This window comes from Sulfurimonas sp. ST-25 (genome assembly GCF_048079205.1).
GTDB lineage: Bacteria > Campylobacterota > Campylobacteria > Campylobacterales > Sulfurimonadaceae > Thiomicrolovo > Thiomicrolovo sulfuroxydans.
On the sequence record NZ_CP182225.1, the window covers coordinates 450,148 to 505,850 of the forward strand.

Below are 55,703 nucleotides of genomic sequence, written 5' to 3' on the forward strand. Positions count from 1 at the left end.
ATGTGCAGCCGTGCACCGACCATCCTGACGGCCATGATCGTGGCGAGTGACTCCTCGAGACTCTCCCCCTCCTCGAGGCGCAGGAGGACGCTCGCGACCGGCAGGTAGCGGATAACGTTGGACTCCCCGCGGATATGGGCGTAGTCGTGGGGTTTCATAAACTCGGTCTCGTGCCAGTGCGCGAAGTGGCAGAGGTGGCGCAGGGCCTTCTCGCACTCGTCGTGAAAGACCGTATCGCGCTGGAGCATCACCCGCATCCGGTCGGTGAAGGGGGTGGAACAGGACTCGTAGAGGTTGGTTTCACGGTAGGTGATATCCATAAACTGGCTGACGTAGTTGAAGCCGCCCGCTTTCCTGCCGCTGCCGATGGCCGATTTGCGCATCCCGCCGAAGGGCTGCCGCAGCACGATCGCCCCGGTTGTGCCGCGGTTGATGTAGAGGTTCCCCGCGAGCAGCGCCGCTTTCCACTGCTCTTGTTCGCGGCGGTCGAGGGACTCCAGCCCGGAGGTGAGGCCGTAGCCGGTGGCGTTGACGATCTTGATGGCGTCTTCGAGGTCCTCGGCGCGCATCACGCTGAGTACGGGGCCGAAAAGCTCGTTCATATGGCAGAAATCCCCCGACGCGGTTCCCCAGCGGATGGAGGGTTTCAGCATATAGGGGTTGCCCCGGTCGGCGTAGTCGGGTGAGAGCAGCCACTCCTCTCCTTCGTCCAGGGCTTCGAGGGCCTGTGCCAGTTTGCCCGCTGGGCGGTCGACGAGGGTACCGACGCGGTTGCCGAAATCCCAGACGGAACCCGTCTGCATCGACTCCGCCGCCTCTTTGAGCTGCCGTTTGTACTCTTCGTCGTCGTAGAGCTCTTTTTCCAGCACAAGCAGCGAGGTCGCCGAGCACTTCTGCCCGGAGTTGTGAAAGGCCGAGGCCATGACGTGGCCGATTGCCTGGTCTCTGTCCGCCATCGCCGTGACGATGGTAGCGTCCTTGCCTCCCGTCTCAGCACTCAGGTGGATGTCGGGACGGGCCTTGATGATGCGGTAGGCCGTCTCTTCGCCGCCGGTGAAGATCGTGAAATCGATCGCGTCGTTGGGGATCATATGCTTCCCGACTACTGCTCCGCGTCCCGGGATGAACTGCAGGGTGTTCATGCTGACCCCCGCATCCCAGAAGCATTGGCAGAGCCGGTAGGCGGTGAGGATGGAGGCTTCGGCGGGTTTGAGGATCACCGTGTTGCCCGCCGCGAGGGCCGCGGCGATGCCGCCGGTCGGGATGGCGACGGGAAAGTTCCAGGGGCTGATGACGAGACCGACCCCTTTGCCTTTGGCCTCTACTCCCGTCAGCCCCGCCAGCTTGGTGACACTGTAGGGGTAGAAGTTGACGAAGTCGATCGCCTCGCTCACCTCCACGTCGGTTTCGGTAAAGACTTTGCCCACCTCCGCCGCGGCGATGCCGATGAGGTCGCCCCGGGCAACTCGGATCGCGTGGGCGACCTCCATCATGATCTTTTGGCGCGCGTGGGGCGTCAGTTCCCGCCAGCCGTCGGGGTCGGCTTGGGCCGTGGTAATGGCACTTTTCATATCTTCGGGGGTCGCTTCGACGTAGGCGCCGGCGTGTTTGTTCTCATGGTACTGGGACTTGTCGATGACCGTGACCGTTTCGTCGCGCTTCACGACCTTCCCGCCGACAACGGGGTAGGCGTTGTAGCCCCCCTCGCGCTCGCCGATATGCTGCCATTTGTCGCGGAGCGCTTCCGCCCAGGCGCGGTTGGCGGGAAGGATGAAATCCGTATCGGGCTCGTTCTCGAAATGGTAGAGGGCGGGATCGATATCGGTTCTTACGACCGGCCGGGTACGGTCCTGGGTGCGGTTGGGCGCTTCGGACACCGTGGGGATAAGGGCGACGGCATCGTCGAAGGTCTTGACGAGCTGCTCCCACTCCGGTGTGTCCACCCTGAGCCCGAAACTGTGGCGCAGGAAGTTCTGCTCGGCGGTGTTCTCATCAAAGCGGCGCACGAGGTAGGCGATGGCGTTGGTAAAGGTCTCCTTCGTCGCCGTCGGGGCGTAGAGGATGACGTTGCGCCCCTCGGCTTTGAGAAGGCGGTAGGCCGCTTCGCTCATCCCCTCGAGCATCTCGGCGGTGACATAGCGTTCAACCCCGCGCGCCTTCGCCAGCAGCATCGCCAGGGCATGGTCGAAGAGGTTGTGCGAGGCGACGCCGGTATGCACGTAGGGGGCGACGGCGGGGTCGAGCAGGTAGTCCATCGCTTTTTTGTAGTTGGCGTCCGATTCCGCCTTGTGGGCGTAGGTGACGTTGGGCCAGCCGCGAAGCGATGCCTCGGTCAGCTCCATCTCCTGGTTGGCCCCCTTGACGATGCGGATCTTGATCGGCGCGCCCCCGGCGTCGACGCGGGCTTTGGCCCAGGCGGCCAGTTCACGGATAGAGGTGAGGGCATCGGGGAGGTAGGCCTGGACGACGATGCCGGCATGCAGCTGCGCGAACTCCTCCTGGGAGAGGACTTTTTTGAAGGCGTCGATGGTGATACGGACATCGCGGTACTCCTCCATATCGAGGTTGACGAACTTGGGCTGCGTCTTTCCCTCCCCGTCGCGGCAGGGGTTGGCGATGGCCGCGCGGTAGACCCGCTCCAGCCGGGAGGAGACATGTGTTACGTTGTTGTCGTGGGCGAGGGGCAGGATCTGCGAGAACATGTTGGAGATCTTGAGCGAAAGGTAGTCGATATCCGGGTTCTCAAGCAGCGCGATATATTTTTCAACCCGGCGTTCCGCTTCGGCCTCGCTGTGGACGACCTCCCCGATGACGTTGATGTTGACCCGCGTTCCCTCTGAGCGGCGCGCTTTCATATGCTTGGAAAGGACGGGGTCCTCCCCCTGGATGACGATAGCGCTGATGTCGTTGCGCAGGTAGTTGATGAACATCGGGACGGAAAGGGAGCTGACGTAGATGCCGACGTCGCGGAAGAGCCAGACGAGGATCTGCTCGAAGTGGCTGAAGAAATCCGTACTTTTGTATTTTTCGAAGATGTACTCGAGCTGGTCGGCGACCCGGTCGGGGTTCTTGGAACGGAAGCTCTGGTCAAGCAGCTCGATGAGGAAGATCTTGTTAATTGGGTTTTTCAGCATGCGCTGCATCATCGTATGCAGACGTTGCTCCTCCTTCCCGATATGGTGCGAGATCTCCTCCTGCCACCGGCGGGCGACGGCTTTTGTCTCTTCGAACAGTTCGGAGGGAATGGGCATCGGCAGGTCCTTCATGCTGGTGTGGATTGGCCCCGTACAGATGAAAAATACGGGGGGCGGAGTGATGACCGGCTTCTTGGCGGCACCCTCCGACAACTGATAGGCCCTACGATAACATATTAGGTTTAGTGCAAGCTAAAATTTTTCTGGGAGGGTTTGCGAAGGGGGCATGACAGGCAAAGGAAAAGCAAAAAATATAAACAGGCGGTGATTGTTCTTATAGTGATAAATGTGTGTGGGGAAAATGTTGTTTCGTGGTGGCCTGTCTCGGAATCGAACCAAGGACACAGGGATTTTCAATCCCTTGCTCTACCGACTGAGCTAACAGGCCATTCATTTAAGAGGCCGAAATTATAGCAACGGCATATTGAAGCCTAGCTTAAATCGGCGACGGCTTCTTTAAACGTGTTACCGCGCACGGCGTAGGAGGGAAACTGGTCCAGGCTCGCGCAGGCGGGGGAGAGCAGGGCGACGCTCTGCTGCGTATGCACGCCGGCGATGCGTTTGACGGCTTCGGTCAGGACGCCGCAGCTCTCAAAGGGGATACCGAAGCGTTCGCTGAGGGCGTCGAGCTTGGCCTGGTTGCTGCCGATCGTATAGAGGGTGACGTCGATGTCGGCGAGGGCTTCGAAGAGCGGCGTCATATCGACCCCCTTGTCGTCGCCGCCGACGATGAGGTGGATGGGGCGGTCGGCGTAGCGCCGGACGGCGGCCAGGGCCGCATCGATATTGGTCGCCTTGGTGTCGTTGACCCAGAGGCGGTTCTGCGTGTCGCTGAACTCCTCCTGGCGGTGCGGGTCGAGGACAAAGGCGTTCATCTTGGCATAGTCGATCCGGTCGAAAAGAATGCGGTCGACGGCCATCGCCAGCAGGGCGTCGAGGAGGAAGGGACCTTTAAAATGAATATGGTCGGTCTCGAAACCGAAAAAAGCGGCGAGATCGTCGGTATCGTCGTAGGGGATGACGAAGGCGTCCGTCGGGGTGTCAGCATAGGCGCGCGGCAGCAGGACGGTCTCGCCCTCGCGCATCTGCGCCAACGGCTTCAGTTTGTCGTCGATGTAGGCCTGTTCGCTGCCGTGCCAGCTCAAGTGGTCCGGGGTGATCGGCAGCACGACGTAGAGGTCCGGTTTTGCCTCGTGGGTGTAGTGCAGGGTAAACGAGCTCGTCTCCAGGACCCAAAGCGGCGACGCGGCATCCAGCGCGGCCAGGGGAGTGCCGATGTTGCCGCCGGAGAGTGCCCCCTTGTCGGCGAGGAGATGGGTGAGCATCTGCGTCGTGGTCGTTTTGCCGTTGGTCCCGGTGATCCAGACGGTAAAGGGTTTCACGCCGGGCGTGAATGGGAGACGCGCCAGCGGAGAGAGGAAAAGGTCGTACTCGCTGACGAGGTGTTCCGCTTTCCTGATCAGCGGATGTTCCGGGGGGATACCCGGCGAAGGGACTTCCAGGTCGGAGTAACGCGGATCGAACTCCGCCGTGGGGCGGACGCGGTTCCCCTCCTCGTCGGTAAAGGGCTTGTGGACGTGGTCGTCATAGAAGGTGCAGGGGCCGAAGGCCTTGGCGATCGCCCGGGTCGTAACGCCGTAGCCGAAAAGGGAGGTGCGGATTTGCTGCATCAGGTGGCCTTAGCGGATTTTGAGGGTAATGAGCGCGGCGAGGTTCGAGAGCATGGCGATGATCCAGAAGCGGACGATGATCTTGTTCTCCGCCCAGTTCTTCATCTCGAAGTGATGGTGGATGGGGGCCATCAGGAAGACCCGCTTTTTGCGCAGTTTGAAGCTGCCGACCTGGATGATGACGGAGACGGTCTCGATCACGAAGATGAACCCGATGAGCAGCAGCAGGAACTCGCTCTTGGCGACGATGCCGAGGTAGCCGATAAAGGCGCCGATGGCGAGCGAACCGCTGTCGCCCATAAAGACCTCGGCCGGGTGGGAGTTGAACCAGAGAAAGCCGATAAGCGCACCGATGAGCGCCGCGGCGACGACGGAGGCTTCTCCGACGGGGAAGTTCGGCATCAGCAGGTAGGCGGAGAGGCCGGCGTGCCCGATAATGTAGACGAAAATGCCCAGGGTCATCAGGGCAAAGACGGAGGGCACCGTCGCCAGGCCGTCGAGCCCGTCGGTGAGGTTCACGGCGTTGGAGGCCGCGACCATGACGAGGGACCAGAAAAAGAGGGCGAAAAGCTGCATGTCAAAGAGCGGGTACTTGTAAAAGGGGACATACAGTTCCGTATCCAGTCCCGCCGCGAAACGCAGGAAAAGGGCGCCTACAAGGGCCGCGGCGATCTGGAACAGCAGTTTGGCACGGGCCGTGAGGCCCGCCAGGTTGTGCTGCTTGTCGATCTTGGCATAGTCGTCTTTGAAACCGATCAGCATAAAGAGCGCGAGCACGAGCATCCCGCCCAGGGCGAAAAAGTTGTCGTAGCGCACGGTGATCGCCGACGCGATCAGGGTTGAAACGATAAAGACGACACCCCCCATCGTCGGCGTCTTCGCTTTCTCGCGGTGGCGGTCGGGCGCGTAGTCGTTAATGGGCTGGACGCTGGAGGTCTTCTGCGCCCAGCGGATGAAGCGGGGCATCAGGAAAAGGGTCATGCAGAGCGCCAGGAAAAAGGCGACGCCGGCACGGACGGTAATGTATTGCAGCAGGTTGATATCCAGAAGTTCGTAAAACCAGTAAAGCATTATCTGTCCATAAAGAGTTTTCACTAGGTTGTAGTGATAAAGTGAGTAAAAAGTGCTATTTTAATATAATTGCCGTCATTATATGTTTAAGGGGATTTCCGGAGTTCCGACAGCTCTCGGAAGACCCTTCGTGAAGGATTTTTATGGGACAAAAGACTGTACTCGTAATTACGGACGGGGTCGGCTACAGCCAACGGACGGAAGCGAACGCTTTTTACCATGCCAAAAAGCCGACCTATGAGAAACTCTTCGCCGAAGTACCCCACGCGCTGATCGACACCTTCGGTCTCAGCGTCGGCCTGCCCGAGGGGCAGATGGGGAACTCGGAAGTGGGGCATATGACCATCGGGAGCGGCCGCGTACTCTACCAGGACCTGGTCAAGATATCCCTCGCCGTCGCCGAGGGCACCCTGGCGGGTAACCCGGCCTTGACGGCGCTGCTGGACAGCTCCGACACGCTGCACCTCGTCGGCCTCTTCAGCGACGGCGGGGTCCATTCGCACCTCGACCATACGATCGCGCTGGCAAAGATCGCCGAAGCGGCGGGCAAGAAGGTGTGGCTCCACCTCATTACCGACGGGCGCGACGTCTCGCCGACGTCCGCACCGCATTACCTGGAGAAACTGCAGGAGGCGCTGAGCACGAATGTGCGCATTGCAACTATCGGCGGACGCTTCTATACGATGGACCGGGACAACCGCTGGGAGCGTGTCCAGAGCGGCTACGACGCTATCGTGACCGCACAGCCTGCCAGCGACCTTGCGCCCGCGGCCTACATCGAAGCCTCCTACGCCAGGAAAGAGACGGACGAGTTTATCGTGCCGGCGGCCTTCAACGGCTATGAGGGGATGAAAGCGGGCGATGCCGTTCTCATCACCAATTTCCGCAGCGACCGCGTCCGCGAGATCACGACGGCACTGGCTTCGCCGGCGTTCGCCGAGTTCGACCGCCCCTTCGCCGTAGCAAACCTTGCGACGATGACGGAGTATGACAAAAGCTTCACCTACCCGGTCCTCTTCCGGAAAGAGACGCCGAAAAACACCCTCGCGGAGGTGATCAGCAACCGTGGGCTTCGCCAGTTCCATACGGCGGAGACGGAGAAGTATGCCCACGTCACCTTCTTCCTCAACGGCGGGATCGACGAGCCCTATGCAAATGAAGCGCGGGTGCTTATCCCGAGTCCGAAGGTCAAGACCTACGACCTGCAGCCCGAGATGAGCGCCCCCGCGGTCGGCGATGCCGTAATGACCGCGATGGACGAAGGGTATGACTTCATCGTCGTCAACTTCGCCAACGGGGACATGGTCGGGCACACGGGTGTCTATGACGCCGCCATCAAGGCCGTCGAAGCCGTCGACCATGAACTCGGCCGCATCGTGGAGAAAGCGAAAGCGGACGATTATGCGATGGTCCTGACCTCCGACCACGGCAACTGCGAGGAGATGTGGGACGAGGAGGGCAACGTCCTCACCAACCATACCGTCGGCAAGGTCTGGGCCTTTGTCATGGCCGAAGGGGTCGACAAAGTCCACCCCGGCGGCCTCAACAACATCGCCCCGACGGTCCTCGAACTGATGGGCGTCGAAAAACCGGCCGAGATGGACGACAGCCTCTTATAGTTTGGGTACGGCATCCGAGCAAAAGCCCGGATGCCTACGCTAACGCTGTGTTCTCCTTGGCGGAGAGCCCATACCCCAAGGGTATTTCCTGCGGGGCACGCGCAGTAAACCGCGCTTATGCATGACGGCAGAGTTTCCGTAGATGTAAGTAAATTATTCAAAAGGAGTGAGATGAAATTCAGTGGTAAAAACGTATTGGTAACGGGATCGAGCCGGGGGATCGGCGCGGAGATCGCGAAAGTGCTGGCCGGCTACGGTCTGAAAGTCTGGGTCAACTACCGCAGCGGCGCGGATGCCGCCGAAGCGGTCAAAGCGGCGATTATTGCCGCGGGCGGCGAAGCGGAGACAATCGGTTTCGACGTGGCGGACGAAGCGGCCTATGTTGCGGCGATCAAGACGATCGTCGACACTGACGGTGAACTGGGCTACCTGGTTAACAACGCGGGGATCACGAACGACAAACTGGCCCTGCGCATGAAAACGGAGGAGTTTCTTTCCGTGATCAACGCCAACCTCACCTCCGCCTTTATCGGCTGCCGTGAAGCGATGAAGGTGATGCGCAAGAAGAAGCAGGGTGCCGTTGTCAACATCGCTTCCATCGTCGGTGAGACGGGCAACGCGGGGCAGACGAACTACGCGGCCTCCAAGGGCGGCCTGATCGCCATGACGAAGAGTTTTGCCATCGAAGCGGCTTCGAGCGGGCTGCGTTACAACACGGTCACACCGGGCTTTATCGCCACCGATATGACCGACGAACTCAGCGACGATATCAAGTCCAACTTTACCTCAAAAATCCCGATGGGACGCTTCGGCGAAGCGCGGGAAGTCGCGGAAGCGACGGCCTTTCTGCTCTCTGACAGCGCCTCTTATATTACGGGTGAAACCCTCAAAGTCAACGGCGGGATGAACATGGCCTAAGGCCGGAGGGGAGACCCCCCCTTCAGCGCTTTTTTTTATATTCCGTGTGCTATACTTTCGGAATTTCAAATTGGAAAGAGGAGCTATAATGGCACTTTTGGATGACATCAAAGAAGTCGTAGTTGAACAACTGAGCGTAAACCCGGACGAAGTAAAGCCGGATGCGAAATTCGTTGAAGATCTCGGAGCGGACAGCCTCGACGTCGTTGAACTGGTCATGGCACTTGAAGAAAAATTCGATATTGAAATCCCGGACGATGAAGCTGAAAAAATTCAGACAGTTCAGGATGTCGTAAACTACGTCGAAAACAAGGCGTAAGTTTCCTTTGCGGGTTTCCCGCAAAATGGTTTTGTATTGCCGTCCTCGGACGGGTATATAAAGCTATACACATATTTTTCAGGAGTTGCTGTGAGAAGAGTTGTCGTAACGGGTATGGGCATGATCAATGCTGTCGGACACAATAAAGAAGAGTCGTTTAAAGCGATGTGTGACGGCGTGAGCGGCATTGACAAAATTACCCTTTTCGATGCCGAAGCCGAAGGGCAGGGCGTTCTGATTGCCGGCGAGGTCAAAAACTTCGACCCCACAACGGTGATGGCGGCCAAAGAGGTCAAAAAAGCGGACCGTTTCATCCAGCTCGGCCTTAAGGCGGCCCAGGAAGCGATGGAAGATGCGGCCTTCAACGAAATCGAGATCGAATACGAACGTTTCGGCGTCGCCGCGGCATCCGGTATCGGAGGACTTCCGGCGATCGAGAAGAACTCCATTGTTCTTGAGACCCGCGGCCCGCGCCGTATCTCTCCTTTCTTCATTCCGAGCGCCCTGGTCAACATGCTCGGCGGTTTCGTTTCCATCGAGCATGGTCTGAAAGGCCCCAATGTCGCGGCGGTCACGGCCTGTGCGGCGGGAACCCACTCCATCAGCGAAGCGGCGAAGACGATCATCTGCAACGGTGCGGACCGTATGCTCGTCGTCGCGGCGGAATCTGCGGTCACCGGTGTCGGTATCGGCGGTTTTGCCTCCATGAAAGCGCTCTCCACGCGCAACGACGACCCGCAAACGGCCTCCCGTCCCTTTGACGCGGAGCGCGACGGTTTTGTCATGGGTGAAGGTGCGGCAGCGCTCGTCCTCGAAGAGTACGATGCGGCCGTTGCCCGCGGCGCGAAAATCTACGGGGAGCTGATCGGTTTCGGCGAGAGCGGCGATGCAAGCCACATTACGAGCCCGAGCATGGACGGCCCGCTGCGCGCGATGAAAGCGGCGATGACGATGGCCGGCAACCCGAAAGTCGACTACGTCAATGCCCACGGTACATCCACACCGACGAACGACAAGAACGAAACGGCGGCACTCAAAGAGCTCTTCGGCGGCAAAGAGAACTGCCCGCCGGTGACATCTACCAAGGGCCAGACGGGCCACTGTCTTGGCGCGGCCGGTGGTATCGAAGCGGTCGTCTGCCTTATGGCGATGCAAGAGGGTATCATCCCGCCGACGATCAACCACATCAACCCGGATGAGAACTGCGATCTGGACATCGTTCCGAACGCGGCGCGCAAAGCTGAAATGAACATTGTCATGAGCAACTCCTTCGGTTTCGGCGGCACCAACGGCGTCGTTATCTTCAAGAAGCTCTAAGGTCCGGCATTGGCTACCTACCTCGATTTTGAGCAGAAGATCCAGCAGATCCAGGAAGAGATCGTCAGCGCCGAGGTGCGCCACGACCTCCACGCCGTCGAGATCCTGAAAAAAGATCTGGAGAAAGAGGTCAGTAAAACCTACAAGAACCTCTCGCCTTACCAGGAGCTCCAGCTGGCGCGTCACCCCGACCGCCCCTACGCGCTCGATTACATCAACCTGCTGCTCGAAGACAAATACGAACTGCACGGCGACCGCCACTTCCGCGACGATGCGGCGATCCTCTGCTACATGGGCTACATCGACGGTCAGCGTGTCATGGTCATTGGCGAACAGAAGGGACGCGGGACGAAGAACAAGCTCAAGCGCAACTTCGGGATGCCGCACCCGGAAGGGTACCGCAAGGCGCTGCGCTGCGCCCAGTTGGCAGACAAGTTCAATATCCCAGTGGTCATGCTCATCGACACCCCGGGCGCCTACCCGGGACTGGGTGCCGAAGAGCGTAACCAGAGTGAAGCGATCTCCCGCAACCTGCTGGAACTCTCCAAACTGGAAACGATCACGATCTCTATCGTTATCGGCGAGGGAGGCAGCGGCGGCGCCCTGGCCATCGGCGTTGCCGACCGGCTGGCGATGATGCGCTACTCCGTTTTCAGCGTCATCTCTCCGGAAGGGTGTTCCGCGATTCTCTGGAACGATCCGGCCAAGGCGGAAGCGGCGACGAAGGCGCTTAAGATCACGAGCAGCGACCTCAAAGAGCTCGACCTGATCGATGACGTCATCGACGAGCCGCTTATCGGGGCGCACCGCGACAAGTCTGGGGCGGCGGACGCGATGAAAGGCTACATTCTCGAGCGGATCAACGAGCTCTCTAATTTCAGCGGTTCCGAACGCCGCCACAAGCGCTATGACCGCCTGACGGGTATGGGCGCTTACTCCGAAAACTAATCCAGCAAACTTTCTTTTTTTAATTGGAGCGGCTTGGCCGCGCCATGCTCTCTATTTTCTTTAACTGTTTTGTTCCCCTTCTTTTTTGCTTATCCAAAAAAGAAGCCGAACCGGGAAGAAAAAAGGATAAAAGGCTGCGCCCTGGAAGAAATACTCTCGGAGTGCGCTTTCGGGACATGCCAATCCCCGGTGATCCTCCTGATACGCTAATGACCGTTTCGGAATCAACAATTTAGATTTTTTGGAAAGTGTTTAGGCTTCGGGGGCTGTCTGTTCCGGGGGCTGGGGCGGGAATTTCGGGCGTTTGAGGCGTTTGGCCTTCTTGGAGAAGGTGATGAGCTCCTCAACGGTTTGGATCTCGGTTGGGATGCATTTTAGGGTGCGTTTGAAGAGCTTTGCCGTCGTCATCGCGTCGGAGAGGGCGCGGTGGTGGGTCGCCTCTTTGTAGAGTTCGAGCTGTTCGTTCAGGAAGGCCAGACCGTAGCGGTAGGAGCTGATGGTACGCTCGGCGAGGTCGATGGTGCAGAGGCTGCGGTTGAGCAGGGGCGCCATCCCGACGCGCTCCATCATCTTCGAGGTGAACTGGAAGTCGAACTTGACGTCGTGGCCGACGAAGATGTCGTTGCCCAGGAAGAGCTTGAATGCTTCGAGGACCTCTTTCATAGCGGGGGCATCCTGGGTGTCCTCTTCGGCGATACCCGTGATCTCGGTGATGTGCCCCGAGATATGGTCGCAGCGCACCAGGCTCTCAAAACGGTCGATGATGTGGAGGTTCTGCACCTTGACGGCGCCGATCTCGATGATCTGGTGTTTGTCCGGCTTGGAGCCGTTGGTCTCAATGTCGACGATGCAGAAGGTCGCCGCCGAGAGGAGCTGGTCGCAGCTTTGGGGGTAGTAGCGCGTGCCGTCGCGGCTGACGAGTTCGAGCCCCTGTGCGCGCATCAGTTCGACGGCCAGTTCGGCGCTCTCGCCGGTCAGCTGCTCGATCTGGTAGGCTGTCAGCCCTTCGCAGAGCTTCTGGGGGAGTTGGGAGGCTTCGATCATGCTTTGGCCTTTGCAATAAACAGGCCAACCTTCTTCGGGTCTTTTTTCCCCTTGGATGCTTCGACGCCGCTGCTGACATCGAGGGCGTAGAAGCCGTAGGGGAGACACTCTTCGACGTTATCGGGGGAGAGCCCGCCGGCGAGGATGATCTTTGAACAGTCGACCCCGTCGAACCACTCGAGGTTGAGCCGCTTGCCCATACCCCCGTAGGCGTCGCAATAGGCATCGACGAGGCGGTACTCGTCCGCGTGCGCTTTGACGTCTTCGGGGCTCTGTGCACGGATCACACGGACAAAGGGGCACTCCAGGGCGTCAAAGAGCTCCTGGGGGGCATCAAAATGGATCTGGGCCAGGGTGATGCCGCTCGTCTTGGCCGCCGCGTTGATGGCCGGGGCTTCCTCGTTGACGAAGAGACCGACTTTTTCGACAAAGGGTGGCAGCCTGCGGATGATCGCCGCGGCCGCCTCGGGGGTGATATGGCGCGGCGAGGGGGGATAGAAAACAAAACCGAGCGCGTCGGCCCCGGCATCGATCGCGCTCATGGCGTCTTCATAGGAGGTGATGCCGCAGATCTTGACGCGCACGGAAGGCTCAGACTTTCAGGCTGCCGATGGCCGCTTCGAGGCCGTCTGCGTGTTTGAAGACGTAGCTGCCGGCGACGCAGACGTCGACGCCCGCCGCTTTGAGCGCGCCGATGTTCGCGTCGTTGACCCCGCCGTCGACTTCGATCATGCAGTCGGGGTTGATGCGGTCGCGCAGGTCGCGCAGACGGCGGAGCTTTTCATAGACATCGATGAACTTCTGGCCGCCGAAACCGGGGTTGACGCTCATGACGAGAACCATGTCGATGTAGGGCAGCAGGTACTCGAGGCTTTCGGCCGGCGTGTGCGGGTTGAGGACGATGGCGGGTTTGATGCCGAGGCTGCGGATGTACTGGGCCAGGCGGTGGGGGTGTTTCTCCTCTTCGATGTGGAAGGAGATGTATTCGGGCTTCAGCGGGGCGAAGAGGTCGACAAAGAAGGTGTTGTTTTCGACCATCAGGTGGATGTCGAGGGGTTTGGTGGCTGCCGCGGCGACGGCGGAGACGACGACGGGCCCGATGGTGAGGTTCGGTACGAAATGGCCGTCCATGACGTCGACGTGCACGAGGTCGCAGCCGGCGTCGCAGATCGCCTTGACGTCGCGCGCGAGGCTGCCGAAATCGGCGGAGAGAATACTGGGGGCTACAAGCATTGAGCTACCCTTTCTTTTTTTTGCCATTTTATCCAAATAGTGTGTGCATTGCGATAAAATGTCGGTACGCACCGTGCTAGCGTGGTTATTTAAGGAACTCTTTTGATTTTAGAGGATATAATGCGCCACTAAATTTACGCAAGGAGCCTACAAATGGCAAGAAAATGTGCTATTAGCGGTAAGGGCCCAATGAGCGGGAACAACGTTTCTCACGCGAAAAATCGCACGAAAAGACGTTTCATGCCTAATCTTCGCACCGTCCGCGTCCAGATGGAAGACGGTACGACTAAGAAGATTAAGATCTCTGCTTCTGAGCTTCGTACTATGAAGAAAAAACAGGCGTAACTCCCTTACGCCGACAACTGAGCGCCGTTTGAATCTGATCCAAAAGATTCGCGCCTTTCTTCATTGGGAGACTCCTCCCAAACCCCAATACGATCTACTTCCCGATATTTACAGCCACCTCAAACCGTTTCGTCTGCCGCTGATTTTTACGGCAATCATCATGTTCCTCGGCACCATCGGCTACATGGTGATAGACGATTTTTCGCTGATAGACGCCATCTACCAGACGGGGATCACCTTTACGACGGTCGGCTTCGGGGAGATCGCCCCCATTTCCGATGCGGGGAGGCTCTTTACGATCACGCTGATCATTACCGGTTTCGCCGTCTTCTCGATGGCGGTCGGTATTCTCGTCAACGAGATCAACCGCGGGAACATCTATAAAACCATAAAGGAGCGGGACATGCTCTACAAGATCGCGCGCTTGAAAAAGCATTTTGTCATCTGCTACCACAACGATTACACCATCGAAGTCACGAAGGAGCTGCGCCGCTCGCACATCCCCTTCGTCGTGATCGATCCCCGCGAGGAGATCGAAGCGTGGGCGAAACAGCACAAGTACCCCTATTTCCTCCGTGAAGAGCCCCACACCGAGGTGGCGATGCTCAAGGGGCACCTGAGCTCCGCGAGCGGGGTGATCACCCTCTCGCCGCTGATCGCGGACAACATCGCGATCATCGCCTCGGTGCGTCTTTTTGAGAAAGAGCATGCGCTGCCAAGGCCCTATAACCTGATCAGCTCCGCCGAGACGATGAGCGACGTGGAGAAGCTGAAAAAACTCGGGGCCGATACCGTTGTCTCGCCGACGAAACTGACGGCGCAGCGCATCACCTCCATGGCGGCGCGCCCGGATATGGAAAACCTCCTCGAGGAGTTCCTCTACCGCAGCGACACCCCGCTGGACATGGAGGAGATCTTCGTGCCCAAATACAGCTGGATGGTCCTCAACCGCCTCAAAGAGACCCACCTCAGAGAGATTGCAAACGTTTCCGTCGTCGGGGTCACGCGCAAAGACGGCAAATTCGTCGCCATGCCCAAAGGGGACGACCTCGTCACCAGCGAGTCGAAACTGCTGGTCGTTGGCACCGAAAAGGGGATCAAAATGACCAAAGAGCTGGTGCGCCAGCGTAAAAAACCGCAGGAGTTGCGCTATGTTTGAGATGAAAAAAGTCGGCGGCGGCGTCTGCGCGCCGGAGGGGTTCTTTGCGGGGTCGGCCAGTGCCGGCCTGCGCCCGAACGGGGCGGATGACGTTGCCTTTATCTACGCCGACACCCCTTGCGAGACGGCGGCGGTCTTTACGACGAACAAGATGACGGCCGCACCGATCCGCCACTACCGGGCCAAAGGGAGCTTCAAAAGCAACTTCGTGCTGATGAACGCCAAAAATGCCAATGCGATGACGGGAGCTGCCGGGATCGCCGACATCGACGAAGTCCTCGGGGAGCTGCAGGCGCATTACGGCGTCCTTCAGAACCCGGTGATGAGTTCGACGGGGGTCATCGGTGTGCGTCTGCCCAAAGAGAAGATCACGGCGGCGGCAAAGACCTTCGACCTCGGCAGCCGGGACAGCCTGGCGGCCGCGAAAGCGATCATGACGACGGACACCTTCTACAAGATGGTGTCGACGGAGATCGTTTTGGCAGAGGGCAAGCGTTTCCGCCTCGGGGCGATCGCCAAGGGCGCGGGGATGATCAACCCCGCGATGGCGACGATGCTCTGCTTCGTGACGACCGACGCGGATGCCGAAGCGGCCGAGCTGCAGGCCTGCCTCGAGGCGGTCATCCCGACGACCTTCAACGCTGCGAGCGTCGACGGGGATACCTCCACGAATGATACGGTACTGCTCCTGTCCAACCGCAAAAGCGGTGCGTTTGATGCCGAAGCGTTCAAAACGGCCCTGCACGAGATGCTGCTGGAGCTGGCGCAGATGATGGTCAGCGACGGGGAGGGGGCGACAAAGATGGTTACCTTCCACGTCACGGGCGCCGCTAATGACGACGAGGCGGAGACGGCGGCGAAGGCGCTTTCGAACTCGCTGCTGATGAAAACGGCCATCTACGGCGAAGACCCCAACTGGGGCCGTGTCGCATCGACCATCGGCGCCAGCGGCGTCGCGTGCGACGAGGCGACACTGACGGTCAGTTTCGACGACGTCTGTGTCTATGACAAGGGGACGATCCTCTTTGATGCAGAGACGGAAAAGCTGGCGGCGGCGGTGATGAAGCGCGAACGCTTTACGATCAGCTGTGCACTTGGGATGGGCGAGGGGGCGTTTGACGCTTACGGCTGTGACCTTGGTCACGAGTATGTCAAGATCAACGCCGACTACAGAACGTAGCGGCGTTTTATAGCAGAAAGCGGCGGCCCAGCGGGCCGTCTAAAAGCGGTAGCCTGCCTTGAGAAGGGTCCGCCAGTTGTCCAGGCTGTATTTCTTCGTCGTGCCGAAATCGTTTTCGGTGGTCCATGTGCGGCGGATATCCACCCCCGCCAGGAAACTCCCCATATAGTATTTCAGACCCGCGCCGGCCTGCAGCGTGAAGAGCCAGTCGTTCGCGTTGTCGGTGGATGTCGTCGGAAACAATCCGCCTGTGGTCGTGGTCACGGGGTATTCGGTGTACATCGCGCCGATGCCGGGCCCGACGCCGAGAACGAGGTTCCGGGTGAAATGGATGAAATAGTAGGGGTTCATTTCGATCGCGGTAATGGTCACATCATCTTTATCGTAACGGCTCAGGCTCAGCTGCTGCCGCAGCAGGTTGTCGCCGGGCAGGGTGAATACGGGACAGTCGAAAGAGAATTCGACACCGTAGTTGTAGTCATCTTTGACGGAACCGTTGTCAAAATCCATCGTCCCGCCGACGGCGGCGAGCTCGATGTTGGCTTTCCAGTCCGGATCTGTAAAGATGGGCAGCAAGACGAATTTGTCCGCGGCGGTCGCCGCCGATGCGGACAGAATCGCGGTGCCGGCAAGGACACTGAGCAGTTGGGTCGTTTTCTTCATTTTTACTCCTCTCTTGAAGAAAGATGGTGTGCACGATAGGCAAACTTTTTTCATTTATCATACAGACAATCACATTTTATTCACATTTTTCTGAAAAATAAAAAAAAGTTATTTGATATCTCCCGCGAAATTGCAGGTTTCAGCGCGGGGGAAGGTCGAGGTGGGGGAGGTGCCAGCCGCGGTAGTGGGCGACCAGGCGGAGCACGGTGGCAAAAAGGGCGACGGCGAGAACGGCGGTGTCGTTCAGCCAGCCGACGGCGTCAAGCAGGATGAGCAGCACGGCGACGATCACGGCGATGGTACCGTAGAAGTCGCTGGTCAGGATGGCGGGGACGGTGTTGACGAGTACGTCGCGGGTGACCCCGCCGCCGATGGCGGTGAGGAAGCTGACGATAATGACGCCGAAGAAGTTGAACTCCGCCGCGATGCCCAGCAGGGCGCCGGTGATGCTGAAGGCGACAAGGCCTACGGTGTCGCTGATGATGAAGAGCCATTTACGCTCAAGCGCGTCCCGGCGGTAGAGGCGGAGGGCCAGGGCGATCATGACGCTGGCGATGACGGTCAGCGCCGGGTAGTAGTGGTTAAAGGCGAAGGGCGTACGGTCGAGCATGAGGTCGCGGATCACCCCGCCGCCGAGCGCCGTCAGGGAGGCGACGATGATGAGCCCCAGCAGGTCGAGCCGGTGGCGTACCCCGGCGAGGAAGCCGCTCAGGGCGAAGGCGACAATGCCGATGATGTCAGCGAGAATAAAAAAGTCCATGGTTCCGGTATTTTAGGCGCCCGCCATGCGGAAATCCTCTTTGAAGGCGACATAGCGTTCCGCCGAGGCGTAAAGCTCCTTGACCTCCTCGTCGGAGAGGGTGCGGACGACCTTGGCCGGGGAGCCCATGATCAGTGACCGGGGCGGAAAGACCTTGTTCTTCGTGACCAGCGCCCCGGCACCGACGATGGACTCCTTGCCGATGACGGCGCCGTCGAGAATGGTCGCGCTCATCCCGATCAGGCAGGCATCCTCGACCGTACAGCCGTGGAGCATGACGCGGTGGCCGATGGTGACGTCGCTGCCGATGATGGTCGGGTGGCCGTCGCTCATGTCGGGTTTTTTGTAGTGGGTGACATGGATCATGGAGAGGTCCTGGATATTCGTGCGGTCGCCGATGACGATGCGGTGCACGTCGCCGCGCACGACGCAGCCGAACCAGACGGCGCACTCCTCGCCCATGGTGACATTCCCGATGACATCCGCACTTTTCGCAATCCAGGTATTGTCACCAAGTTGAGGTTCCCATTGTTTAAAGGGGTAGGTCATTGTCGTTTCCTTGCTGTCGCGGCCTCAGCTCTCTTTGAAGAGACGGGAAGCCAGTTTGTTGATATAGGTCGTATCGCGCTTCTTCGACGATTTGTACATCTTGGTCGTATGCTGCTCGAGCAGGAGCTGGGAGTTGACCGGCGTTTCGCCGGCCTCGACCCGGCGGTAGCTTCCGTCGCTCTGGAGTTCGTGGGCAAGGACGTTGTCCGTGAGCTGGAGGGTGAGCAGCTGCAGGAGCTTCTCTTTGGACTCTTCATCCTCAATGCCCGTCATCAGTTCGATACGGCGCACGAGGTTCCGCGGCATCCAGTCGGCGCTGGAGATGTACATCTGCGGATGGCCATGTTTGAAGTAGAAGACACGGGCATGTTCGAGGTATTTTCCGATCAGCGAGGTGACCCGGATGTTCTCGCTCACCCCTTCAATGCCCGGGACGAGGCAGCAGATGCCGCGGACGATCAGGTCGACCTTGACCCCGGCTTGCGACGCTTTATAAAGCGCGCGGATGACATCCTCGTCGACGAGGGAGTTGACCTTGACGATGATGCGCCCCTCCGTTCCCATCCGGGTCTCGTTCTGGATCAGCGAGAGGATCTTCGGTTTGGTCTGGGTCGGGGACATGTAGAGCTTGTTGAGTTTCCCTTTTTTGCTGAAGCCCGTCAAAAAGTGGAAGAAGCGGGTCATGTCGTTCGTGATCGCCTCGTTGGAGGTCATGTAACTGACATCGGTATAGATCTTCGCCGTACCGGGGTTGTAGTTCCCCGTGCCCAGGTGCGCGTACTGTTTGAGCTTGTCGCCGACCTTGCGGGTGACAAGGGCGGCCTTGGCGTGGACCTTGAAGCCGGGGATGCCGTAGATGACGTGCGCCCCCGCGCTCTCCAGCGCCTTGGCCCAGATGAGGTTGTTCTCTTCGTCGAAACGCGCTTTGAGTTCGACCATGGTCGTCACCTGCTTGCCCGATTCGGCCGCCTGCATCAGGGCGTTGACGATGGGCGAGTTCGTCCCGCTGCGGTAGAGCGTCATCCGGATGGAGACGACATCGGGGTCCTTGGCCGCCGCCTGGATGAACTTGACGATGGGCTCGAAACTCTCGTAGGGGTGGTAGAGCAGGACGTCCTGTTTGTCGAGGACGGAGTAGATGCTGTCCTCGGAATCCAGCGGCGGCAGGTTCCGCGGTTTGTACGGTGCCGCGACGAGGTGCGCAAAATCCATGTTGCCGACGATCTGCCAGAGGCTGGCGAGGTTGAGCACGATCTTGAAGCGGTAGAGGTCGTCTTTGTAGACATTGGTGTGGCGGTTGAAGAAGTCGATCAGTTCGTCGTCGGCGTCGACCCCGATCTCGAGACGGACCAGCTCTCCTTTTTTGCGGAGTTTCAGCCCCTCTTCGAGCATCTCCATAAAGTCGTCCGCTTCCTCCTCCTCGATGGTAATGTCGGCATTGCGCGTGACGCGGAAGGGGGTGTACTGCAGCAGGGTGTAGCCCGGGAAGAGCTCATCGATGTGCTGGGCGACGATGCTGCCGATGGGGACGTAGATCCCGGTGCCGATCTGCACGAAACGGGGCAGGACCCGGGGGATGCGCACGAGGCCGTAGCGCTGGACGCTGGGATCGTCATTGTCCTGGAGTTTGACGATCAGGCCGAAACTGAGGTTGTTCAGGTGCGGGAAGGGGTGGGTACCGTCGACGGCGATCGGGACGATAACAGGGTAGATGTGCTCGTGGAAGTAGCGGTTCACCTCCCCCTTCTCCTGGTTGTTCAGCTCCTGGTAGCGTTTGAGAAAGATCCCCTCGTCTTTAAGGCCGGCCATGATCTCGATGAAGGTGTGCTCGACGACCTGCAGCTCCTGGTGGAGGTATTTGCGGATCTCGCGCAGCTGCTGCAGCGGGGTGAGGCGGTCGGGGCCGGAGAGGATGATCCCGGAGGTAAAGAGTTTCTTGAGACCCGCGACACGGATCATATAGAACTCGTCGAGGTTGGTGCCGTAGATGGCAAGGAACTTCAGGCGTTCAAGCAGGGGCTGCTTCTTGTCCTGCGCCTGCTGCAGCACGCGCGTATTGAACTGCAGCCAGGAGAGTTCACGGTTGAAATAGAATTTTGGGTCTTTGAGATTGGTCATTGGCGGGCTCGGGAAAAATATTGGAATGGGTTATATTATAGCGAAGAATTGTTATCGAACCGGTTACGGTTCGCGCCCCGGCGGGAGGGGACGGGTGATGAGGTAGGCCCCCAGTAGGATCGGAAGGGTGCCGAGCAGCTGTCGTGCTGTCGGGACCTCCCCCAGCGCGGGGTAGGCAAAGATCAGGGTAAAGAGCGGCATAAAGGCGATCATGGCGCTGAGTTTGGTGATGCCGATGCGGTGCAGCGCCTCGATCCAGAGGATCTTGGCCAGGACGTAGACCAGCACGGCGACGGCGGCGATGGCGGGGAGGACGTCCAGGAGCGCTGCGGCGGTGGGGAGGCCCTCGAAGAGCAGGGCGGCGCCGAAGAGCACGGGCAGGGCCGCCAGGTTGCGGAAGGCGAGGATGGTGAGGGCGCTGACCCTTTGGCGCGCCCGCTTCTGGTAGAGGTTCGCCAGGGGAGCGGTCGCGGCCGCAAGCAAAATCAGCAGGTCGCCGGGGTTGAAGGTGAAGGTCGCGGGAAAGAGGATGATCACGGCCCCCGCCCCCATTATAAAGGCGGCGAAGGTGTGCAGCGCATCGAGCTTCTCTCTGCCGGGCAGGTTAAAGTAGAGGTAGGAGAAGAAGAGCTGCAGCGTCAGGATGACGGCCATGTTCCCCGCCGTCGTATAGCGCAGTCCGATGAAAACGAGGGTGAAGAGCAGGGTAATATAAAAGGAGGTCCACAGCAGGTCGGGCAGCGCTTCCCTATCGGCAAAACCTCCGAACCCTTCCCGGGCATAGAGCAGGAGCAGCAGCACGGCGGTGGCGATAATGAGAACGAAGCCGTAGGTGTTCAGCGGGCCGATGGCCTTGACGGCGACGAGGGCGAGAATGGGGAACCAGCTCTCCAGCAGCGACAAAACGACGGCGTAGAGCTCCCCCTGGCGCTGCGGGGTCACGGCCGATGCCGATGCAGGGCGTCGCGGTGGGTCTGTACGAAGTGCGTGAACGAATCAATGATGTTGAAATGATGCATATTCTCATACCCCTGCTTCGCGTAATTTTGCCGTAGTGTAGCATTTTCAAGCAGGGCTTCCAAGGCCGCGACCCAGGCGTCGGTATCGTTGCCTTTGACGACCATACCGCCGGCGTTTCCGTCCGGGTTGACGATGCCCTGCGGCCCGCCAACGTCCGAGACAAGGCAGCAGACCCGACTGGCCTGCGCCTCCATGACGACCTGTCCCAGCGTATCGGTGACGGAGGGAAAGACGAAAAGGTCGCAGGAGGCGTAGAGACGGGAGAGGTCATCGCCGATCACCGGACCGGCGAAGATGACATCGTCCAGGGCCAGGTTGGCGCGTTTATGACGGAGGCCTCCTTCGCCGACGAGCAGCAGTTCGGCCTCGGAACCGGGGTTGTCGGCCTTGTATCGCTGCCAGACGTCGAGCAGAAAGGGGACGTTCTTCTCCTTGGAGATACGGCCGACATAGAGCACCTTCGGACCCTCTCCCGTCGCCCCGTATTCGGCAAAGACGCTGTCGCTCCTGTGCGACGGGTGGAAGCGTTTGCGGTTTGTTCCCGGCGAGAGCAGTTCGCTGCGTGCCCGCTCGATCCCGATCTCGCGTTCCATAATCTCCAGGTATTCGGTCGAGCGGGTAAAGACCCTTTTGAAGGGGCGGTAGAAGCGCGCCATCGTCCTGTCGGCGATCCGTTTGGCCCACTCCAGCCCCGTGTTGTCGCGGACATAGGCGGGGAAATCCGTATGGTAGGTCCCGAGCACGGGGAGGTTGTGCTTAGCGGCGAGCTTTTTGGCGATGACGCCGACAGGGCCGGGGGTGGAGATATGTACGATATCGGGGCGCAGCTCCCGCAGCATCCGTTCCAGGGCGCTGGCCGAGGGGTAGGCGAGGTCGAGTTCGCGGTAAAAAGGCATCGGCACCCTCCAGCGGGGCGGCAGGTTGTGGACGTTGGGAAGGTCGGGGCAGTATTTGGCTGTCGAAGCGACGATGTGAAGGTCTACATTATGTAAGAGGGCCTGTTCTCCCATATCCTGAATAAAACGGGAGACGCCGTTGAGATCACCGATGGTGTCGGTAAAAATGCAGATGCGCATGGTGTTCGCTCCAAACGAAAAGTTGGCAATCGTATCGTGCAGGCGTTTCAGAGCGGTTACAGTCGAAGGATGGCGTCACAATTGGTAATAAAATTAAAATCTTTCCAAATAATATTAATAAATAGTGTAAATAAATTATAAAAAGTTAATTTAAGTTTAAACTATTGCTATCAAGTGAATTAAATTATTAACAATCCGTTAAATTAAATTGAATTTAATAAAAAAGAAAATAATATTTTGCAGAGGACGGTTCGATGGTCTTCAAAATTTCTTAGGAGTGTATATATGAAAAAGATGATGATGGGTGTCGCAGCAGCGGCAGGTATCACTTCAGTTGCATCTGCAGCAGAACTGGCAGCTACTGATGCTCAGTTTATGTTCGGTGCAAGCAATGTAGATGCAGTTGCAATGACAGGTGCTGAAATGGTCGGAACACAAGGTCAACTGCTTGGTCTGACTATCCTTGATCCGGTTCTGAACATCGTCGGTAGCCTGCCGCTCGTCGGACCGATCGTAACTGGTCTGCTCGATACTGTTGACGGTCTTCTCGGCGGTCTGCTCGGTGGTCTGCCGCTCGTTGGTAGCCTGCTGGGTGGCGGCCTCCTCGGCTAACACACCCCTCTTACCCTTACCCTCCCTTCCGGGAGGGGTTCTTCTCCCCTTTTTTATTCTCTTTTTTGAGACACCTCTACATCCAACCAGACGAAGCCGTTATCACAAATCATTTTGAAATGATTTAAAGAAAAAGTTTTCTGTTTTTCAATGTTTTAAAAGTGATTTTGATACAAAAAGCATATTTATTAATATTTTGTTAGTTTTTTAACAAAACTTTAATGTGATAAGGTATAAAGTTTAGACAAGAACGTTAATTTAAACGCTTCAGGTATCACATCTAAAGGAGAACAAGATGAAAAAAGTGTTGGCAAGTGTTGCTATTGCAGGAATGATTACGGGCGTGAGCGCTGCAGACTTCGGTACGACAGATGCTCAGTTTATGTTCGGTCAGGAAAGTGTCAATGTTGTAACAATGAGTGGTGCAGAAATGGCACAGACAGAAGGTCAACTCCTTGAAGCACTTGGCGCGCTCGGCGCGATCCCGATTGCCGGTCCGATCCTCACTGACCTGCTCGCAAGCCTTAACCTCGGCGCGCTGCTTGGACTCGTTCCTGCGGCACTGGATGCGGCATTCCCGATTTCAGCTGACCTGGGCATTAACGTCGGTGGACTGCTGAGCATTGATACCGGTAGAGACCCGCTTACAATTGACTCCGGACTCCCGGCACTCGTCGGTGCAGTCGTCTCTTCACTGTAAGTTCCATAAGTGTGCAGGCATTTTCCTGCGCACACCCCTTTTCTGCTTTTACTTTTTAAGTTGAATCCCCCTAAAATCATGATGAAATTACACAAAGGTTATTTATGTTCAACAAAAAAGCATTATTAAGCTTTTTAAGTGCGGCGACAATGTGCTCATCGCTGCTGTATGCAGACGGGCAGACCCCGCTGAAAGTGGAAGAGCTCCTTTCAAAGAAAAATGCGTTCAACGCCGACATCTCGCTCGCGTATTCCAATATCGATCAAAAGACGGCCATGAGTACGGTCGTGCCGGTGTCGACACTGCTCTCATTCATTTATATTCCGGCCTACGCGGGTGAGCAGGTGCTCGACCAGGATGTCGTCGTTGCATCGCTGAACCTTAAATACGGTGTGACCGATTGGCTCGAACTGGTGATGTATGCCAACGGGCATAATACTTCCAGCCGCGTGCAGCTCGGCGCTGCGATTGCCAACCAGGCGGATACGGATTTCGACCACGCCGGTATCGGGGCGACATTTAGGGTCAAGGATGAAGGGGTTTATCCTTCGCTGCTGGTGGGGATATCGACCAACGTCATCGGCCGCCTGACCTTTACCGACCGCGATGTGGATGGCAACGTCATCGGGACGTCGAAGCAGGACAAGACCTTTGAATCGTTCAACGCCTACGCGCTCTCCTACTATACGGTAGACCCGGTCGTCTTCGTCTTCAAAGCGCAATACCAGTGGAGCCTGGAAGAGGACTACAAGGGTGACACGAACGACCGCCCGGACATTCTGGCGATCTCGCCGCAGGTCTATTTTGCGGTCAACCCCTACACCAACCTCAGCTGGGGGATCACCTACCGCTACCAGACGGAACAGCGCTATAACGGCAAAGTGGAAACGATCGCGGAGTCGTCCATTGGGTACAACATCGGTGTGAGCTACGAGATCTCGAGGGGGAACATCATCTCCCTGGACGCCAGCAACAACGAAACGGCCACTTATAGCCAGAATACGATCAATCTCATCTTCTCAAAGCGGTTCTGATGAAACGGGCACTTCAGGCACTCTTGCCGGCACTCGTGCTGCTCACGGCGGCAACATCGGCCGAGGCCGCCCTCGGCGGACCTGCCGGAAAAGAGGAAGTAAAAACCGCCATGCCGATCATCGAGCGGGAGTATACGGTACGGGTTCCGGTGAAGAGCTGGAGCGAGCTGAAAGAGAAGGGGGTGGTGCGCCAGCGCTACGACTTCTCATGCGGGGCGGCGTCGATGGCGACGATCATGAACTTCTTCTACGATCAGAACGTCACCGAAAACGGGATCGTGCGATCGGTGCTGGACATGAAAGGGGTCGGCAGCGACGCCCATAAACTGGAAAAGAGCGACTTCGCGCTCTCCTTCGCGGACCTCGCCGACTACGGGCAGACCATCGGTTTCCGGGGAGTAGGTGTCGCGATGGATATCGACGCGCTGCGCAAACTGCGCATCCCGGTCATCGTCTACGTCAAGATCCGACGCTTCGAACACTTTACCGTTTTCAAAGGGATCCAGGGCGACTTTGTCTACCTGGCCGACCCGTCGTTTGGGAACATGAAGGTGAAAATGGCGAAGTTTCTCGAGATGTTCTACCAGCGCGATGACCTCAAACACCCGGGCAGGGTACTGGCCTTTATCCCGCTGGACAAAGAGAAGGTCCAGCCCGACAGGAGCTTTATGACCGTTCCCGAATCCACCGACTACCTCTACCAGTACATCGAGAACAGGATCGACCACTAGCGGCCTGCGGCATACGCGGGAGCGCATGCACGGTTAAAAGAGGAAGTTGATCCCGCCGTAGTAGCGGACGGAGGAGTCGTCCGTCGACAGCTTGTTGTAGACGGGGTAGTAATACTCGACGTCCTGCCACGTACGCCACTGAAAATCGACACCCCCCATCAGCTCCAGCTGCGGGGCGATGCGAAAGATCAACCCCATACCGACTTTGAGACTGACCTCGCCGATGCTGTCGTCGTGGGGATAGTAGTAGCTGTCAAGCTGCATCGATCCGCTGCCGATCCCCGCCTGGACAAAGGGGAAGAGGTCGGAATAGGTATCAAAGGTTTTCATGATATCCAGCCCGAGCTCGTAGAGTTCGTCATTGGTGTCGTCAAAGAGCGGCTCGTCGAATTTCTCCCCCAACAGATACCCCTGCAGCCGCCAGCCGTTGTAAAGCACGGCCCCGAACTTCAGCTCGAACCCCTTGCTCCCTATCGACGGTCTTTCATGATAGCCGCCGGCTTCGAAGTCAAATTTGTTTTCGCTGCCGAAGAGGTTCAAACCGAAATAGAGATCGGCCCGCTGCGCCCAGGCGTTGGCGGAGAGGGCACCCAGCAGCAGCGGTGTCAACAGGAGAGACTTACGCATCATAATTCCTTTGTGAATGGTTTAATTGCATCTATTATTATTCATAGTTTACAGTAAACAAGCCATGGATGGAAATGAAACGGTGGCGTCGCTGCTACGGTTTTGCTACGCTACAGCGTTACAATCTCTCCAAAAAAAGGAGGCGCAATGCAAGCCATCAAATTCCCTTTTCTGGAACACACCGGCGCGACACTGAAGCGTGCCGAGGCGGGCGAGGCGGAGGTGGAACTTCATGTCCAGCCGCACCACCTGCAGCACCTGGGTTTCGTACACGGCGGGGTCATCTCGACGCTGATGGACAACACCGGCTGGTACGCCGCCGTCTCCAACCTGGACGAAGGGTTTACGGCCGTCACGATGGAGATAAAGATCAACTACCTCAAACCCGCCTCGGGCAAGCACCTGCTGGCCTCGGCCGCCGTGAAAAGACAGGGGCGCAAGACGGCCTTCGTTACCATCGAGCTGCACGACGAAGGCAAGCTCGTCGCCTTCGCCACGGGCACCTACGCCATCATGGAAGAGCCGCAGCAGCCCTAAAATGTTACATAACGAGGTCCGAGTTGTAGTGGCACGTGAAGCACTCGGGGCGTTCGTCGAGCACCTCGGCCAGGATCTCGGCGAAATCGGGGAGCACAATGTTCCTTAGCCCCGCCTCCTGCGCTTCGACGATCTTGATCAGCTCTTCGGGCCAGTAGACGTAGGTGGTCGTGCGCGCCGCGTTTTTATAAATGTGGATTTTATCGTCGATGATGTCGTATTCCATGCGTCGCTTCAGTCCGGGGTGTTCTGCATCGCCTCGATAACGGCGTTTCTGTAGGTTTCGGCCTCGGCCATCGTCGTGTAATACCTCGTCCACACTATCCCCGCGATGATCTTGAAGTAGTAGAGCTTCTCATCCATCTTGTTGCTGTTTGCGACGTAGTTCTCATTTTCGTAGATCCCGGTGACCCCCGAGATGTTTTTGACGGCGATGACGTTGCCGTAGCTGTCCTCAAGCAGTTGCATACTCGCTCCTCTGTGTTGGCATTAAAACAATTATATATGCAAGCCCCTCTCTTGCGGACGGAATTATTGCGCACTATTTAGCACCATGCTGAAGAGATGGACATTGGTTTTTCGGAGGAAGTTTTTGCTTGGATAGGTTGAGCGGCGGGATCTGCAAAAACAGACCCTGCATGACGGACCCAATGCCTAGGATCGGTCCGACATAGGAGTGATGACTATCTGCTGCACATCGGTGAGCAGTAGTCGCATCCATCTACGGCCGGGTAGAATACTTTTGCTGCCTCAAGCGCATTCAGACAGTGTGAAAAGCCGCCAAGGAAAATTCTCTCACTCGGTAACTGTGTGCAACCCTCTTTATGAACTGCGTGTTCACCTGAATTCCCTGCTTCTTTGCTTACATAGTATTTAGCTGCCATATCTTGGTCCTTATGCTGTCAGCATAAGTGGTGAGACGTGACATATTAGTCTGTTTATTAGGGTAATCTTAGATTTTCAGCCCTAATTTTAAAGGCACAGACTAAAATATGTTTTGCGTTATAGTCTAAAACCACTTATCCTGGTTTTGATTCTGACCGGAGTGCCATTCGCAGTGGCACTCTAATCACACCTACAATGCTACTTCATTCCGAAACGGAAGCGTTGCCGTTCCAAAAATCATACCGGCTTTCAAAATTCAGTGCACATACTATTTCTACTCACCATGTAGTCAAGTACATTCATATCAATGACCCAAAATGTGGCGTGCATAAATTATTCAAGAACGTTATATTTCCCGCGCTTTGTTTTCATTCTGTGACCTAACTTTTTAGACATTCGGAGCAAGCTTTACAGATCTTTAATAATGGAGAATATTTATTATTTACAAGAGTCTGAGAGTGCTCATCTTAGTAGGTTCATATCAAGAATGTTGGGAAAGTCTCGCAATGCAGGGGTTTGAAGCAGTTCGCATTATTGAGAAGATCAAAATAATTTGTTGCCTGTATCCTTAACGTTGATGCACTTTCCAGTTGGGAGTAGTTTTGGAAATAAACGATAGTGGTCTGTTTTGCTGAAATTGTAAATTTATTGAAAAATTTCTAGTTTGGAAGTTTTTGTGGGAAGTTTCTGCTTAGTGGTTGCGACCGGTGAGGTTTGAAAAATATATACCGTAGGATTTATATAGTGATCGGTATAAAACTACCATTATTTAGAAAATACATTTTTGAAAACTATAGTGTGAACAGCACGAGTAAAAACTCGTGCTATCCTAAGTTATTTCCCTTTTTCCCATCTGGATTACTCTTGGGAGTCTTTTTCCCATTCATATTTGCCACATGGTATCCGGGATAATTCCCACTCTTAATTTCTCGACAGAATTCATCTCTTGTCATATCTTTGCCATTGTAATTGTCATGAAATGACTCATTACGTCCATTCTTGTCTTCTGAAGTAACAGATACACGTTTGCGTGCCATGTTTGATCCTTTAAATCACCGGCTTACGTGCTAGGATGCTATATCGCATGCTGTCATTCTCTGCTTACATTTACTTTCAGCTTTGATTTAATAAATCAGCATACAATTGTGTTGTAACAGCATTTACTACCACATTTGCTGGTTTGTTTTTTTGAACGGTGTGCTATTACGACTAGCTATCCGTTCATTACAAAATTCTACAGTACATTTTTGAGCTCTCGTGCCGCTCAAAAAAATCATACTACTTTTGAAAATATAGTGCAAACGCCTTTCTGCTCGCCATGCAATTCATCTCATTGATCTAACATTTGGAATGAGCAAATCATTCAGGCCTTTTAGTTGAAAGTATCGATTTATAGAAGAGTTTTGTTTTTGGGAGTGAAGGTGTCTACCCAAGAAGAGGCTTCTTGGGATGCATCGCTTGTTTTTTCTCGATGCAACGGCTCTGTCATATTGGACAGCCGTTGCCCGGGTAGACAAGGGGGTCATTGTCGTCGCAGTCCCCGGTTGGATCGGCCGGGGTTGCTTCGCCGTAGTCGACGCAGTCCAGGTCTGTAGAGAGGACGGTACTTGTACTATCCGGACGGTAGCCGTCGTTGTCGGCATCCTTGTAGCAGAGTTCGCGGCCGTCGCAGTTGCTGTCGATGCCGTCGTCTACCGTTTCCGTCGAACCCGGGTTGATTGATGCCACGGCGTCATTGCAGTCCATGCCGTTGTCCGCATAGCCGTCAACGGCGCTGCTGCCGCAGGCGCCTGGAGTAAGGCTGACACCGCCCGCAGCAGGGTAGGCTTCCTCGGAGGTAAAGGAACCATACGTGTCGTGGTCAGCATCCACGAAACAGACTACGAAGTCGTTGCAGTTCTCATCGAGATCGTTCCCGGCTGTGTCTGTCGCGCCGGGATGGATAGACGCATCGTTGTCATTGCAGTCATCGGTAAAGGGAGCGGAACCGCCGGCGTTGGCGTTATAAGCTGAAGCGACATAAGTGTCGCCGTCCTGGTCGTAATCGTTCATGCTGTCACAGTTCTGATCGATGCCGTCGTACCAGATCTCCGTCGCCCCGGGGTGGACCGCGGCGTTTGCGTCGTCGCAGTCGCTGAGCGATGCACAGTAGCCGTCACTGTCCGTGTCGGTACAGGTCGTCCCAAGGTAGGCGATGCGCAGGGGTGCGTAGGCGCCGTCGCTGGTACCGCCCGCTATTTTCATTGCCGAGGAGCTGTCCTGCGTCAGCGGGTGCGGGTCGCTGCCGTCGGCGAGGGCGTCGTCATCGGTATCGGCATCGGCGGGGTTCGTCTCGGAAGCGCCGACGGCGCCGTTCGTATCGAGATCTTCGCCGCCTGCACAGACCGTCGCAGATCCGTCGCAGAGGCCGTCATTGTCGCTGTCCGGGTCGAGGGGGTCGGTATGTGTCCCGGGGTCGGTATCCGGCTGCCAGAATGCGAGGTCCGTCCCGCTGTAGGAGACGGCTGCCGCACCGTCGCTGGTACCGCCTGCAACGCCCGAAGTCAGGCCGATCTCGAGGCCGTCGTTGAGGCCGTCGTTGTCACTGTCATTGTCCAGCGGGTCGAGTGTGTAGGCGACCTCGTTGCCGTCGGAGATGCCGTCATCATCGGTGTCGGCATCGAGGGCATCGGTATTGGCGGTAAGCTCCTGGCCGTCATTGAGACCGTCATTGTCCGTATCGGGGTCGTTGGGGTCCGTCCCGTTGAGGGCTTCCGCGGCATCCGAGACCCCGTCGCTGTCCGTATCGGGAGAAGGGGTACCGCTGCAGACGCCGGCGCCGTCGCAGACATCGTCCACCGTCAGCGGGTCCTGGTCGTCGCAGGCCGTGCCGGCGACGAGATAGTACATATTGCAGCCGGCGGTATCGCAGAAGCCTGTTGACGGGTCACAGTACGGGGAGGTACACGGGTTGCCGTCGTCGCAGACGGTGTCGTTGGGCGTATTGGCACACGTCCCGGCGGTACAGACATCTGTCGTACAGGCGTAGCCGTCGTCACAGGAGACTGCCCCGTTCTCATCCGTAGCGCCGTCGCAGTCATTGTCAAGACTGTCACATGGGTCCAGGGAGCTGTTATAGTTGGGATCATGCGCAAGGTAAACGGCGTCGTCACAGGGGAGCCAGCCGGAAGCGCCGCCGCAGATTTTCCTTGCACCGCTGCAGACCCCCTCCTGCATCTCACAAAGCGGTGCGATGAGGTCCGGGTCGTCCATGTCGACCAGGTTGTCGCCGTCATTGTCGATACCGTCGCAGATTTCGACTTCATCGATCATGCCGTTGCAGTTGTCGTCGATACCGTTCCCTATGATTTCCGGCGCGCCCGGGTTGACGTTGGGGTTGGTGTCGTTGCAGTCGGTCGTAAAGGGGTAGCCGTCCGCATCGGCATCGGCGGGGGCCATCACGGTGTAGGAGAGCGAGAGCTGACTCAGCGCATTATTGCCGGTGTCGTTCACGTCGATGACGAGGGTCTGGGTGCCTTCCGACCAGAAGGTTTTAGCCGAAAAGGTCAGGCGGTCATTGGCATGAACGTCCGTGCTCCAGGTCCCGCCGTTGCTCTGGGGGCTCATCGTGCCGGTGAGCAGAAGGCTGCCCGTATCCATGCTCCGGGTGAAAACGACGGCGATGGTGTCGTTGACCTCAATGTCCGAACCGCTTTCGGGAACGGCGATCGCCTTGAGCGGGACGGTCATGCCTGCGTCAAGCATCCCTTCGCTCAGCGTGTGCATCGCTTCGACCGCCCCGACCAGCGTTATCCCCAGCGCCGTTTCGACGTCCGCAGCAAAAGTCGGGGAACTGAAATCCGTCCCCGCAGGGAGAGCGGCGATCAAAGTGCTGTTGAGATCGATGAGCCCGTTGTTCGGGTCGCCGTCTCCGTCAAGCGACTGCAGCAGCCGTGCCAGGTTGACGGCGGCAGCGGTGTCTGCAGGGAAGAAGCTGTAGGGAGCGACCGGGCCGCTCTCGGCCGTGACGGTACCGATAGTGACGGCGCCGACGGAGAAGGTGACGGTGTCGCCGTCGGGGCAGGTATATCCGCCGCCGGCATCGGTCGTACCCGCCGTACCGGAAGAACAGGCATAGGAAAGCCCCTGCACGGGGGCGTCAACAAACTGGCCGGAGACCGTCGGGGTACTGCTGCCCCCGCCGCCACCGCCACACGCAGTCAAAAAGATCAACGCCGTAAAGGCGGGTAAGAGCATTCCCATCCGGTTCATCATGCCATCCTTTGTCAGAGCAATAATTTTATTATTAAACTATCCCTCTTAGAAACGTATAAAAATATTGCAGGAAAGAGTGGGAGCAGTAACAAAGACGGCAGCATTGCAATTGGAAGAAATAAGCGATGGGCTTTTGTTTCAGAGTTTGAAGTCAGTTTGGAATGTTTTTGTGAATAAAGTAAGAAGATGGTGCGACCGGCGAGATTTGAAAAATTACACCATGGATATTTATATTAGAGATTAAGATAAAATAGTTGACATAGAGATTGTTTAGTGATATCATTATTCAATCTCATTCAAAGGAGTAACGATGAGAAGAAAAGCCACTCTTATTGCAAGAGGACAAGATGAAGAAAAAGTTGGAATCAGTTTGAAGATTCCTAAAAGTTTGAAAGAGCGTTTGCAGGATTATTCAGAACAACAATCTGTTTCTATGAATGCACTTATTTCGGCATTTATTGAATTGGGGCTTGATGATGATTACGAGCAGCTTTTACAAGGAATTTATGCAGAATTGAAAAGTGAAGCACTTTCACTTGAGCATGATATTTATAGCTGTCAGCATGACTTGTTGCATGATATGGATCCTGATGATGCTAATAGACTTAGGAACATAGAGGATGCTCATTCGAAAGTTTTGAACTTGGCTAATAGCTTGAAGAGGTACATATGAAAGTAATTATTGAAGGCAAAGCACTGACAGTTTACAAAGCCCCGGATTACTACGATAAAGATAGTGGCGAAACCACACCTGGTAAATACAAGTTGCAGTTGCTCGTCGAATCGGAGTTAATGAACGGACAGGTTAAACAGGAAATGAAAGATATCAGCATCCCGGATGATCGTGTCAAAGAGTTTGAAGGGCAGATCGGAAAGCCTGTACAGTTGAAATGTGATTTTGTTTCAAAGACCTCGGTCAATTTCTATGTGAAGTAGAGCCACGTTGCGAAAGTTGCGAAGCAAACGTAACGGGGAAGCAACCGAGTGAAACGAGGGCGGTAGGATGACACTGGAACTGGAACACATGGTATTTTTACTGATTGTGCTTTTGAAGTGTTTAACAGTATGAGCGCATAGAGAGCCGTCCGGCAAGACAAGAGCTCCCTACGGCGTTCCTCAACCAGTTAAGGAAAGAAACAATGAATGATACAGTAGTAGTTCAAAAGAGCTTATTAGAAGAGCTTGTCGATGTTTTGCATGAAGCAAAGGCTAAACTTTCTTTGGTATCTAGCATCAGTATGGATGATGTGTCAAATGATGCATCATTCGGGCTTTACTTGTTCGCTTCGAACATTAAAGATGATCTGAACCGTGTTGAGGCAACACTCGAAGCTGTCTGCAGTGATGAGCATAACAAGGATTGACTATGCTCCAGGTATCGCAAGACACGAATGAAGGCTTGGCCCGCAATAGTAAGCCGCGGCATTACGCGGCGTCGCAAAGCGGGCATGAGCCGAGCGTTCGGCAGCTGTGCTGCGGGGCGCCCTTGACTAGTTATAAAAAAGTTGTGGACATTGTCCGAATGTACGGATTGAGCGAAGGGGATCTGCACGACGTGCGACAGAAGATTCGGAAGCAAGACAACTTTTTAAACTACAGCTACGTTACCGACAATCACAGCGGTCAGACGTTCAGTCTGAAAGAGTGCATTGTCTCTTCGAATCACAACCCTAAACGCTATCATGGCGAGATTCAGAACCGTATCAACACTCTGGAGAAAGAGGCCACTGAATCGGGCTTAACCCCGGTCTTTCTGACGATCACGCTTCCTTCGGAGTTCCATGCTATGAAGCAGGGTAAATCTGGGGATTTGGTACCGAATCCCAAGCACAACGGTATCACGCCCAAAGAGGCGGTAAAGGTGCTTACAAAGATGTTTGCCAAGCTCCGGCACGACCGCTCCCTCAAGGAGCTGACCAAGTCGCAGCGCATGTACTATCGCGTCAACGAACCGCACAAGGACGGTACACCCCACACACACATTCTGCTTTTCATTCCTGCCGACGGGATCGCACGCGTCGAAAAAGCTTTTTATCGTCTCTTTAACCCCAAGGGAAACAGGTTCGTGAAGGACATTCGAAATGCTGCCAGCTACATAATGAAGTATATAAACAAGACCCTTCCAATGTCGAAAGAGCAGCGCACGAAAGAGGACGAATACCTCAATGCATGGTATATCAAGAACCGTATTAACCGCTTCTGCTCCAGCCGATCCACCGCCCCGATGTACCTTTACAGGATGCTGCACAATCACTATAGCCTCTATGCTCTTACACAGGTACGGAAACGTAAAGAGTTGAAAGTCCTTTGTTATGTCGGCGACGACAAGATACAGGAAATCTGGCACGGCGAAGAGCTGCTCTTTATGCGTGACGAAAATTTCACGCTGCACACCATCAATGGATTAGCTGCATGAATATGATTGAGTGAAGGTGTAAAGAGATTTTCAAGGGTTGTCGATAAATCTTCTGGAGGTTCGTATTTTAGGGAGTTTAAGAGTTTAGATGGTGCGACCGGCGAGATTTGAACTCGCACACCAAGTTGGCACTACCCCCTCAAGATAGCGTGTCTACCAATTCCACCACGGTCGCGTTTAACAGTAAGTTTTAAAAGACCAGAATTATACTGGCGAAAATGTTATAAACAGCTTAAAATTTATCAAGCTGTCAAAAAAAACGAAGGCCGAAGCCTTCGCGGGTTTTTCGGCTGATTAGCCGAGGTACGGGTTAGCGTACAGAGCGATCAGGGCAATAACGAGTGTATAGATGACCTGAGCTTCGATCATCGCGAGGGCGATGAACATTGTTGTCATGAGCTTACCACCCAGACCCGGGTTGCGAGCAGTACCTGCGATAGTCGCAGCAGCAGTGTGACCCATACCGATAGCGCCACCAAGAGCAGCGAGACCGAGGCCAACGCCTGCAGCGATCATAGAGTAAGCTTTGAGTGTCTGGTTTGCAACGTCAGCGTCAGCTGCGAAAGCAGCACCGGCGAAAGCAACCATCAGAAAAAGAATCTTTTTCATGGAGTTCTCCAATAAATTTTTTTGTGTCAAAGTCCGTTCGGCTTGCGTATCCCTACTTGTTACTTTGCGGGCGAATTATAGATATTGCACGCTTAAGAGGCGCTTTGTTGCCTATATATTGAGAACGATGGTTTTGCCGAAGGGGACTTCGCTCTGCGTCTCGGGGGTGATCCAGACGGTGTCGATGAGGGGTTCTTTGTCCGGGAAACGGCCGTCGCAGTCGGTGAAGTAGAGCAGCAGCGGGGCCATCGGGGCGTAGCGCTCCGTCCATTCGAAAACGGGGCGGAAGTCCGTGCCGCCCCCACCTTTGAGCTCGAAGCGCAGCGGCTCGCCGGGGTAGAACTGGCGGTGCGACTGCACCTTGGCGTCGCATACGAGCAGTTCGATGCGGTAGTCGGCGAAGGTCTCCAGGAGCGACTCGACCTCGGCGATGAAGCGCCCCAGCAGCTCCTCGTCGACGGACCCGGAGCTGTCGATGGCAATAACGATGTCGAGGGTCTCCGAGGTGGACGAGGGGAGGTAGATGTGGTTGTAGAGCAGCTTCTTGGAGGGCGGGAGCATGCGGTAGTCGCTTTTGAGGTGGCGGGAGAGGGCGTGAAAAAGCTCGCTGCGCCAGTCCACGACGCTCTGCTTCGCGGGGACGAAAAAGCGCTCCAGCCCCAGCGGGGTGTCGCCCTGCTGCTCCAGCATCTCGCGGACGGCCTTTTCAAAATGCTCGAACAACGACTCGTCCACGCTGTTCTCCACCTCCATCTGCGGCCGCAGTTTGTCCGGGTCGTGGTCGCCTTCGGCGTTTTTCAGCTCGTCGCGCTTGCGCTGGTTGTTCTCGTTGAAGCCGGTATCGTTGCTCTCGTCGTCGCTGTACTCCTCGTTCTTGATCTCGTCTTTGAGCTGGGCATAAATAGCCTCGGCGTACATCCCCTCGAAACGGGGGTCGTAGTTGACCTGCGGGGGCAGGGCGAAGTTGTTCTGTACGAGCATGGTGTTGATGGCGTGGTCGGTGGCCAGCTGCCACAGCCAGCTCATCCGCCCGTTCTGGCGCCGCTCGTGAACAAGCGCCGCGTGCATCGCCCCGTTGGCGAGCATGAATTCGCACTCCCCGTCATCGAGGCCTTCGACGTAGTCGGGGTTGTACTCCAGGCGGAGGCCGTTGCTGAGAAAGCCCGGGATGTCCTCGCTGGTGTCCAGCTCCAGGCGGCTGGCGAGGGTGCCGAAGTAGGGGGAGTTCAGCAGGAGGCGGGCTTTGGCTTTGCCCAGTTTTTCCAGGGCTGTTTTTTCAGACATGGGTTAGAGCCTGAGGGGTTGTTCCCCTTCTTTTTTGCTTATCCAAAAAAGAAGCCGAACCGGGAAGAAAAAAGGATAATTCGGCTGCCGCGCATGAAAAGTGTTGCTCGAATGTTCGGCTTTTTTTATTACGTGCGCGTTCCATGCTGTTCCCTTTTTCTTGTTTACTCTAGAAGGAAGGCGAACTTGCCGACCCAGTTGCCGTAGGCGTCGAGGTGGTCCATCATGACGCCGTTTTTCTGGAGGTCCTGGACGATGAGGACGGCGAACTCCGGGGGGAGCAGGTGGGTATAGTCGAGCAGACGGGTCAGTACGCTGTCGTCGGAGGCTTTGAGCACCTTGGAGACGAGGGCGGAGGCGAGGGCGTAAAGGGCGCTGAGATCCTCGGGGACCTCGCGCGACTCCCCGCGCAAGACGGCGTCGGTGTCGGGCAGGAGGTGCATCACCTTGGCAAAGGCCGTGAAAGCGACGGCGCGCTCCTCGCCGACGGCCCCGGCAATGGCGTTGAGAGCGAGCTGATCGCGCATGCCCGAAGCGAGAACCCCGTGGACGAACTCCCAGCTGCGCGGGGTGGGGAAGCTTTTGGTATCACTGGCGGGGTCGAAACCGAAGAGGGCGTCGTTGTTGGCGGTGATGTAGCCGATGATGCGTTCGTCGATGCCGTGCCCGTAGGCCCAGCGTCGCCAGTCGTCGACGTTGACGTCCATCTCCAGGTGGATAAAGCGGTTGGCCAGGGGCAGCGGCATGCGGTAGACGACACCCCGGTCGTTCTCGCGGTTGCCCGCCGCGACGATGGCCCACCCCTCGGGCAGTTCATACTCGCCGACCTTGCGGTCGAGGATGAGCTGGTAGGCCGAGGCCTGAACGGAGGGGGCAGCGGTGTTGAGCTCGTCGAGGAAGAGGATGCCGCTCCCCTCCCGGGGCAGAAAAGAGGGCGGCGCCCAGACGGCCTGGTGCGCCTGGTTCTCGTAGAAGGGGATCCCCTTGAGGTCGGTCGGGTCCATCAGGGAGAGGCGCAGGTCGATAAAGCCGATGCCCTTGGCGTCAGCGATCTGTTTGACGACGGAGGATTTGCCGATTCCCGGCGCCCCCCACAAAAAGGTCGGCAGCTTCTGATCAATCAGCGCTCCGAGGGTTTCCGTAATCTCTTGGCTTCTCAAGGGCACCTCCAATTCCCCTGCGTGAATTTCAGAAGGGATTTGAGGTATGAGATTTTTTTGGTGCGCTTTGCAGGCATAGCGGAAGCTACGTCAAAAAGTGTACCAAGGAAAGATCGTGCCTCAAATGCTTTCCCGCAGGGCGTTGCAGAGAAAACTCTCTTCAGGATTGTACTATGCTTCAGGCACTTAACAAGCCCCGGAGCGTGGACTCCGATGAGAACTTTCTCTGTAACGCTGAAAACGCGATGGGGAGTTGGATGTGCCCTCATAACCATCCTATGTTTTCGCGTTGAATGAACTGCCCGAAGGCGTCGTTGGTCCGGACGGCCCGCTCGAAACGGGCGTCGAGCTGCAGCTGCTGCAGGATGTCAATGGGGGTGGCGGGGTTGGCCGCGAGGGCACCCAAAACGTCCGCATTCCCCCGAGTGTAAAGCTGTTCGAGCAGGGCGGCGGGGGAAGCGGGGTTACCCGCGAGGGCCGCGTCGCAGCCCGAACCGGCCAGCGCCGTCAGGGCTTCGCTTGTCATGGCGGGGTTGGCTGCCAGCGCGGCGCGCACGGCGGGGATCTTTGTTTGCATGAGCGCCCCGGCGATCTGCAGTGAAGGGTTGGCGGCCAGTGCCGTCATGACCGCCTCGTCGCCCGTCTCGAAGAGGCGCTGCTGCATTGCTTCTGTCAATGCGTGGTTCGCGGCCAGTGCTTTGGCATGGTGCGCGAGCCCCTTTTCAAAACGCGCTTCGTCCAGCGCGATGTTGGCGTACCCTGTTGCGGCCAGAGCGTCGTCGGCAAAGAGACGCTCCGCCAGCGCGGCATCGAGCGCCGGGTTCGAGACGAGGGCCGTGGTGACGGCGGGTACGTCGAGGGCGGCCAGCTCCTGCTGCAGCGCCGGGCTGAGGGCAGGGTGTGTCGCCACAAGTGCGCGCAGGGCGTCGTCGCCCTGGCGGATGAAGTGCTTCAAGGTCGGCTCGTCGCTGTCGGGGTGCAGGGCCAGAGCTTCGAGGATCGCGCGCATCTGGCGCTCGTTGCCGCCTACGGCCTGGCGCAACGGCGCGAGGCTGCCGATGACGCGGATGAGCCGGGGGCGGCGGGTCTGCCGGAGCAGGTGCATGAGACCGAGGGTGGAGTACTGGACGTTGTGGTTGCGCTCGATATGCTCGTAGTAGCGCCCGATCAGCGCCGCCGTGACGTCGCGGTTCTCGTCCGTGTCGAAGAACCCCTCCCCCTTCCAGTCGTAGAGCTGCAGCAGTTTCAGGAAGAAATCGTTCGAGATGTAGGGGTTTTGCAAAAAGGCGTGGAGCCGTTCGTTGTCGCGGGTGAGCTTGAGGCTCATCATGATCCGCTCGGGCTCGATCTGGGTACAGAGCGTTTTTTCAAAGGCATCGATGGCGAGGGGCACGACCTTGTCGCTGTCGTAGAGGCGGTCAAGCTCCTCCTGCTCGAGGGGATTGATCAGCCGCCCCTCGACCACGGCGTCGACGTCGGCGTCGTAGCGGTCGGCCAGGGTGATGTCCGCGGCGCGCAGGAGGCGGTCGAACTCCTCGCGGTTCAGCGCGCGCGGGGCGCCGAAAAGCAGGATGCGTTTATGGGTGAATGTTCGCGGTTGCATGGACGTATTATAACGCTTCGCCCTTGACGCATTTGGAATAGTATCTGCAATTAAGCTTCGCATCTGCCAAAATACACATAATAACATAGTTGAATACTATGGATTGCAGACAAATTCGCTTTGCTTCGTCTATAATAGCAGCGAAGCAACATTAAAGGATAAGGAATGATAGCGTCTAACATCACCGAACTGATCGGCAACACACCGCTGATTCGTCTCAATGCCCCCTCCGAGCAGACCGGAGCGACGATTCTCGGCAAGTGCGAGTTTATGAACCCGACGAGCTCCGTCAAGGACCGGATCGGTTATAACATGATCAAGACGGCGATGGACGACGGTATCATCAATGCCCAGACGACGATCATCGAGCCGACCAGCGGCAACACGGGGATCGCCCTTGCCTCCATCTGCGCGGCGCTGGGGCTGAAACTGACCCTTACGATGCCCGAGTCGATGAGTATTGAACGCCGCAACATCCTTAAAGCCCTCGGCGCGGAGCTCGTCCTGACGCCGGCGATGGCCGGTATGAAAGGCGCCATCGAGAAGGCGGAAGAGCTCAAAGAGAGCCTGGGCAACGCCGTCATCCTGCAGCAGTTCCAGAACCCGGCCAACCCGGCGGTCCACATCAAAACGACGGCCGAAGAGATCCTGCGCGACACGGACGGCAACCTCGATATCTTCGTGGCCGCCGTCGGGACGGGGGGCACACTGACGGGAACGGGCACGCGCCTCAAAGAGGTGATCCCCGCCATCGAGATCATCGCCGTCGAACCGACGGACTCGGCGGTCCTCTCCGGCGGCAAACCGGGCCCGCACAAGATCCAGGGGATCGGCGCGGGCTTCGTGCCGGACGTTCTCAACACGCAGATCTACGGCGAGGTTATCACCGTCAGCAATGACGACGCGATGGCGACGTCGCGGATGCTGGCCAAAGAGGAGGGGCTGCTCGTGGGCATCTCCGCCGGGGCCAACGTCTACGCCGCGATGCAGGTCGCCGCGCGTCCGGAGAACAAGGGCAAGACCATCGTCACCATCCTCTGCGATACGGCCGAACGCTACCTCTCGACGGCACTGTTCAGCGAATAGGCATGCCGTTTCTGGAGACGATCCTGGCCGAAGAGGGACGTTTCCCCTACCTGCCATGGCATCAGCAGCGCCTGGACCGCACGCTGAAGCGCCACGGCATCCCGAACCTTTACGACCTTGAGCGTCGCCTGGAAGCCCCGGAAACAGGGCGTTGGCGCTGCCGGGTCCGGTATGATGAACAAATGTTCACATATGAACTTCTCCCCTATACCCCCCGCATTATGACCTCACTGCAGCCGGTCACGGACGAGACGATCACCTACCGCGACAAAACGACCGAACGCACACGGCTCAATCAGCTTTTTGACCTGCGGGGCGGGGCGGACGACGTCCTGATCGTGCAGGCGGGCCTCATCACCGATACGACCATCGCCAATGTCGCCTGTTTCATCGGGGGGCAGTGGCTGACCCCGAAGCGGCCGCTGCTCGAAGGCACGGCGCGGGCCCGGCTGATCGCCGAGGGGACGCTGACCTGTGCCGACATCACCCTCGATGCGGCACGGGGCGCGGAGCGGGTGGCCGTGATGAATGCCTTGTCAGGCTTTGTCGAGGTGAGCGGTGGTATACTTCCCCCGATTAATTAACTTGGAGAGATGATGCTCATCAATATTCTGAATGATGAAAAATTTGTCGATTTAATGCAGCGGCATGTCGAGGAGCTGATGCTCTACCTCTTCGAACACGACCAGTCTTTCGGCATTCTCTGCAAAATCGAGCATCTGAGCTTCGAACCGGAGCTGCCCGAACACATCACCGAGTCGTTCCGCCCGATGACCCTCTTTTACCTGGCGGGCTACACCTTCGACAGCGCGCGCATCGACGGCAACCGGCTTATCTTCGAGGCGGGCTTTGGCCCGGAGAACATCGGCAGCTTCGTCACGGTGCCGCTGCCGAGCATTATGCAGATTATCATCGACGAAACCCCCATCTTTATCAACCACGCCGTCTATAAAGAGGGTGAGGAAGAGATGGAAGCGGTCGATGACGGCGGGATCGAAAATTCAATGGCGGCGTTTTTGTCAAATCCGGAAAACGAGAAGTTTCTGAAGAAGAAGTGAGCGGTTTTGTTCCCTTTCTTCTTTGCTCGCACAAAGAAGAAACCGAACCCGAAAGAAGAAAGTGCGAAAGGCTGTCGCATTCGGGGCACTCCATTCCCCGATGATGCGACTGACACGCTAAATATCATTTCTGAGTCGAATAAGAAGGCGGAGTGTCACAGGCCACTTTGACACTAAGTACCTAGTGCCTGCCCCGAGGGAAGTCTCCTGGGGGATAGAAGAGTATGAAACGTACTTACATCCGCATGGTGAGCAGGAAGTCGACGACGTTGTTGACGAAGGCGTCGTGCTTGCGGTCTTTGGAGTAGGCGATGTAGAACTTGCGGTGGACGCGGAAGTTGCGCATGCGTGATTCGTACAGTTTGCCCTCGGCAATCTCGTCCTCGATAACGTGGCGGGAGATGACCGATACGATCGGGCGCTCGGCGTCTTTCGGAGAGCGCATGATCGTCTCTTTGACCGCCGTCGGCGACTGCACGACCCCGATGACGTTGAACGTCGAACAGTCGATCTCAAGCTCTTCGAAGGCTTCGGAGACGAGCTTGCGGGTGTGGGAGTTCTCGTCGCGGCAGACCCAGTCGAAGGTGAAGAAGTCCTCTTTCTTCAGGTACTTGGGCAGCGGCTGGTTGGAGAAGAGCACCAGTTCGTCCTCCATCCATTCGCGGTAGATGATCCCGTCGCGGAAGACCGGTGACTCGATCAGCGCGACATCGATCTTCTTGTCTTCGAGCTCGTCGATGATCTCGTTGGAGAGGCCGACATGCATATAGACCTCGTTGTTGATCTTCTCTTTGATGGCGCCCAGGTAGGTCGGGATGACATAGTTCCCGATCGCGTAGGAAGCGCCGAGGATGAAAGTGAAGTCTTTATTGATGATCTTGAGCAGCTCTTTTTGGCTTGTGTTGATCGCTTTTTCGAGTTTGACGGCGATACGGTAAAGGTCCTCGCCCTCTTTGGTCAGCTTGATGCCGTTCTTCTTACGCTCGACGATGCGCGTATCGAGGTACTCTTCGATAAATTTGATCTGTTGGGTGACGGCGGGTTGGGAAATGCCCAGTTTCGCGGAAGCCTTGGAAAAGCTCTTCTCTTTGACGACAGTCAAAAAAGTTTGGAGTTTGGCGAAGTCTTTCAGCATTCAGATATCCTTGGCAAATGGGCCATATTTGTCTTTGTTATAAAGCATCCGCTTTTTGATAACAAGGCTCCATAAAAATAAAACATCAGAATTATAACGTACAATGATAGTCATTTCAATAAGACGGATTAGTTCTGATTACTTTTTTTATAATTTCCCGATAAAGCAATGCGAAAAGTGTCATCAAACAATGAGAGCTTAAAAAATTATTGATATAATAGATTAACCTAAAAACACGAAAAATAGAGATGGAACAAATTTTCAAAAACCTCAACGAGCAGCAGGCCGAAGCCGTCAAGAAGATCGATGGTCCCTTATTGATCCTTGCGGGCGCGGGCAGCGGCAAAACGACGACCATTACCTCGCGGCTTGCCTACCTGCTGGACGTTGTCGGGATCCCGGCGAGCAACACGCTGACGCTGACCTTTACCAACAAAGCGGCCAAGGAGATGCGCGAACGTGCCCTGGCGATGATCGACGCGAAAAGCTACCCGCCGCTGCTGTGCACCTTCCACAAGTTCGGCCTGCTCTTTTTGAAGTTCCATATCCACCGGCTGGGGCGGGAGAACAACTTCGTTGTCATCGATACGGATGACAAGAAGCGGATTCTGAAAAAGCTTGCCGGCGACCTCCCGATGCCCCTCGTGGCCAGCGAGATCTCCCGCTATAAGAACTCCCTGATTACGCCGGAAGAGGCGCATGCCCAGGCGGAGCAGAAGAACTACGAACAGATCGCAAAGGTGTACAAGGAGTACGAGGCGTACCTGGTGGAGAACAACCTGGTGGACTTTGACGACCTGATTGCCCTGACGTACAAACTGCTCGATGAACACCTGGAGCTGGCCGAAGAGACGAGCAAGCGCTACCAGTACATTATGATCGATGAGTACCAGGATACGAACGAACTGCAGTTCAAGCTGCTCCAGAAGCTTTGCAGTGCGCACAACAACCTCTGCGTGGTCGGGGATGACGACCAGAGCATCTACGGCTGGCGCGGGGCGCACGTGCGCAACATCCTGGAGTTTGACCAGGACTTCCAGGACGCCATGGTCGTCAAACTCGAGCACAACTACCGTTCGCGTACGCCGATTCTGACCGTTGCCAACGCGCTGATCGAGCATAACCGCTCCCGCCTGGGCAAGACGCTGCTGCCGACCCGGGGCGAAGGGGATGACGTCAAGATGCTCTCTTCGAATGACGAAAACGAGGAGGCGAGCAAGATCTCTCTGCAGATCAATAAACTGATCGGCGAAGGGATACGCCCCAACGAGATCGCCGTGCTCTACCGCATCAATGCGCTCAGCCGCTCCCTCGAGGAGGGGCTCAACCGCGCCGGGATCCCCTACAAGCTCGTCGGCGGGCTGCGCTTTTACGACCGTGCCGAGATCAAGGACCTGATCAGCTACCTGCGCGTCATCACCAACCACCACGACAACTTCTCGATGAAACGCATCATCAACAAGCCCAAGCGGGGCATAGGCAAGGCGTCCATCGACAAGCTGGAGCTGGCTGCCATGGAGCAGGAGCGTTCCCTATACGATCTTATCCGCCTCAGCAGCACGGCCGAGCTCGAGGCCCTGGTGCGCAAGAAAAACACGACGACCCTCAAACAGTTCATCAGCGAGCTGGAGCAGATGCGCGCGATCGCGGACGAGTCGCTCTACAGTTTCGCCGAGCGTCTTGACGAGATCTTTAAGATCAAGGCCTTCTACGAAGCGATGCCCGACGGCACCGAGAGGGTGCAGAACATCGACGAGTTCTTCGGGCTTTTCCGCGACTTTATCAAGCAGAACCCGGAGGCGAGCCTGGACGCGTTCCTGAACGAGGTCTCCCTGCAGAGCGAACAGGACCAGGTCGAAGGGGAGAGCATCTACATTATGAGTATCCACGCCTCCAAGGGGCTGGAGTTCGAACACCTCTTCATCATCGGGCTCGAAGAGGGGTTCCTCCCCCTTGTCGGGGACGGCAGCGACCTGGAGGAGGAGCGCCGCCTGGGCTACGTCTCCTTTACGCGCGCCAAAGATACGCTGACGCTGTCGCACGTGCAGAGCCGCTACTACAAGGGGCGCCGTACCGAACTGGAGAAGAGCCGCTTCTTCGGCGAAGCGGGACTGTGCGAAAGCTCGCTGAAGATCGAGAAGAACACGGCGTTCAAAAAAGGGGACCTCGTCCGCCACAAGATCTTCGGCGCCGGGCGGGTCATAGGCGTGAGCAAGGCCGGGCGCGAATTCAAGCTCAACATCAACTTCGGCGGCAACAAGCGGGAGATCCTCGCCTCTTTTGTCGAACGCCTCTGATACGTCTATGAACCGACTTTTTGTTGCTTATAAGCCCTCCGGGCTCAGTTCCAACCAGTTCCTGCGGACCCTCAAACGCAAGTACGGGGTGAAAAAGGCGGGCTATTCGGGGACCCTCGACCCCTTTGCGAAGGGGGTGCTTATTATCGCCTTCGGCAAATACACCTCACTTTTCCGCTTTCTCGATAAAACCCCCAAGCGCTACCGGGCGACGCTCTGGCTCGGGGCGCACTCCGATACCCTCGATATCGAAGGGGTCGAACGCATCGACGACGTCGCGCCGCTGCCGGAAACAAAGGTCCGGGAGGCCGTCGAATCGCTGCAGGGGGAGCAGGCCTACCCGCCGCCGATTTTCAGTGCCAAACGGATCAACGGGAAGCGCGCCTACGATCTGGCACGGGCGGGCATCCCCTTTGAGCTGGAGACGATCCGCTCAAAGGTCTATGACGTCAAGCTGCTGCACTACTGCCACCCCTTTGTGACCTTCGAGGCAACGGTCTCCGAGGGGACCTATATCCGTTCGCTCGGACGGCTCGTGTACGAGCGGCTCGGCCTCGAGGGGGGATCACTCAGTATGCTCGAGCGTCTTTGCGAGGGGCAGTTCGTCTACGAGGGGGAGAAGCCCCTCGATATCCGCGGCGCGCTGCGGGTTCCACCCATCGAATACCGGGGGGAGTGGCGCAAAATCACCCTGGGGCAGCCGCTGACGCGCGACGAGTTCGCCCCCGGCGAGGACGGCATCTACCGGGTCGACGACGGGCGGGAGCTCTCGATCTTCTCCTTCGACGCCGAGGGCGTGCATTACGTGTTGAACAAGGTGGCATTATGAAACATTACAAGGCACCGGCGAAGGTAAACATCTTCTTGAAGATCACAGGCAAGCGCGGGGAGTACCACGAGATCCTCTCGCGCTTTATGGTGGTGGAGCAGCTGCACGACCTGCTCTACTTCTTTCCCAAGGAGGAGGAGGAGGAGTTCGTCATCGACGGCGATTTTGCCTGTACGACGGAGCAGAATACGATCTACAAAGCCTACCGTGCCCTGTTAGAGGCGACAGGGTCGACGGAACTCGAGCGGCTGATGCAGACCCACGGCATTGCCGTCAACAAGCACATTCCCGCCTTTGCGGGCCTGGGCGGGGGCAGTTCGGACGCGGCGACATACCTGAAGATGTGCAACGAGGTGCTGCACCTGGGGCTGGACGTCAGCGAGCTGGCCGCAATCGGGGCAAAAGTAGGGGCGGACGTCCCCTTTTTCGTTTACGGCTATCCGAGCGCAAACATCTCGGGCATCGGCGAGATCGTCGAGCCCTTTGCGGAGGCGCCGCTGCAGCTCGAGACGCGCACGCCGCCGATCGAGATCAGCACCCCGGCCGTCTATAACCGCTTCCGGGAGGGCTTTTACAAGGAGCTCTCCGACGAGGCCTATGACTACTATGCACAGACCGATTCGAAAACGCTGCTCTTGGAGCTGAGCGCCGACGACGCGAACGACCTTTTCGAACCGGCGCTGTCGCTCTACCCGGAGCTCAAAGAGCATTTCCGCCACGGCTGGTTCTTCTCCGGCAGCGGGAGCAGTTTTTTCAGGCCTGTTCCTCCGGCGTAGGCAGCTGTGATGCGAGCCTGCAGTGTTCGGAGTAGGGGAGGAAAAGACTGAAGGTCGTTCCCGTCTTTGAGGTGTCGACGGCGATGGCGCCGGCAAAGATCTTTTCGATGATCTGGCGGCTCATGTGCAGCCCGATACCGCTCCCTTTCATCTGTTTCTTTGTCGTGAAGTAGGGGTCGAAGATCTTCGGTTTGACCTCGGGGGCGATGCCGGGGCCGTTGTCCGACACCGTAATGGTCATCCCTTCCCCGTTCTTGTTGAACAAAAGCGTGATCTGTTTGGATGGCGTGTCATAACCCTCCAGGGCGTCTTTGGCGTTGCTGATGAGGTTCAGCAGCACCTGCGAGATGGCGGTCGCGATCTCCAGATGGTTGGCCTCCAAGGCATCGGTTTTTTCAACCCGCAGCGTGATGCGGGCGCCTTTGAGCAGCGGGGCGACGATCCCCTCCATCTCCGAAACGATCTGTTTCAGGGGCAGGATCTTCGTCGGGGCCCGGTTTTGGAAAAAGGAGCGGAAGTCTTCGATAGTATCAGAGAGATAGAGGGTGTTCTGCTCAATCGTTTCAAAGGCCTGGTCCAGGGTCTCATCGTCGAGCTTCCCCGTTGCCTGGGCGAGCTTGAGTGACAGGAGGGTGAGGTTGACGGCGTTGAGGGGCTGGCGCCACTGGTGGGAGATGTTTGAGAGCATCTCACCCATCAGGACGAAGCGCTCCTGTTCGAACAGGAGCAGATCTTTCGCGTGGTTTTTTTCGATCTCCTCTTCGAGCGCCGTTTTGTAGCGCTCCATGCGCAGCATCAGGTTGAGGACGGCGGAGAGGATCGTCGGGGTCAGCAGCAGAGGCATCAGAATGGAGAGAAACGCGACAATGGGAAGCAGCTCGCCCATAAAAAGATAGAAGATACCGCCTGCCAGGACGAAGGAGACGGTGGTCGAAACCAGGGTGGCCCATATGATGATTGTTGTCGGGCGGTAGCGGCTGATTTTGTCGAATAAACGGGCAAAAAGATTCATAAGAAATTATAGGGGCAGATTGATTAAAACTAGATCGCGGCTCGAGAGGTTATTGGCGCGATAATTGGCGGCAGAGCGGCGGTTTCTGCTATGATTGCATCACTGATTTAAAGGACTGCGAGTGGGCGAAACGATTGCCAAAAACAAAAAAGCCTATCATGACTACGAGATCCTCGAAAAATTCGAAGCGGGGCTTGTGCTCAAGGGCAGCGAAGTCAAAGGGATTCGGGCCGGACGGGTCAATCTCAAAGACAGCTTTGTCAAGATCGTCAGAGGCGAGGCTTTTTTGTTCAATGCCCATATCGGACGGCTGGAGACGACGCACCACTACTACGGTCACGAGGAGCGCGGCAGCCGGAAGCTCCTGCTGCACAAAAAAGAGATCGCCAAGCTGATCGCCGCCGTCGAAAAAGAGGGGCACACTATTGTCCCGCTGCAGCTCTATTTCAACCGAAAGAACATTGTCAAGATCCAGATCGCCATCGCGCGGGGTAAAAAGCTGCACGACAAGCGCGCCGACATGAAAGAGAAAGATATGAAGCGTGATATCGAACGGGCGCTCAAAGACTATTAGCAGCTTTTTATCGGCTTGTACAGAGCCGTGTTTTCCGAGATTATTTGTGTTTTGTTCCCTTTCTTCTTTGTGCGCACAAAGAAGAAAGGGAACCCGAAAGAAGAAAGTGCGACAAGCTGCCGCTTTCGGGACACTCCACTCTCTAGTGATCCGCTCGACACGCTAACTATCGTTTATGACTCAAAAGAAGAAATTTCTGCTACTGCTTCCTTGTTGTATTATCCCGCGGCTCGCATGACCTCAATCAGGGTGATGAGTATGGCGACGACGGCGGAAGCGATGGCGACCCTGTCCGCTCTTTTTATGGCCTTGTAGATGCGTTCGAGTTCGGGGTCGTCGAGGTCGGCGAATTTGTGGGCGCGGATGTATTTGACCGCTTCGCGGAAGCGGGGGTCGCCGAACTGGATGTTCCAGCGGGGGCGTCCCATGGCCTCATAGCGTGCAGGATGGTGGTCGCGCAGGCGGTTCAGAAAGGCGTTTGTCTCCAGCAGTTGCTTCAGTACGGCGATGATGAAGAGGGCGGTGGCGGTGATGAAAAACAGGTTAAGTGTCATACGGATTCCTTTTGCAGGAAGCAGTTGGTGGTAAATAGGGAGTGGGGAAGTGTGTTGGGTGTGAAGGGCGTCCGCAATTACTTGCGGAGCTCTTTGATACGTGCAGATTTACCGGCACGGTCGCGCAGGTAGAAGAGTTTCGCACGGCGTACACGTCCGCGGCGAAGTACTTTGATCTCGTTGATGCTGTCGCTGTAGATCGGGAAAACACGCTCGATACCGATACCGTTGGCACCGATTTTACGAACTGTGATGGTTTTACCCGTTCCCTGACCGCGCATTGCGATACATACACCCTCGTAGTTCTGAACACGAGTTTTGTCACCCTCTTTAATGGTAACAGCGAGGCGTACGGTATCACCGGCGCGGAATTCTGGGACGTTCTTTTCAGCGACTTGAGCATTTTCGAAATTTTCGATGTATTTATTTCTCATACAATGTCCTTTTTCTATGCCTTTTAAGCTGCTCAGGCCTGAAGAATTTAGTCTTGCATTCTGACAAGGCAATTTTGAGTGCCGCAATTTTACTGTGGTTTCCCTTTAAGAATTCTGATGGCACGCCCATATTCTCAAAAAGCGGGGGCTTTCCGTAGGATGGGGCTTCCAGCAGGTGGGTCTCAAAGCTTTCCGTCTCCAGCGACTCGCTGTTTCCGAGTACGCCTTCGAGGTTGCGGGCAATGGCATCTGTCATCACCAGCGAGGGCAGCTCCCCGCCGGTCAGGATGTAATCACCGATACTGAAGAGTTCGTCCGCAAAGGTCTCGATGACCCTTTCGTCTATGCCTTCGTAGCGGCCGCTGACAAATGCGACATGGCTTTTCTTGGCAAGGCGTTTGGCGTCGTTCTGCACAAACGGTTTGCCGACAGGGGTTGCGAAAACGATATGGACGTCCGGATCGTTTTCACGGAGTTGTTTCAGGGTGTCGAAGAGCGGCTGCGGGGTCATGACCATCCCGGCCCCGCCGCCGACGGCGGTGTCGTCGACCTTGCCGTGCTTGTTCGTCGTAAAGTCGCGCGGGTTGAGGTAGGAGACGTTGAACAGTCCCTTCTCCTGTGCCCGCTTGAGGATGGAGTCCTGGAAATATCCCTCGATCAGGTTGGAGAAGAGGGTGACATAGGTAAAAGTCACGACTCCTCCAAGATGGCCATCGCGCCGTGTGCGGTGATCAGGGCCGCATCGGTATCGACGCTTTCGACGAAGGGCGGCTGTTTGGGAAGCAGGAACTGCTTGGGCAGCCGCTGCTTTGTCAGCGCTTCGTCGGTCTTGATCTGCAGGTAATCAACCGCGCCGATGCGCTCGATCTCCAGCACCTTGCCCAACGTCACACCGTCTTCCGTGACCGTGCAGCCGATCAGGTCGAACCAGAAGTGCTCCCCCTCATCGAGGTGGCACATTTCGCGGGTACGGCCGTAGGTCGTGTAGAGCATGACGTTGGTGAAGCGTTTGGCGTCTTCGGGGGTGTCGATGCCTTCGAGTTTGACCAGTTCGCGCTCCATGTTGACCGTTTCAAACCGCAGCGGGGTACGCTCTTTGGTATAGAAGGTCTCGCCGGGGATGAACTGTTCGGGAAAATCGGTGAAGAGGTGCAGCTTCATTTCGCCGTGCAGGCCGACGGTGCGGCCCAGCGTGGCGATATGCAGCAGCCGGTCGTTATTCTGCCGCTTCGACATTGATGCGGTAGCTTTTGCCGTCTTTGGCCTTGCAGCCGGAGATGACGGTTTTGATGGCGCCGATCATTTTGCCCTCTTTGCCGATCAGCTTGCCGATATCGGCGCCGTTGGCATAGAGGACAATTTCGGCCATATCGTCACCTTCGAACATCTCGACGCGGATGTCCTCGGGATAGGAGGCGATGAGACGTGCGTATTCGGCGACGAAATCGGTGACCATGATTACTTGCCGGTGATCTTTTTGACGCGGTCGCTCATTGTCGCGCCGACGCCGATCCAGTAGTTCAGACGCTCTTCGTCGATCTTCTGCTCTTTGGTCATCGGGTTGTACCAGCCGATCAGTTCGATCCAGCCGCCGTCACGGCGTTTGCGGGAGTCAGTAACCGCAACGCGGTAGAAAGGCTGTTTTTTGCGTCCCATACGGGTAAGACGGATTGTTGTCATTGTTCGTTCCTTCGATAAATAATAAGGTGAATGGTTTTCGGGAAGGTCGGAAAAAGAGGGTAGTGCAGCGGAACGATGAAGGAGTCACTCAACAATGGATACCGCGGCCTCTAACCGTCTTATCGGAGACGTTCCGTGCAAACCGTTCGGGTATGCGATACGCCAATGTCACAGAGGTATTGTTCATAAGCGTAAAACGATGGCGGGATTATAGCGAATAATTCGGGATTGCACAAGGGCGGGGCCACCCCCGCTTCATTTGGCGAAGGGCACGCACTCCTGGATGGCGGTGCATTCTCAGGGTCTCGGCTCTATCCTGATCTCTATTTCGTCGGCATTGTTGTTTTCATTGCGCTCTGCGATGGCATGCCCTGCATCGGCAATGACTTTGACGTAAAGCACGTCAGGCGTACCTTTGACCCTGCCGTAGATGATGTGCTGTGTGAGGGACTCCCCGGGTTCAAGGTTTTTCGTCACCCAGATGGTCTTCTCCTTGTGCACGGGGCCGGAGTAGCCGTACCTGAACTGGACCGTGATCTTGAACTTTTTGCGGCTGTGCCCGTCATAGGCAAAAACGTTTTCGATGGTGGCGTCCAGTTCAAGGGGTTCGTTGACGTAGAGCTTGCGGACATGACTCAGTATGGTGCCGCCTCGTTGGGTATAGGCCGTGATACCGGTCACCGTCAGGTCCGGTTTTTCGACAGGCTGCTGGGTAGAGGAGGGGGGCACGATTTTCTGGGGCACCTTGGTCGAGACGGCGGGGCGCTGTATCTGCACCTGGGGCTCTATGGCAAATGCGGCGAGCGGCAAGAGAAACAGGGGGAGGTAAAGAGGGCGTGTACGCATGATCTCTCCTTGTGGGAAAATGCACGAAGATGTGACCATTATAACAGTTTCGCTGCGACGGAAGAAATCGATAAAAAGGGTGAAGGCAGGAAGCGCCGCATGCAAACGAAGCGGCGGGGGTATCAGCGCGGGAACTTGCCGCCCTGCATCTGGCTCATCATGTTCTGCAGATCCTGCATCCCTTTTTTGCCGGAGAATTTCTTGGCCATCTTTGCGGCGTTTTTGAACTGCTTGAGGATACGGTTGACGTCCATCTGGTCCATCCCGGCCCCTTTGGCCAGACGCTGCTTGCGGCTGTTGTTGAGCAGGTCGGGGTTCTCGCGCTCTTTGGGGGTCATGGAGCTGACCAGCGCCTTGATCTGTTTGAGTTCCTGGGAGTTCTCCAGGTCGAAGTCCTTGAGCGCCTTGGACATGTCCCCCATGCCCGGGATCATCCCCAGCAGGGATTTCATGGAGCCGAGCTTCTTCATGCTCTCCATCTGCTCGAGGAAGTCGTTGAAGTTGAACTGCCCCTTCTTGATCTTCTGGGTCAGTTTTTTCGCCTGCTTCTCATCGATGACGCTTGAGGCCTTCTCTGCCAGCCCCTCGATGTCCCCCAGTCCCATCAGGCGGTTGACGATGCGGTCGGGGAGGAAGATTTCGAGGTCCGCCATTTTTTCACCGGCACCGATAAAGCGCAGCGGCACCTGAACCTGAGAGGCGATGCCCAGCGCGACGCCGCCTTTGGCGTCACCGTCGTATTTGCTCAGGATCACTCCGTCGATCCCGATCTGCTCTTTGAAGCTCTGGGCGGTGCGGACGGCATCCTGCCCTGTCATGGAGTCGGCGACGTAGAAGATCTCGCTCGGCTTGGCGGCGTCGCGGACCTGCTTGAGCTCCGTCATCAGCTCCTCGTCGATGGCCAGGCGTCCGGCCGTATCGACGAGCACGACGTCGTAGAGGTTGCTTTTTGCTTTGGCCATGGCCGCCGTGACGACCTCCACCGGGTTCTTGGTCGCCTCGTCTTCATACAGGTCGACGCCGATCTGCTCCGTGATCTGGCGGAGCTGTTCGACGGCGGCCATACGCTGCAGGTCCGCCGCGACGATGAGGACCTTCTTCTTTTTCTGCTCTTTGAGGTAGGTGGCGAGTTTCCCCGTCGTCGTCGTTTTTCCCGAACCCTGAAGGCCGGTCATCAGGATGACGGTGGGGGGATTTGCCGCAAAAACGAACCCCTGGTGCCCTTCGGTTTTCAGCAGGTCGTGCAGGGTGAAGCGCATCGCGTCAAGGAACTGGTCCTTGCCGATACCGGCTTTCTTCGTATCCAGTTCGACGCGGTCGATAAGCTCTTTGACAACCTTGTGATGGACATCGGCTTTGAGCAGCGCTTTTTTCAGTTCGACAAGCGCTTTCTTCAGCGCCTTTTCATCGTCGTGGAAGCGGATCTTTTTAATGGCGGACGTAAACGAATCCGTCAGGGTATCAAACACGGGTGCTCCTTATGCTCTGCGTCGCAAAGCTGTTCAATCAATAATATATGGGTGCGATATGAGTGAAGGCGCATTATAGCGAAACACCCTTTGCAGGATGTTTGATACGCTGCGTGCTTACCATATATAGCAGTATGTGACTGCCCTCTATGGTAGCTGTTGAAAAGGGCCTCCGACGCTTCTGCCGGTATCGCTAAGGGGAAAATACAAATTTCTAATATCCATATTTTTACAAATAAGTACAAACGGAAAAAGTTAATAAAAAAAAATTATTAGAAATAAATTGAAGTGAGCGCATATTATACACCGTAAAAAACCAAAATACAACATTTATAAGAAAAAGTTTTATTAAGTATTCTTTTTTTTTCTTTAAATGTGAAAAAAAGTAACAGCTGTAACAGGTTGAATAACGGATTTTTGAATATATGTAGGGCAACATCGCCTAGAGAATGGCATAATTTTCTTACCGCAACTCGAAAGTACAATTTGGCGTCAGGATTTTCAGTCAATTGCACTCATTTGGGAAAGGGTAAGAGGTGGCATCGGTAAGGGCTGAATGTCGCTGAGTGTTACATTACTTGTTGGCCGAGGCGAGCCGTATGGGATGGTGCTTCATCTCCAAACGGTTTTGGGCGGGTTGAACTGATCCGTAATCTGGGATCTGCATGGACTGCTATTGTGCATTACAGATTTCTATCACAATATATAAGGAAAAAACAATGAAACAATCACTACGTGGCGTTCGGGGTATTATGATGTCAAGTGCCGTGGGGGCGGCACTTCTGCTTTCTGGATGTGGTTCATCAACCTCCACAACAGCGACATCAGGTACCGTAGTCGGTGCCGAGCAGGCAACGGCACTTGTCGGCACGCTTGAATGTGTGCTTGGTACGGCTACCGGCACGCTGACCAATGTTCTTAGCGCAGCTGATCTCAGCATCCTTACTTCCATCCCGCTCGACCTTGCCTCTGTTGCCAATGCGATGGTGGAACTCGGACTGACAACAACGGGTGTGACTGTCGGCGCTATGCTGGAGACAAGCGTATCTCTTAGCAATGTACTCGATATCATCGGCCTCGTCGGCGGCACGCCGGACGTTCTGGCAATCGTTGCCTCTATTAAAGATGCACTGGACCCGGCTACACTGCTGCAGACACTGCCGCTGGGCGACCTGCTGAGCGTTGCACCGAGCCTGCTGACACAGGTCATTGGCACGCTTGTTGATACGACTGCCGGTGTCGCAGAGACAGGGATCGATGCTCTGACCTTCCTGGATGATACGGTCATGGGTGTCGGTTACGATATCGCTGCCTGTATCCCGCAGCTTGAGCCTGTCGTTGCAACGCTCGACTGTGCGACAAACAGCGTACTGGGCGGTGCAACACTGACAGCAGAAAACCTGAAAACACTTGCGGTTGCCCTGCCGCTCGGCGACCTGCTCGGTGCCGTTCAGAGTTTGACAGGCCTGGCGGATACCGCGACACTCTCTGACCTTCTCGCCGCTCCGCTTAGCGCAGGCGACCTCCTCGGTATCCTTGGTTCACTGACCGGTGATCCGCAATCCGTCCTTTCAGATCTGACAGGCGCACTTGATCCGTCCCAGCTGACGAACATGCTGAGCCTCGGCGACCTTATCGTTGCACCGCAGGAACTCCTCGGTACGACACTCGGCACCCTGCCGGCAACCCTGCTGACAACGACAACGGGTCTGCTCGGTACGGTCGAAGGTCTGCTTGCTCAGGTGACAGGCGACCTGACATCTTGTCTGGATCCGAACCTGCTGGTCGGTTCACTGACAAGTCTGCTCGGTGCGCTCCCGCTGAATGGCGGCGCGCTTCCGCTGGATCCTGCAGGGCTTCTGAGCCTGGTCAGTGCTGACACGACGATCAATGACATTATCGCTGCGGCGAAAACACTGCCGGTCCTCAACGCGCTTCCGCTCGATGAGCTGATGGCGACGAAACTGAGCATCGCCCAGCTGATGGATATTATCAATGCACTGCCGATCCCTGCACCGGTATCTACTGTGCTGACAACAGTATTGGGTGCCGTGCCGGATCTGAACCTGCCGGCACTTTCACTGAACGACATCCTTGCGCTGCCGGGTGAAGTTCTGCCATTCGGTATCGATCCGATGGATACAAGCATCAACGGCCTCCTGACGACATCTGTCAACATGCTGGCCCTGCTGGAATCCGTAGCGCACGGTCTGAATGCTGAAGGAACAGCCTTCCTGCTCAACGCCGGTGTTGTTATGCCTGTTGTTACAACGATCGACAAGCTCGGCGGGTATGCGATCCTCGGTGGTCTGATGACCAACGTGCCGTACCTGACGCAGACACTGCCGCTGGGTGACCTGACAGGTCTGCTTCTGAACGGTGCGACTCCGACCGATCTTGGTGATCTCAGCAACCTGGTCGGTACGATCCTGGGCAGCGGTGATCCGACCGGTGCGCTTACAAGCATCCTGAGCACGCTGACAGGTGCATCTTCCGGTGATCTCCTCGGCCTGCTCGGCGGGGACCTGCTGGGTTCACTGACCGGTACGCTCTCGGATCTGCTCAACAGCCTTGGCGGCAACCTCCTCGGCGACCTGCTGACAACACTGACAAGCCTGCTCGGCGGAGCTGATGCCTCTGCGATTACTGACCTGCTCGGCGGCCTGACAACAGATCCGACTGCACTGCTGCAGACGCTGCTTGGCCTGCTCAACGCTCAGGGCCTTGCCCTCCCGCTCTAAGCACCTCTTACCATCCTTTCGCAGCGCTGGCTGCGAACAGGATACACTGCAAAACTCTAACTTTTAATCACCCAAAACATAGTATTTCAACAGTGGATTTTCAAGGGTTTTCCCAACAATCCCGATAGTTTTCATATAATATATTTTGAATTATTTTTTACTGTTATTACTATCATAAATACTATGTTTTGATTCAGCTTTCTGTGATATTATTGATTGAATTCTTCCGCGATATTCTGTCGCGGGGATTGTGGCGGGAAGCGGCCTTAACCGAGATAAAAAGCTTCAAAAACGAAGGAGTGTAAAATGCAATTGTTTTTGCAAACGAAGAAGGGGTTGGCACTCTTCCTCGGCATGGCGATGATGTTCATGCTGGCGGGATGCGGTGCAGACAGTGCCTTTGACAACAATGTCAAGGGTAGTGGTCTTGAGGTGACCGTTTCGCCTGCCGACGGGGCAACGGACGTTTTCCTCAATACGGACATTACGGGAACGTTTAATAAGGATCTCCAGCAGGCAACGTTGATCGAGGGGACAACGTTTTACCTGCTGGACCC

General features: G+C 56.5%; 57 protein-coding genes and 2 tRNA genes (2 of these 59 only partly in view). 26 read left to right on the forward strand and 33 right to left on the reverse strand.

What is annotated here, in order from left to right:
* The 4 genes from ACM66T_RS02260 to mraY form a co-directional block, all read right to left on the reverse strand.
* A protein-coding gene (locus ACM66T_RS02260; protein WP_231020177.1) for a proline dehydrogenase family protein crosses the window boundary here: on the reverse strand, positions 1-3,347 show its 5' portion. 340 nt of this gene lie to the left of the window's left edge; 3,347 of the gene's 3,687 nt are visible here — the first part of the coding sequence; it begins with the start codon at positions 3,345-3,347; its stop codon lies off the left edge, out of view.
* A 159-nt stretch (positions 3,348-3,506) separates the two neighbouring features.
* A tRNA-Phe gene (locus ACM66T_RS02265) sits at positions 3,507-3,582 on the reverse strand.
* 43 nt (positions 3,583-3,625) lie between these two features.
* Complete coding sequence (gene murD / locus ACM66T_RS02270; RefSeq protein ID WP_231021211.1) at positions 3,626-4,855, reverse strand: UDP-N-acetylmuramoyl-L-alanine--D-glutamate ligase; 1,230 nt, start codon at positions 4,853-4,855, stop codon at positions 3,626-3,628.
* 18 nt (positions 4,856-4,873) lie between these two features.
* Entirely contained in the window at positions 4,874-5,935 is a 1,062-nt protein-coding gene (gene mraY, locus ACM66T_RS02275; protein WP_231020178.1) for a phospho-N-acetylmuramoyl-pentapeptide-transferase, read from the reverse strand.
* A gap of 143 nt (positions 5,936-6,078) precedes the next feature.
* Between mraY and gpmI the strand changes: the two genes are divergently transcribed.
* The 5 genes from gpmI (at position 6,079) to accA (ending at position 11,056) form a co-directional block, all read left to right on the forward strand.
* Positions 6,079-7,554, forward strand: coding sequence for a 2,3-bisphosphoglycerate-independent phosphoglycerate mutase (gpmI, locus tag ACM66T_RS02280; RefSeq protein WP_416768733.1), 1,476 nt, complete (start codon positions 6,079-6,081; stop codon positions 7,552-7,554).
* A 171-nt stretch (positions 7,555-7,725) separates the two neighbouring features.
* Complete coding sequence (gene fabG / locus ACM66T_RS02285) at positions 7,726-8,472, forward strand: 3-oxoacyl-ACP reductase FabG (protein ID WP_231020180.1); 747 nt, start codon at positions 7,726-7,728, stop codon at positions 8,470-8,472.
* Positions 8,473-8,560: 88 nt separating this feature from the next.
* Positions 8,561-8,791: an acyl carrier protein gene (acpP, locus tag ACM66T_RS02290; RefSeq protein ID WP_231020181.1), complete on the forward strand. Its 231-nt coding sequence runs from the start codon at positions 8,561-8,563 to the stop codon at positions 8,789-8,791.
* 90 nt (positions 8,792-8,881) lie between these two features.
* On the forward strand, positions 8,882-10,108 hold the full coding sequence (locus tag ACM66T_RS02295) for a beta-ketoacyl-ACP synthase II (protein ID WP_231020182.1): 1,227 nt from the start codon (positions 8,882-8,884) through the stop codon (positions 10,106-10,108).
* Positions 10,109-10,117: 9 nt separating this feature from the next.
* Entirely contained in the window at positions 10,118-11,056 is a 939-nt protein-coding gene (gene accA / locus ACM66T_RS02300; protein WP_231020183.1) for an acetyl-CoA carboxylase carboxyl transferase subunit alpha, read from the forward strand.
* A 252-nt stretch (positions 11,057-11,308) separates the two neighbouring features.
* Here accA and ACM66T_RS02305 read toward each other — a convergent pair whose 3' ends face one another.
* The 3 genes from ACM66T_RS02305 to rpe are packed head-to-tail and all read right to left on the reverse strand — an operon-like array spanning position 11,309 to position 13,333.
* Positions 11,309-12,100 carry a 3'-5' exonuclease gene (locus tag ACM66T_RS02305; protein WP_416768734.1) on the reverse strand — a complete coding sequence of 264 codons (792 nt, stop codon included), beginning with the start codon at positions 12,098-12,100 and terminating at the stop codon, positions 11,309-11,311.
* A complete protein-coding gene (locus ACM66T_RS02310) occupies positions 12,097-12,684 on the reverse strand; it encodes a phosphoribosylanthranilate isomerase (protein ID WP_231020185.1) in 588 nt (195 codons plus the stop codon). Before ACM66T_RS02310 ends, ACM66T_RS02305 begins: the two co-directional genes overlap by 4 nt.
* Before the next feature lie 7 nt (positions 12,685-12,691).
* A complete protein-coding gene (gene rpe, locus ACM66T_RS02315; protein WP_231020186.1) occupies positions 12,692-13,333 on the reverse strand; it encodes a ribulose-phosphate 3-epimerase in 642 nt (213 codons plus the stop codon).
* 153 nt (positions 13,334-13,486) lie between these two features.
* Here rpe and rpmB point away from each other — a divergent pair, with 153 nt between their 5' ends.
* Genes rpmB through argJ form a run of 3 tightly spaced genes read left to right on the forward strand, consistent with a single transcriptional unit; the run spans position 13,487 to position 16,017 of the window.
* On the forward strand, positions 13,487-13,678 hold the full coding sequence (gene rpmB / locus ACM66T_RS02320; protein WP_231020187.1) for a 50S ribosomal protein L28: 192 nt from the start codon (positions 13,487-13,489) through the stop codon (positions 13,676-13,678).
* A gap of 28 nt (positions 13,679-13,706) precedes the next feature.
* On the forward strand, positions 13,707-14,837 hold the full coding sequence (locus ACM66T_RS02325; protein ID WP_416768735.1) for a potassium channel family protein: 1,131 nt from the start codon (positions 13,707-13,709) through the stop codon (positions 14,835-14,837).
* The gene (argJ, locus tag ACM66T_RS02330; RefSeq protein ID WP_231020189.1) at positions 14,830-16,017 is read left to right on the forward strand and encodes a bifunctional glutamate N-acetyltransferase/amino-acid acetyltransferase ArgJ; all 1,188 of its coding nucleotides are present in this window, start codon (positions 14,830-14,832) and stop codon (positions 16,015-16,017) included. The genes ACM66T_RS02325 and argJ overlap by 8 nt, the downstream gene beginning before the upstream one ends.
* 39 nt (positions 16,018-16,056) lie before the next feature.
* On the opposite strand, the gene ACM66T_RS02335 is transcribed toward argJ, so the two are convergent.
* The 6 genes from ACM66T_RS02335 to ACM66T_RS02360 form a co-directional block, all read right to left on the reverse strand.
* Positions 16,057-16,680 carry a hypothetical protein gene (locus ACM66T_RS02335; protein WP_231020190.1) on the reverse strand — a complete coding sequence of 208 codons (624 nt, stop codon included), beginning with the start codon at positions 16,678-16,680 and terminating at the stop codon, positions 16,057-16,059.
* Positions 16,681-16,819: 139 nt separating this feature from the next.
* Positions 16,820-17,440: a trimeric intracellular cation channel family protein gene (locus tag ACM66T_RS02340; RefSeq protein WP_416768736.1), complete on the reverse strand. Its 621-nt coding sequence runs from the start codon at positions 17,438-17,440 to the stop codon at positions 16,820-16,822.
* A gap of 12 nt (positions 17,441-17,452) precedes the next feature.
* Complete coding sequence (locus ACM66T_RS02345; RefSeq protein ID WP_231020192.1) at positions 17,453-17,989, reverse strand: gamma carbonic anhydrase family protein; 537 nt, start codon at positions 17,987-17,989, stop codon at positions 17,453-17,455.
* Positions 17,990-18,013: 24 nt separating this feature from the next.
* On the reverse strand, positions 18,014-20,107 hold the full coding sequence (locus tag ACM66T_RS02350) for an RNA degradosome polyphosphate kinase (protein ID WP_231020193.1): 2,094 nt from the start codon (positions 20,105-20,107) through the stop codon (positions 18,014-18,016).
* Positions 20,108-20,170: 63 nt separating this feature from the next.
* Positions 20,171-21,049: a DMT family transporter gene (locus ACM66T_RS02355; protein ID WP_231020194.1), complete on the reverse strand. Its 879-nt coding sequence runs from the start codon at positions 21,047-21,049 to the stop codon at positions 20,171-20,173.
* A complete protein-coding gene (locus ACM66T_RS02360) occupies positions 21,046-22,203 on the reverse strand; it encodes a glycosyltransferase family 4 protein (protein WP_231020195.1) in 1,158 nt (385 codons plus the stop codon). The genes ACM66T_RS02355 and ACM66T_RS02360 overlap by 4 nt, the downstream gene beginning before the upstream one ends.
* A 285-nt stretch (positions 22,204-22,488) precedes the next feature.
* Between ACM66T_RS02360 and ACM66T_RS02365 the strand changes: the two genes are divergently transcribed.
* The 4 genes from ACM66T_RS02365 to ACM66T_RS02380 all read left to right on the forward strand — a co-directional run bounded on the left by ACM66T_RS02365 (position 22,489) and on the right by ACM66T_RS02380 (position 25,280).
* Positions 22,489-22,815, forward strand: a complete 327-nt coding sequence (locus ACM66T_RS02365) for a hypothetical protein (RefSeq protein ID WP_231020196.1) — start codon at positions 22,489-22,491, stop codon at positions 22,813-22,815.
* Between the two features lie 295 nt (positions 22,816-23,110).
* Positions 23,111-23,515, forward strand: coding sequence for a hypothetical protein (locus ACM66T_RS02370; RefSeq protein ID WP_231020197.1), 405 nt, complete (start codon positions 23,111-23,113; stop codon positions 23,513-23,515).
* Positions 23,516-23,619: 104 nt separating this feature from the next.
* The gene (locus ACM66T_RS02375) at positions 23,620-24,549 is read left to right on the forward strand and encodes a hypothetical protein (RefSeq protein WP_231020198.1); all 930 of its coding nucleotides are present in this window, start codon (positions 23,620-23,622) and stop codon (positions 24,547-24,549) included.
* Positions 24,549-25,280 carry a C39 family peptidase gene (locus ACM66T_RS02380; protein ID WP_231020199.1) on the forward strand — a complete coding sequence of 244 codons (732 nt, stop codon included), beginning with the start codon at positions 24,549-24,551 and terminating at the stop codon, positions 25,278-25,280. The genes ACM66T_RS02375 and ACM66T_RS02380 overlap by 1 nt, the downstream gene beginning before the upstream one ends.
* Positions 25,281-25,313: 33 nt before the next feature.
* Here the strand turns inward: ACM66T_RS02380 and ACM66T_RS02385 are convergent, their stop codons facing one another.
* The gene (locus ACM66T_RS02385; protein WP_231020200.1) at positions 25,314-25,907 is read right to left on the reverse strand and encodes an outer membrane beta-barrel protein; all 594 of its coding nucleotides are present in this window, start codon (positions 25,905-25,907) and stop codon (positions 25,314-25,316) included.
* A 147-nt stretch (positions 25,908-26,054) separates the two neighbouring features.
* Here ACM66T_RS02385 and ACM66T_RS02390 point away from each other — a divergent pair, with 147 nt between their 5' ends.
* Positions 26,055-26,444: a PaaI family thioesterase gene (locus ACM66T_RS02390; protein WP_231020201.1), complete on the forward strand. Its 390-nt coding sequence runs from the start codon at positions 26,055-26,057 to the stop codon at positions 26,442-26,444.
* A 4-nt stretch (positions 26,445-26,448) separates the two neighbouring features.
* Here the strand turns inward: ACM66T_RS02390 and ACM66T_RS02395 are convergent, their stop codons facing one another.
* The 4 genes from ACM66T_RS02395 to ACM66T_RS02410 form a co-directional block, all read right to left on the reverse strand.
* Positions 26,449-26,670 carry a hypothetical protein gene (locus ACM66T_RS02395; RefSeq protein ID WP_231020202.1) on the reverse strand — a complete coding sequence of 74 codons (222 nt, stop codon included), beginning with the start codon at positions 26,668-26,670 and terminating at the stop codon, positions 26,449-26,451.
* Between the two features lie 8 nt (positions 26,671-26,678).
* Positions 26,679-26,912: a hypothetical protein gene (locus ACM66T_RS02400; protein ID WP_231020203.1), complete on the reverse strand. Its 234-nt coding sequence runs from the start codon at positions 26,910-26,912 to the stop codon at positions 26,679-26,681.
* Between the two features lie 1,241 nt (positions 26,913-28,153).
* Complete coding sequence (locus tag ACM66T_RS02405) at positions 28,154-28,366, reverse strand: DUF3892 domain-containing protein (RefSeq protein ID WP_231020204.1); 213 nt, start codon at positions 28,364-28,366, stop codon at positions 28,154-28,156.
* Positions 28,367-28,814: 448 nt separating this feature from the next.
* Positions 28,815-31,580: a MopE-related protein gene (locus ACM66T_RS02410; RefSeq protein WP_231020205.1), complete on the reverse strand. Its 2,766-nt coding sequence runs from the start codon at positions 31,578-31,580 to the stop codon at positions 28,815-28,817.
* A 313-nt stretch (positions 31,581-31,893) separates the two neighbouring features.
* On the opposite strand from ACM66T_RS02410, the gene ACM66T_RS02415 reads away from it, so the two are divergent.
* The 4 genes from ACM66T_RS02415 to ACM66T_RS02430 all read left to right on the forward strand — a co-directional run bounded on the left by ACM66T_RS02415 (position 31,894) and on the right by ACM66T_RS02430 (position 33,999).
* The gene (locus ACM66T_RS02415) at positions 31,894-32,256 is read left to right on the forward strand and encodes a hypothetical protein (RefSeq protein WP_231020206.1); all 363 of its coding nucleotides are present in this window, start codon (positions 31,894-31,896) and stop codon (positions 32,254-32,256) included.
* The gene (locus tag ACM66T_RS02420; protein WP_231020207.1) at positions 32,253-32,519 is read left to right on the forward strand and encodes a hypothetical protein; all 267 of its coding nucleotides are present in this window, start codon (positions 32,253-32,255) and stop codon (positions 32,517-32,519) included. The genes ACM66T_RS02415 and ACM66T_RS02420 overlap by 4 nt, the downstream gene beginning before the upstream one ends.
* Before the next feature lie 203 nt (positions 32,520-32,722).
* Positions 32,723-32,947, forward strand: coding sequence for a hypothetical protein (locus tag ACM66T_RS02425; RefSeq protein WP_231020208.1), 225 nt, complete (start codon positions 32,723-32,725; stop codon positions 32,945-32,947).
* 2 nt (positions 32,948-32,949) lie between these two features.
* Complete coding sequence (locus tag ACM66T_RS02430; RefSeq protein ID WP_231020209.1) at positions 32,950-33,999, forward strand: replication endonuclease; 1,050 nt, start codon at positions 32,950-32,952, stop codon at positions 33,997-33,999.
* 89 nt (positions 34,000-34,088) lie between these two features.
* Here the strand turns inward: ACM66T_RS02430 and ACM66T_RS02435 are convergent.
* From ACM66T_RS02435 to ACM66T_RS02455, 5 genes are all read right to left on the reverse strand, one after another.
* A tRNA-Leu gene (locus tag ACM66T_RS02435) sits at positions 34,089-34,174 on the reverse strand.
* 119 nt (positions 34,175-34,293) lie between these two features.
* Positions 34,294-34,608: a F0F1 ATP synthase subunit C gene (locus ACM66T_RS02440; RefSeq protein WP_231020210.1), complete on the reverse strand. Its 315-nt coding sequence runs from the start codon at positions 34,606-34,608 to the stop codon at positions 34,294-34,296.
* Between the two features lie 111 nt (positions 34,609-34,719).
* Entirely contained in the window at positions 34,720-35,892 is a 1,173-nt protein-coding gene (locus tag ACM66T_RS02445; protein WP_416768737.1) for a VWA-like domain-containing protein, read from the reverse strand.
* 164 nt (positions 35,893-36,056) lie between these two features.
* The gene (locus ACM66T_RS02450; RefSeq protein WP_416768738.1) at positions 36,057-37,052 is read right to left on the reverse strand and encodes an AAA family ATPase; all 996 of its coding nucleotides are present in this window, start codon (positions 37,050-37,052) and stop codon (positions 36,057-36,059) included.
* Between the two features lie 265 nt (positions 37,053-37,317).
* Complete coding sequence (locus ACM66T_RS02455; RefSeq protein ID WP_231020213.1) at positions 37,318-38,655, reverse strand: hypothetical protein; 1,338 nt, start codon at positions 38,653-38,655, stop codon at positions 37,318-37,320.
* 165 nt (positions 38,656-38,820) lie between these two features.
* On the opposite strand from ACM66T_RS02455, the gene cysK reads away from it, so the two are divergent.
* Genes cysK through ACM66T_RS02470 form a run of 3 tightly spaced genes read left to right on the forward strand, consistent with a single transcriptional unit; the run spans position 38,821 to position 40,799 of the window.
* Positions 38,821-39,741 carry a cysteine synthase A gene (cysK, locus tag ACM66T_RS02460; protein WP_231020214.1) on the forward strand — a complete coding sequence of 307 codons (921 nt, stop codon included), beginning with the start codon at positions 38,821-38,823 and terminating at the stop codon, positions 39,739-39,741.
* 2 nt (positions 39,742-39,743) lie between these two features.
* Positions 39,744-40,325, forward strand: coding sequence for an aminotransferase class IV (locus ACM66T_RS02465; protein WP_416768739.1), 582 nt, complete (start codon positions 39,744-39,746; stop codon positions 40,323-40,325).
* A 12-nt stretch (positions 40,326-40,337) separates the two neighbouring features.
* Positions 40,338-40,799, forward strand: a complete 462-nt coding sequence (locus ACM66T_RS02470; protein WP_231020216.1) for a hypothetical protein — start codon at positions 40,338-40,340, stop codon at positions 40,797-40,799.
* 235 nt (positions 40,800-41,034) lie between these two features.
* Here ACM66T_RS02470 and ACM66T_RS02475 read toward each other — a convergent pair whose 3' ends face one another.
* A complete protein-coding gene (locus tag ACM66T_RS02475) occupies positions 41,035-41,934 on the reverse strand; it encodes a LysR family transcriptional regulator (RefSeq protein ID WP_231020217.1) in 900 nt (299 codons plus the stop codon).
* A 248-nt stretch (positions 41,935-42,182) separates the two neighbouring features.
* Here ACM66T_RS02475 and ACM66T_RS02480 point away from each other — a divergent pair, with 248 nt between their 5' ends.
* Genes ACM66T_RS02480 through ACM66T_RS02490 form a run of 3 tightly spaced genes read left to right on the forward strand, consistent with a single transcriptional unit; the run spans position 42,183 to position 45,836 of the window.
* Positions 42,183-44,231 (forward strand): ATP-dependent helicase, encoded by a 2,049-nt coding sequence (locus tag ACM66T_RS02480; RefSeq protein ID WP_231020218.1) that lies wholly within the window; start codon positions 42,183-42,185, stop codon positions 44,229-44,231.
* A gap of 7 nt (positions 44,232-44,238) precedes the next feature.
* Complete coding sequence (gene truB, locus ACM66T_RS02485; RefSeq protein WP_231020219.1) at positions 44,239-45,060, forward strand: tRNA pseudouridine(55) synthase TruB; 822 nt, start codon at positions 44,239-44,241, stop codon at positions 45,058-45,060.
* Positions 45,057-45,836, forward strand: coding sequence for a 4-(cytidine 5'-diphospho)-2-C-methyl-D-erythritol kinase (locus tag ACM66T_RS02490; protein WP_231020220.1), 780 nt, complete (start codon positions 45,057-45,059; stop codon positions 45,834-45,836). Before truB ends, ACM66T_RS02490 begins: the two co-directional genes overlap by 4 nt.
* Here the strand turns inward: ACM66T_RS02490 and ACM66T_RS02495 are convergent.
* Positions 45,814-46,848, reverse strand: a complete 1,035-nt coding sequence (locus ACM66T_RS02495) for a sensor histidine kinase (RefSeq protein ID WP_416768740.1) — start codon at positions 46,846-46,848, stop codon at positions 45,814-45,816. The genes ACM66T_RS02490 and ACM66T_RS02495 overlap by 23 nt on opposite strands.
* 121 nt (positions 46,849-46,969) lie before the next feature.
* On the opposite strand from ACM66T_RS02495, the gene smpB reads away from it, so the two are divergent.
* Positions 46,970-47,422, forward strand: a complete 453-nt coding sequence (gene smpB / locus ACM66T_RS02500; RefSeq protein WP_231020222.1) for an SsrA-binding protein SmpB — start codon at positions 46,970-46,972, stop codon at positions 47,420-47,422.
* Between the two features lie 218 nt (positions 47,423-47,640).
* On the opposite strand, the gene ACM66T_RS02505 is transcribed toward smpB, so the two are convergent.
* The 8 genes from ACM66T_RS02505 to ffh form a co-directional block, all read right to left on the reverse strand.
* Positions 47,641-47,976, reverse strand: coding sequence for a hypothetical protein (locus tag ACM66T_RS02505; RefSeq protein WP_231020223.1), 336 nt, complete (start codon positions 47,974-47,976; stop codon positions 47,641-47,643).
* A gap of 77 nt (positions 47,977-48,053) precedes the next feature.
* On the reverse strand, positions 48,054-48,410 hold the full coding sequence (rplS, locus tag ACM66T_RS02510) for a 50S ribosomal protein L19 (protein WP_231020224.1): 357 nt from the start codon (positions 48,408-48,410) through the stop codon (positions 48,054-48,056).
* Positions 48,400-49,104 (reverse strand): tRNA (guanosine(37)-N1)-methyltransferase TrmD, encoded by a 705-nt coding sequence (gene trmD / locus ACM66T_RS02515; RefSeq protein ID WP_231020225.1) that lies wholly within the window; start codon positions 49,102-49,104, stop codon positions 48,400-48,402. Before trmD ends, rplS begins: the two co-directional genes overlap by 11 nt.
* On the reverse strand, positions 49,101-49,646 hold the full coding sequence (gene rimM / locus ACM66T_RS02520; protein ID WP_231020226.1) for a ribosome maturation factor RimM: 546 nt from the start codon (positions 49,644-49,646) through the stop codon (positions 49,101-49,103). The genes trmD and rimM overlap by 4 nt, the downstream gene beginning before the upstream one ends.
* Entirely contained in the window at positions 49,627-49,866 is a 240-nt protein-coding gene (locus ACM66T_RS02525; protein WP_231020227.1) for a KH domain-containing protein, read from the reverse strand. Before ACM66T_RS02525 ends, rimM begins: the two co-directional genes overlap by 20 nt.
* A gap of 2 nt (positions 49,867-49,868) precedes the next feature.
* A complete protein-coding gene (gene rpsP, locus ACM66T_RS02530) occupies positions 49,869-50,090 on the reverse strand; it encodes a 30S ribosomal protein S16 (RefSeq protein ID WP_231020228.1) in 222 nt (73 codons plus the stop codon).
* Positions 50,091-50,387: 297 nt separating this feature from the next.
* Positions 50,388-50,936, reverse strand: coding sequence for a CARDB domain-containing protein (locus ACM66T_RS02535; RefSeq protein WP_231020229.1), 549 nt, complete (start codon positions 50,934-50,936; stop codon positions 50,388-50,390).
* Positions 50,937-51,058: 122 nt separating this feature from the next.
* Positions 51,059-52,405: a signal recognition particle protein gene (ffh, locus tag ACM66T_RS02540; protein WP_231020230.1), complete on the reverse strand. Its 1,347-nt coding sequence runs from the start codon at positions 52,403-52,405 to the stop codon at positions 51,059-51,061.
* 719 nt (positions 52,406-53,124) lie between these two features.
* Here ffh and ACM66T_RS02545 point away from each other — a divergent pair.
* Both ACM66T_RS02545 and ACM66T_RS02550 read left to right on the forward strand, forming a co-directional pair.
* A complete protein-coding gene (locus ACM66T_RS02545) occupies positions 53,125-55,146 on the forward strand; it encodes a hypothetical protein (protein ID WP_231020231.1) in 2,022 nt (673 codons plus the stop codon).
* Positions 55,147-55,452: 306 nt separating this feature from the next.
* Positions 55,453-55,703, forward strand: the 5' end (the start) of a protein-coding gene (locus tag ACM66T_RS02550) for an Ig-like domain-containing protein (protein ID WP_231020232.1). Its footprint extends 2,407 nt past the window's final position; the window shows 251 of its 2,658 coding nt (coding positions 1-251); it begins with the start codon at positions 55,453-55,455; its stop codon lies beyond the right edge, outside the window.

Excerpts from the sequence above, each read along its gene's own strand:
- ACM66T_RS02340 (WP_416768736.1), bottom strand. The coding sequence starts at position 17,440 with ATGGACTTTTTTATTCTCGCTGACATCATCGGCATTGTCGCCTTCGCC.
- acpP (WP_231020181.1), top strand. The coding sequence starts at position 8,561 with ATGGCACTTTTGGATGACATCAAAGAAGTCGTAGTTGAACAACTGAGC.
- truB (WP_231020219.1), top strand. The coding sequence starts at position 44,239 with ATGAACCGACTTTTTGTTGCTTATAAGCCCTCCGGGCTCAGTTCCAAC.
- ACM66T_RS02490 (WP_231020220.1), top strand. The coding sequence starts at position 45,057 with ATGAAACATTACAAGGCACCGGCGAAGGTAAACATCTTCTTGAAGATC.
- rpmB (WP_231020187.1), top strand. The coding sequence starts at position 13,487 with ATGGCAAGAAAATGTGCTATTAGCGGTAAGGGCCCAATGAGCGGGAAC.
- ACM66T_RS02445 (WP_416768737.1), bottom strand. The coding sequence starts at position 35,892 with ATGTCTGAAAAAACAGCCCTGGAAAAACTGGGCAAAGCCAAAGCCCGC.
- ACM66T_RS02380 (WP_231020199.1), top strand. The coding sequence starts at position 24,549 with ATGAAACGGGCACTTCAGGCACTCTTGCCGGCACTCGTGCTGCTCACG.
- rimM (WP_231020226.1), bottom strand. The coding sequence starts at position 49,646 with ATGTCGAAGCGGCAGAATAACGACCGGCTGCTGCATATCGCCACGCTG.
- mraY (WP_231020178.1), bottom strand. The coding sequence starts at position 5,935 with ATGCTTTACTGGTTTTACGAACTTCTGGATATCAACCTGCTGCAATAC.
- ACM66T_RS02455 (WP_231020213.1), bottom strand. The coding sequence starts at position 38,655 with ATGCAACCGCGAACATTCACCCATAAACGCATCCTGCTTTTCGGCGCC.
- ACM66T_RS02345 (WP_231020192.1), bottom strand. The coding sequence starts at position 17,989 with ATGACCTACCCCTTTAAACAATGGGAACCTCAACTTGGTGACAATACC.
- ACM66T_RS02475 (WP_231020217.1), bottom strand. The coding sequence starts at position 41,934 with ATGCTGAAAGACTTCGCCAAACTCCAAACTTTTTTGACTGTCGTCAAA.
- ACM66T_RS02415 (WP_231020206.1), top strand. The coding sequence starts at position 31,894 with ATGAGAAGAAAAGCCACTCTTATTGCAAGAGGACAAGATGAAGAAAAA.
- ACM66T_RS02375 (WP_231020198.1), top strand. The coding sequence starts at position 23,620 with ATGTTCAACAAAAAAGCATTATTAAGCTTTTTAAGTGCGGCGACAATG.
- fabG (WP_231020180.1), top strand. The coding sequence starts at position 7,726 with ATGAAATTCAGTGGTAAAAACGTATTGGTAACGGGATCGAGCCGGGGG.
- ACM66T_RS02360 (WP_231020195.1), bottom strand. The coding sequence starts at position 22,203 with ATGCGCATCTGCATTTTTACCGACACCATCGGTGATCTCAACGGCGTC.
- ACM66T_RS02440 (WP_231020210.1), bottom strand. The coding sequence starts at position 34,608 with ATGAAAAAGATTCTTTTTCTGATGGTTGCTTTCGCCGGTGCTGCTTTC.
- ACM66T_RS02470 (WP_231020216.1), top strand. The coding sequence starts at position 40,338 with ATGCTCATCAATATTCTGAATGATGAAAAATTTGTCGATTTAATGCAG.
- cysK (WP_231020214.1), top strand. The coding sequence starts at position 38,821 with ATGATAGCGTCTAACATCACCGAACTGATCGGCAACACACCGCTGATT.
- ACM66T_RS02465 (WP_416768739.1), top strand. The coding sequence starts at position 39,744 with ATGCCGTTTCTGGAGACGATCCTGGCCGAAGAGGGACGTTTCCCCTAC.
- ACM66T_RS02365 (WP_231020196.1), top strand. The coding sequence starts at position 22,489 with ATGAAAAAGATGATGATGGGTGTCGCAGCAGCGGCAGGTATCACTTCA.
- rpsP (WP_231020228.1), bottom strand. The coding sequence starts at position 50,090 with ATGACAACAATCCGTCTTACCCGTATGGGACGCAAAAAACAGCCTTTC.
- ACM66T_RS02400 (WP_231020203.1), bottom strand. The coding sequence starts at position 26,912 with ATGCAACTGCTTGAGGACAGCTACGGCAACGTCATCGCCGTCAAAAAC.
- ACM66T_RS02370 (WP_231020197.1), top strand. The coding sequence starts at position 23,111 with ATGAAAAAAGTGTTGGCAAGTGTTGCTATTGCAGGAATGATTACGGGC.
- ACM66T_RS02420 (WP_231020207.1), top strand. The coding sequence starts at position 32,253 with ATGAAAGTAATTATTGAAGGCAAAGCACTGACAGTTTACAAAGCCCCG.
- ACM66T_RS02395 (WP_231020202.1), bottom strand. The coding sequence starts at position 26,670 with ATGGAATACGACATCATCGACGATAAAATCCACATTTATAAAAACGCG.
- ACM66T_RS02335 (WP_231020190.1), bottom strand. The coding sequence starts at position 16,680 with ATGAAGAAAACGACCCAACTGCTCAGTGTCCTTGCCGGCACCGCGATT.
- rpe (WP_231020186.1), bottom strand. The coding sequence starts at position 13,333 with ATGCTTGTAGCCCCCAGTATTCTCTCCGCCGATTTCGGCAGCCTCGCG.
- rplS (WP_231020224.1), bottom strand. The coding sequence starts at position 48,410 with ATGAGAAATAAATACATCGAAAATTTCGAAAATGCTCAAGTCGCTGAA.
- ACM66T_RS02350 (WP_231020193.1), bottom strand. The coding sequence starts at position 20,107 with ATGACCAATCTCAAAGACCCAAAATTCTATTTCAACCGTGAACTCTCC.
- ACM66T_RS02535 (WP_231020229.1), bottom strand. The coding sequence starts at position 50,936 with ATGCGTACACGCCCTCTTTACCTCCCCCTGTTTCTCTTGCCGCTCGCC.
- ACM66T_RS02425 (WP_231020208.1), top strand. The coding sequence starts at position 32,723 with ATGAATGATACAGTAGTAGTTCAAAAGAGCTTATTAGAAGAGCTTGTC.
- ACM66T_RS02410 (WP_231020205.1), bottom strand. The coding sequence starts at position 31,580 with ATGAACCGGATGGGAATGCTCTTACCCGCCTTTACGGCGTTGATCTTT.
- ACM66T_RS02385 (WP_231020200.1), bottom strand. The coding sequence starts at position 25,907 with ATGCGTAAGTCTCTCCTGTTGACACCGCTGCTGCTGGGTGCCCTCTCC.
- ACM66T_RS02405 (WP_231020204.1), bottom strand. The coding sequence starts at position 28,366 with ATGGCACGCAAACGTGTATCTGTTACTTCAGAAGACAAGAATGGACGT.
- ACM66T_RS02505 (WP_231020223.1), bottom strand. The coding sequence starts at position 47,976 with ATGACACTTAACCTGTTTTTCATCACCGCCACCGCCCTCTTCATCATC.
- gpmI (WP_416768733.1), top strand. The coding sequence starts at position 6,079 with ATGGGACAAAAGACTGTACTCGTAATTACGGACGGGGTCGGCTACAGC.
- ACM66T_RS02430 (WP_231020209.1), top strand. The coding sequence starts at position 32,950 with ATGCTCCAGGTATCGCAAGACACGAATGAAGGCTTGGCCCGCAATAGT.
- argJ (WP_231020189.1), top strand. The coding sequence starts at position 14,830 with ATGTTTGAGATGAAAAAAGTCGGCGGCGGCGTCTGCGCGCCGGAGGGG.
- ACM66T_RS02305 (WP_416768734.1), bottom strand. The coding sequence starts at position 12,100 with ATGATCGAAGCCTCCCAACTCCCCCAGAAGCTCTGCGAAGGGCTGACA.
- ACM66T_RS02495 (WP_416768740.1), bottom strand. The coding sequence starts at position 46,848 with ATGAATCTTTTTGCCCGTTTATTCGACAAAATCAGCCGCTACCGCCCG.
- ACM66T_RS02480 (WP_231020218.1), top strand. The coding sequence starts at position 42,183 with ATGGAACAAATTTTCAAAAACCTCAACGAGCAGCAGGCCGAAGCCGTC.
- ACM66T_RS02525 (WP_231020227.1), bottom strand. The coding sequence starts at position 49,866 with ATGGTCACCGATTTCGTCGCCGAATACGCACGTCTCATCGCCTCCTAT.
- ACM66T_RS02545 (WP_231020231.1), top strand. The coding sequence starts at position 53,125 with ATGAAACAATCACTACGTGGCGTTCGGGGTATTATGATGTCAAGTGCC.
- ACM66T_RS02390 (WP_231020201.1), top strand. The coding sequence starts at position 26,055 with ATGCAAGCCATCAAATTCCCTTTTCTGGAACACACCGGCGCGACACTG.